This is a genomic window from Micromonospora sp. LHW51205 (genome assembly GCF_003315815.1).
Classification (GTDB): Bacteria; Actinomycetota; Actinomycetes; order Mycobacteriales; family Micromonosporaceae; genus Micromonospora; species Micromonospora chalcea.
The window spans coordinates 341117-395514 of sequence record NZ_QMEZ01000004.1 but is presented as its reverse complement, the minus strand read 5'-3'; the positions used below and the strand labels follow the sequence as shown (position 1 = coordinate 395514).

At 73.5% G+C, this 54398-nt stretch carries 61 protein-coding genes and 1 pseudogene (1 of these 62 cut by a window edge); 23 read left to right on the top strand and 39 right to left on the bottom strand.

The features are described from left to right. Positions 1–109, top strand: the end of a protein-coding gene (locus tag DQE82_RS17845; RefSeq protein WP_113973255.1) for a helix-turn-helix domain-containing protein. Its footprint begins 602 nt before the window's first position; the window shows 109 of its 711 coding nt (coding positions 603–711); its start codon lies off the left edge, out of view; its stop codon occupies positions 107–109. On the opposite strand, the gene DQE82_RS17840 is transcribed toward DQE82_RS17845, so the two are convergent. Next, entirely contained in the window at positions 91–669 is a 579-nt protein-coding gene (locus DQE82_RS17840) for a dihydrofolate reductase family protein (RefSeq protein WP_064447426.1), read from the bottom strand. The two genes, DQE82_RS17845 and DQE82_RS17840, sit on opposite strands and share 19 nt — an antisense overlap. A 55-nt stretch (positions 670–724) precedes the next feature. Continuing rightward, entirely contained in the window at positions 725–1189 is a 465-nt protein-coding gene (locus tag DQE82_RS17835; RefSeq protein WP_043325177.1) for a rhodanese-like domain-containing protein, read from the bottom strand. 62 nt (positions 1190–1251) lie between these two features. Between DQE82_RS17835 and ftrA the strand changes: the two genes are divergently transcribed. Next, positions 1252–2244, top strand: coding sequence for a transcriptional regulator FtrA (gene ftrA, locus DQE82_RS17830; protein ID WP_113973254.1), 993 nt, complete (start codon positions 1252–1254; stop codon positions 2242–2244). Here ftrA and DQE82_RS17825 read toward each other — a convergent pair. From DQE82_RS17825 to DQE82_RS17805, 5 genes are all read right to left on the bottom strand, one after another. Continuing rightward, positions 2217–2579 carry a nuclear transport factor 2 family protein gene (locus DQE82_RS17825; protein ID WP_043325175.1) on the bottom strand — a complete coding sequence of 121 codons (363 nt, stop codon included), beginning with the start codon at positions 2577–2579 and terminating at the stop codon, positions 2217–2219. The two genes, ftrA and DQE82_RS17825, sit on opposite strands and share 28 nt — an antisense overlap. Further along, positions 2557–3033 (bottom strand): SRPBCC domain-containing protein, encoded by a 477-nt coding sequence (locus DQE82_RS17820; RefSeq protein ID WP_113973253.1) that lies wholly within the window; start codon positions 3031–3033, stop codon positions 2557–2559. Before DQE82_RS17820 ends, DQE82_RS17825 begins: the two co-directional genes overlap by 23 nt. After that, positions 3030–3362: a helix-turn-helix transcriptional regulator gene (locus tag DQE82_RS17815; protein ID WP_064447430.1), complete on the bottom strand. Its 333-nt coding sequence runs from the start codon at positions 3360–3362 to the stop codon at positions 3030–3032. Before DQE82_RS17815 ends, DQE82_RS17820 begins: the two co-directional genes overlap by 4 nt. Positions 3363–3424: 62 nt before the next feature. Beyond that, the gene (locus DQE82_RS17810; protein ID WP_113973252.1) at positions 3425–4240 is read right to left on the bottom strand and encodes an NAD(P)-dependent oxidoreductase; all 816 of its coding nucleotides are present in this window, start codon (positions 4238–4240) and stop codon (positions 3425–3427) included. Continuing rightward, positions 4237–4686 (bottom strand): MarR family winged helix-turn-helix transcriptional regulator, encoded by a 450-nt coding sequence (locus DQE82_RS17805; RefSeq protein WP_113973251.1) that lies wholly within the window; start codon positions 4684–4686, stop codon positions 4237–4239. The genes DQE82_RS17810 and DQE82_RS17805 overlap by 4 nt, the downstream gene beginning before the upstream one ends. 198 nt (positions 4687–4884) lie before the next feature. Here DQE82_RS17805 and DQE82_RS17800 point away from each other — a divergent pair, with 198 nt between their 5' ends. Then, on the top strand, positions 4885–5595 hold the full coding sequence (locus tag DQE82_RS17800; RefSeq protein WP_113973250.1) for a hypothetical protein: 711 nt from the start codon (positions 4885–4887) through the stop codon (positions 5593–5595). A 92-nt stretch (positions 5596–5687) separates the two neighbouring features. Next, positions 5688–6641 (top strand): FAD-binding oxidoreductase, encoded by a 954-nt coding sequence (locus DQE82_RS17795; protein ID WP_113973249.1) that lies wholly within the window; start codon positions 5688–5690, stop codon positions 6639–6641. An 8-nt stretch (positions 6642–6649) separates the two neighbouring features. On the opposite strand, the gene DQE82_RS17790 is transcribed toward DQE82_RS17795, so the two are convergent. Beyond that, the gene (locus DQE82_RS17790) at positions 6650–7075 is read right to left on the bottom strand and encodes an iron chaperone (RefSeq protein WP_043325168.1); all 426 of its coding nucleotides are present in this window, start codon (positions 7073–7075) and stop codon (positions 6650–6652) included. A gap of 144 nt (positions 7076–7219) precedes the next feature. On the opposite strand from DQE82_RS17790, the gene DQE82_RS17785 reads away from it, so the two are divergent. From DQE82_RS17785 to DQE82_RS17775, 3 genes are all read left to right on the top strand, one after another. Beyond that, positions 7220–7957 carry a VOC family protein gene (locus DQE82_RS17785; RefSeq protein ID WP_113973248.1) on the top strand — a complete coding sequence of 246 codons (738 nt, stop codon included), beginning with the start codon at positions 7220–7222 and terminating at the stop codon, positions 7955–7957. A 136-nt stretch (positions 7958–8093) separates the two neighbouring features. Then, on the top strand, positions 8094–8708 hold the full coding sequence (locus DQE82_RS17780) for a dihydrofolate reductase family protein (RefSeq protein ID WP_069089984.1): 615 nt from the start codon (positions 8094–8096) through the stop codon (positions 8706–8708). Positions 8709–8755: 47 nt separating this feature from the next. Then, positions 8756–9637: a hypothetical protein gene (locus DQE82_RS17775; RefSeq protein ID WP_113973247.1), complete on the top strand. Its 882-nt coding sequence runs from the start codon at positions 8756–8758 to the stop codon at positions 9635–9637. A gap of 2 nt (positions 9638–9639) precedes the next feature. Here DQE82_RS17775 and DQE82_RS17770 read toward each other — a convergent pair whose 3' ends face one another. From DQE82_RS17770 to DQE82_RS17745, 6 genes are read right to left on the bottom strand one after another with little or no spacing between them, the layout of a single operon-like run. Continuing rightward, positions 9640–10176 (bottom strand): SUKH-4 family immunity protein, encoded by a 537-nt coding sequence (locus DQE82_RS17770; RefSeq protein ID WP_013285189.1) that lies wholly within the window; start codon positions 10174–10176, stop codon positions 9640–9642. Continuing rightward, the gene (locus tag DQE82_RS17765) at positions 10173–10718 is read right to left on the bottom strand and encodes an SUKH-4 family immunity protein (protein ID WP_113973246.1); all 546 of its coding nucleotides are present in this window, start codon (positions 10716–10718) and stop codon (positions 10173–10175) included. Before DQE82_RS17765 ends, DQE82_RS17770 begins: the two co-directional genes overlap by 4 nt. Continuing rightward, entirely contained in the window at positions 10715–11242 is a 528-nt protein-coding gene (locus tag DQE82_RS17760) for a hypothetical protein (RefSeq protein ID WP_043325163.1), read from the bottom strand. The genes DQE82_RS17765 and DQE82_RS17760 overlap by 4 nt, the downstream gene beginning before the upstream one ends. Further along, positions 11235–11729, bottom strand: a complete 495-nt coding sequence (locus DQE82_RS17755) for a hypothetical protein (RefSeq protein ID WP_043325162.1) — start codon at positions 11727–11729, stop codon at positions 11235–11237. The genes DQE82_RS17760 and DQE82_RS17755 overlap by 8 nt, the downstream gene beginning before the upstream one ends. Before the next feature lie 3 nt (positions 11730–11732). Next, positions 11733–12062 carry a hypothetical protein gene (locus DQE82_RS17750; protein WP_113973245.1) on the bottom strand — a complete coding sequence of 110 codons (330 nt, stop codon included), beginning with the start codon at positions 12060–12062 and terminating at the stop codon, positions 11733–11735. Next, positions 12059–12472: a YbaB/EbfC family nucleoid-associated protein gene (locus DQE82_RS17745; protein ID WP_043325160.1), complete on the bottom strand. Its 414-nt coding sequence runs from the start codon at positions 12470–12472 to the stop codon at positions 12059–12061. The genes DQE82_RS17750 and DQE82_RS17745 overlap by 4 nt, the downstream gene beginning before the upstream one ends. Before the next feature lie 147 nt (positions 12473–12619). On the opposite strand from DQE82_RS17745, the gene DQE82_RS17740 reads away from it, so the two are divergent. Then, positions 12620–13564 (top strand): FAD-dependent oxidoreductase, encoded by a 945-nt coding sequence (locus DQE82_RS17740; protein WP_113973244.1) that lies wholly within the window; start codon positions 12620–12622, stop codon positions 13562–13564. A gap of 54 nt (positions 13565–13618) precedes the next feature. Beyond that, positions 13619–14158, top strand: coding sequence for a hypothetical protein (locus DQE82_RS17735; RefSeq protein ID WP_064447439.1), 540 nt, complete (start codon positions 13619–13621; stop codon positions 14156–14158). Between the two features lie 9 nt (positions 14159–14167). Here DQE82_RS17735 and DQE82_RS17730 read toward each other — a convergent pair whose 3' ends face one another. Beyond that, positions 14168–14449 carry a hypothetical protein gene (locus DQE82_RS17730; RefSeq protein ID WP_043325158.1) on the bottom strand — a complete coding sequence of 94 codons (282 nt, stop codon included), beginning with the start codon at positions 14447–14449 and terminating at the stop codon, positions 14168–14170. A 67-nt stretch (positions 14450–14516) separates the two neighbouring features. Here DQE82_RS17730 and DQE82_RS17725 point away from each other — a divergent pair, with 67 nt between their 5' ends. Beyond that, a complete protein-coding gene (locus tag DQE82_RS17725; protein ID WP_043325157.1) occupies positions 14517–14705 on the top strand; it encodes a hypothetical protein in 189 nt (62 codons plus the stop codon). Between the two features lie 9 nt (positions 14706–14714). Here the strand turns inward: DQE82_RS17725 and DQE82_RS17720 are convergent, their stop codons facing one another. Continuing rightward, the gene (locus DQE82_RS17720; RefSeq protein WP_113973243.1) at positions 14715–15419 is read right to left on the bottom strand and encodes a hypothetical protein; all 705 of its coding nucleotides are present in this window, start codon (positions 15417–15419) and stop codon (positions 14715–14717) included. Positions 15420–15598: 179 nt separating this feature from the next. Here DQE82_RS17720 and DQE82_RS17715 point away from each other — a divergent pair, with 179 nt between their 5' ends. The 3 genes from DQE82_RS17715 to surE are packed head-to-tail and all read left to right on the top strand — an operon-like array spanning position 15599 to position 17615. Next, positions 15599–15811: a hypothetical protein gene (locus DQE82_RS17715; RefSeq protein ID WP_043325155.1), complete on the top strand. Its 213-nt coding sequence runs from the start codon at positions 15599–15601 to the stop codon at positions 15809–15811. 57 nt (positions 15812–15868) lie between these two features. Next, on the top strand, positions 15869–16795 hold the full coding sequence (locus DQE82_RS17710) for a 1-phosphofructokinase family hexose kinase (protein ID WP_113973418.1): 927 nt from the start codon (positions 15869–15871) through the stop codon (positions 16793–16795). Further along, positions 16785–17615 carry a 5'/3'-nucleotidase SurE gene (gene surE / locus DQE82_RS17705; protein ID WP_113973242.1) on the top strand — a complete coding sequence of 277 codons (831 nt, stop codon included), beginning with the start codon at positions 16785–16787 and terminating at the stop codon, positions 17613–17615. Before DQE82_RS17710 ends, surE begins: the two co-directional genes overlap by 11 nt. Positions 17616–17663: 48 nt before the next feature. On the opposite strand, the gene DQE82_RS17700 is transcribed toward surE, so the two are convergent. Together DQE82_RS17700 and DQE82_RS17695 are read right to left on the bottom strand one after the other, a co-directional pair. After that, the gene (locus DQE82_RS17700; protein WP_043330397.1) at positions 17664–17891 is read right to left on the bottom strand and encodes a hypothetical protein; all 228 of its coding nucleotides are present in this window, start codon (positions 17889–17891) and stop codon (positions 17664–17666) included. A gap of 68 nt (positions 17892–17959) precedes the next feature. Next, a complete protein-coding gene (locus DQE82_RS17695; RefSeq protein ID WP_113973241.1) occupies positions 17960–18787 on the bottom strand; it encodes an alpha/beta fold hydrolase in 828 nt (275 codons plus the stop codon). A gap of 95 nt (positions 18788–18882) precedes the next feature. Between DQE82_RS17695 and DQE82_RS17690 the strand changes: the two genes are divergently transcribed. Then, positions 18883–19917, top strand: a complete 1035-nt coding sequence (locus DQE82_RS17690; RefSeq protein ID WP_064447444.1) for a sigma-70 family RNA polymerase sigma factor — start codon at positions 18883–18885, stop codon at positions 19915–19917. 30 nt (positions 19918–19947) lie between these two features. Here DQE82_RS17690 and DQE82_RS31155 read toward each other — a convergent pair. Further along, positions 19948–20136 (bottom strand): annotated as a pseudogene (locus tag DQE82_RS31155) (hypothetical protein); the annotation flags it as partial. Positions 20137–20400: 264 nt separating this feature from the next. On the opposite strand from DQE82_RS31155, the gene DQE82_RS17680 reads away from it, so the two are divergent. Beyond that, positions 20401–20919 carry a winged helix-turn-helix domain-containing protein gene (locus tag DQE82_RS17680; RefSeq protein WP_043330395.1) on the top strand — a complete coding sequence of 173 codons (519 nt, stop codon included), beginning with the start codon at positions 20401–20403 and terminating at the stop codon, positions 20917–20919. 192 nt (positions 20920–21111) lie between these two features. Here DQE82_RS17680 and DQE82_RS17675 read toward each other — a convergent pair whose 3' ends face one another. Beyond that, positions 21112–25512, bottom strand: a complete 4401-nt coding sequence (locus DQE82_RS17675; protein ID WP_113973240.1) for a S8 family serine peptidase — start codon at positions 25510–25512, stop codon at positions 21112–21114. 261 nt (positions 25513–25773) lie between these two features. Between DQE82_RS17675 and DQE82_RS17670 the strand changes: the two genes are divergently transcribed. Continuing rightward, the gene (locus DQE82_RS17670) at positions 25774–26328 is read left to right on the top strand and encodes a winged helix-turn-helix domain-containing protein (RefSeq protein ID WP_064447446.1); all 555 of its coding nucleotides are present in this window, start codon (positions 25774–25776) and stop codon (positions 26326–26328) included. Positions 26329–26537: 209 nt separating this feature from the next. Further along, complete coding sequence (locus tag DQE82_RS17665; protein ID WP_113973239.1) at positions 26538–29768, top strand: Ig-like domain-containing protein; 3231 nt, start codon at positions 26538–26540, stop codon at positions 29766–29768. Between the two features lie 64 nt (positions 29769–29832). Here the strand turns inward: DQE82_RS17665 and DQE82_RS17660 are convergent, their stop codons facing one another. The 3 genes from DQE82_RS17660 to DQE82_RS17650 all read right to left on the bottom strand — a co-directional run bounded on the left by DQE82_RS17660 (position 29833) and on the right by DQE82_RS17650 (position 32517). Beyond that, positions 29833–30828 carry a zinc-dependent alcohol dehydrogenase family protein gene (locus tag DQE82_RS17660; RefSeq protein WP_233514696.1) on the bottom strand — a complete coding sequence of 332 codons (996 nt, stop codon included), beginning with the start codon at positions 30826–30828 and terminating at the stop codon, positions 29833–29835. A gap of 460 nt (positions 30829–31288) precedes the next feature. After that, a complete protein-coding gene (locus DQE82_RS17655; protein ID WP_304466110.1) occupies positions 31289–32008 on the bottom strand; it encodes a hypothetical protein in 720 nt (239 codons plus the stop codon). A gap of 5 nt (positions 32009–32013) precedes the next feature. After that, positions 32014–32517 (bottom strand): SigE family RNA polymerase sigma factor, encoded by a 504-nt coding sequence (locus DQE82_RS17650; protein ID WP_043325145.1) that lies wholly within the window; start codon positions 32515–32517, stop codon positions 32014–32016. A gap of 136 nt (positions 32518–32653) precedes the next feature. On the opposite strand from DQE82_RS17650, the gene DQE82_RS17645 reads away from it, so the two are divergent. Beyond that, positions 32654–33448, top strand: coding sequence for a DUF3152 domain-containing protein (locus DQE82_RS17645; protein ID WP_113973237.1), 795 nt, complete (start codon positions 32654–32656; stop codon positions 33446–33448). Between the two features lie 62 nt (positions 33449–33510). On the opposite strand, the gene DQE82_RS17640 is transcribed toward DQE82_RS17645, so the two are convergent. The 5 genes from DQE82_RS17640 to DQE82_RS17620 form a co-directional block, all read right to left on the bottom strand. After that, positions 33511–34338: a DUF72 domain-containing protein gene (locus tag DQE82_RS17640; RefSeq protein WP_199496042.1), complete on the bottom strand. Its 828-nt coding sequence runs from the start codon at positions 34336–34338 to the stop codon at positions 33511–33513. A gap of 29 nt (positions 34339–34367) precedes the next feature. Continuing rightward, complete coding sequence (locus DQE82_RS17635) at positions 34368–34997, bottom strand: hypothetical protein (RefSeq protein ID WP_043325144.1); 630 nt, start codon at positions 34995–34997, stop codon at positions 34368–34370. Beyond that, on the bottom strand, positions 34994–35332 hold the full coding sequence (locus DQE82_RS17630) for a hypothetical protein (RefSeq protein ID WP_116962586.1): 339 nt from the start codon (positions 35330–35332) through the stop codon (positions 34994–34996). The genes DQE82_RS17635 and DQE82_RS17630 overlap by 4 nt, the downstream gene beginning before the upstream one ends. Before the next feature lie 95 nt (positions 35333–35427). Beyond that, a complete protein-coding gene (gene prfH, locus DQE82_RS17625; RefSeq protein ID WP_113973236.1) occupies positions 35428–36033 on the bottom strand; it encodes a peptide chain release factor H in 606 nt (201 codons plus the stop codon). Next, on the bottom strand, positions 36030–37163 hold the full coding sequence (locus DQE82_RS17620; RefSeq protein WP_113973235.1) for an RNA ligase RtcB family protein: 1134 nt from the start codon (positions 37161–37163) through the stop codon (positions 36030–36032). Before DQE82_RS17620 ends, prfH begins: the two co-directional genes overlap by 4 nt. 227 nt (positions 37164–37390) lie before the next feature. Here DQE82_RS17620 and DQE82_RS17615 point away from each other — a divergent pair, with 227 nt between their 5' ends. Both DQE82_RS17615 and DQE82_RS17610 read left to right on the top strand, forming a co-directional pair. Then, positions 37391–38149, top strand: coding sequence for a peptidylprolyl isomerase (locus DQE82_RS17615; protein ID WP_113973234.1), 759 nt, complete (start codon positions 37391–37393; stop codon positions 38147–38149). A 70-nt stretch (positions 38150–38219) separates the two neighbouring features. Continuing rightward, positions 38220–39197 carry a DUF2804 domain-containing protein gene (locus DQE82_RS17610; RefSeq protein ID WP_113973233.1) on the top strand — a complete coding sequence of 326 codons (978 nt, stop codon included), beginning with the start codon at positions 38220–38222 and terminating at the stop codon, positions 39195–39197. Positions 39198–39275: 78 nt separating this feature from the next. Here the strand turns inward: DQE82_RS17610 and DQE82_RS17605 are convergent, their stop codons facing one another. The 9 genes from DQE82_RS17605 to DQE82_RS17560 form a co-directional block, all read right to left on the bottom strand. Further along, positions 39276–41537 carry a catalase gene (locus tag DQE82_RS17605; RefSeq protein WP_113973232.1) on the bottom strand — a complete coding sequence of 754 codons (2262 nt, stop codon included), beginning with the start codon at positions 41535–41537 and terminating at the stop codon, positions 39276–39278. Positions 41538–41684: 147 nt separating this feature from the next. Continuing rightward, the gene (locus DQE82_RS17600; protein ID WP_113973231.1) at positions 41685–42506 is read right to left on the bottom strand and encodes a metallophosphoesterase; all 822 of its coding nucleotides are present in this window, start codon (positions 42504–42506) and stop codon (positions 41685–41687) included. Next, positions 42503–43447, bottom strand: coding sequence for a prolyl aminopeptidase (gene pip / locus DQE82_RS17595; protein WP_233514695.1), 945 nt, complete (start codon positions 43445–43447; stop codon positions 42503–42505). The genes DQE82_RS17600 and pip overlap by 4 nt, the downstream gene beginning before the upstream one ends. 64 nt (positions 43448–43511) lie before the next feature. Beyond that, complete coding sequence (locus DQE82_RS17590) at positions 43512–43886, bottom strand: hypothetical protein (RefSeq protein ID WP_104115104.1); 375 nt, start codon at positions 43884–43886, stop codon at positions 43512–43514. A gap of 124 nt (positions 43887–44010) precedes the next feature. Continuing rightward, entirely contained in the window at positions 44011–45489 is a 1479-nt protein-coding gene (locus DQE82_RS17585; protein WP_064447457.1) for a hypothetical protein, read from the bottom strand. A 135-nt stretch (positions 45490–45624) separates the two neighbouring features. Next, on the bottom strand, positions 45625–46587 hold the full coding sequence (locus tag DQE82_RS17580; protein ID WP_043325136.1) for an anti-sigma factor RsbA family regulatory protein: 963 nt from the start codon (positions 46585–46587) through the stop codon (positions 45625–45627). After that, entirely contained in the window at positions 46584–47411 is an 828-nt protein-coding gene (locus DQE82_RS17575) for an MEDS domain-containing protein (protein WP_113973230.1), read from the bottom strand. The genes DQE82_RS17580 and DQE82_RS17575 overlap by 4 nt, the downstream gene beginning before the upstream one ends. Before the next feature lie 23 nt (positions 47412–47434). Next, positions 47435–48544, bottom strand: a complete 1110-nt coding sequence (locus DQE82_RS17570; RefSeq protein ID WP_043330389.1) for a hypothetical protein — start codon at positions 48542–48544, stop codon at positions 47435–47437. Positions 48545–49114: 570 nt separating this feature from the next. Next, a complete protein-coding gene (locus DQE82_RS17560) occupies positions 49115–49630 on the bottom strand; it encodes a 2'-5' RNA ligase family protein (protein ID WP_043325134.1) in 516 nt (171 codons plus the stop codon). Positions 49631–49730: 100 nt separating this feature from the next. Between DQE82_RS17560 and DQE82_RS17555 the strand changes: the two genes are divergently transcribed. From DQE82_RS17555 to DQE82_RS17545, 3 genes are all read left to right on the top strand, one after another. After that, positions 49731–50237 (top strand): DinB family protein, encoded by a 507-nt coding sequence (locus tag DQE82_RS17555; protein WP_043330388.1) that lies wholly within the window; start codon positions 49731–49733, stop codon positions 50235–50237. Between the two features lie 161 nt (positions 50238–50398). Further along, positions 50399–50773 (top strand): SCP2 sterol-binding domain-containing protein, encoded by a 375-nt coding sequence (locus DQE82_RS17550; protein WP_043325133.1) that lies wholly within the window; start codon positions 50399–50401, stop codon positions 50771–50773. Continuing rightward, the gene (locus tag DQE82_RS17545; RefSeq protein WP_104115107.1) at positions 50770–52848 is read left to right on the top strand and encodes a glycogen debranching N-terminal domain-containing protein; all 2079 of its coding nucleotides are present in this window, start codon (positions 50770–50772) and stop codon (positions 52846–52848) included. The genes DQE82_RS17550 and DQE82_RS17545 overlap by 4 nt, the downstream gene beginning before the upstream one ends. Positions 52849–52863: 15 nt before the next feature. On the opposite strand, the gene DQE82_RS17540 is transcribed toward DQE82_RS17545, so the two are convergent. Both DQE82_RS17540 and DQE82_RS17535 read right to left on the bottom strand, forming a co-directional pair. Then, positions 52864–53580 carry a Pr6Pr family membrane protein gene (locus DQE82_RS17540; RefSeq protein ID WP_043325131.1) on the bottom strand — a complete coding sequence of 239 codons (717 nt, stop codon included), beginning with the start codon at positions 53578–53580 and terminating at the stop codon, positions 52864–52866. 25 nt (positions 53581–53605) lie between these two features. Further along, positions 53606–54298 carry a hypothetical protein gene (locus DQE82_RS17535; RefSeq protein WP_113973229.1) on the bottom strand — a complete coding sequence of 231 codons (693 nt, stop codon included), beginning with the start codon at positions 54296–54298 and terminating at the stop codon, positions 53606–53608. Positions 54299–54398: the final 100 nt, after the last annotated feature.

The window sequence follows — 54398 nt, the reverse complement described above, 5'->3', positions numbered from 1 at the left end:
GCACCTGGCCCGCGCGCTGCGCCGGTACGTCGGACGGACGGCCGGTGAGCTGCGCGCGGGCGCCGGTGGGGCGATCGCGCTGGATCCGGCTCAGCGGGTCACGTCGTAGATCAGCTTGACGACGCCGTTGGGGTAGGCGGCGCTGTCGCGCAGCCGCAGCGTCTGCCGGTCCCGGTCCGCCCGGGTGAACAGGCCCTTGCCGGCGCCGAGCAGCACCGGGAAGACGAGCAGGTGGTACCGCTCGATCAGGTCCGCCTCGGCGAGACGGCGGGCGAGTTCCGCGCTGCCGTGGATGAAGATGTCGCCGCCGTCGCCCTGCTTGAGCGCGGCCACGTCGGCGGTGGAGCGCAGGATCGTCGTCGGTCCCCAGCCGTCGACCAGCGCGTCGTCGGGCAGGCTGGACGACACCACGTACTTCGGCAGGTCCCGGTAGGCGGCGTGGTCCTCGGAGTCGCGCCAGGTGGGCGCGAACGCCTCGTAGCTGCGCCGGCCGAACATCAGCGCCGTGGTCTGCGCCAGCTCCTCGCCCTTGAGGGAGAACGCCTCGGGCAGGAACTCGACGTCCTTGACGACCCAGCCGCCGCTGCGGTGGTCCTCGCCCGGGCCGCCGCCGGGGGAGTCCACCACGCCGTCGAGCGACATGAATCCGGTGTAGACAAGATCACGCATGCGGCAATGCTAGGAACGCCCGCCACCCGGTGTCTTGTACGGAACCGACACGCCCTCAGCAGCCGCACGACGCCCCGGCCGGCGCGGTGAGGTCGTCGGCGGGCCGGCGGACGAGCCCCGCGTCGGTGCGTACCGGGAAGCCCTCCCGCACCCAGTACTCGTATCCGCCGATCATCTCCTTGACCGGCCGGCCGAGCCGGGCGAACTCCAGCGCCGCACGGGTGGCGCCGTCGCAGCCCGGTCCCCAGCAGTAGGTGACCACCGTGGCGTCCGCCGGGATCAGCTCGGCGGCCCGGTCGGCGATCTGCGCGGTGGGCAGGTGGACGGCGCCGGGGATGTGCCCCTGCCGCCACGCCGCGAGGCTGCGCGAGTCGACCACGACCAGGCCGGTCACGCCCGCTTCCAGATCGGCGTGCACGTCGCTGACGTCGGCCTGGAAGGAGAGCCGGGCCGCGTAGTGGGCGACGGCGTCGGCGGGGCGGGCGGCGGGAATGCGCAGGACGTTCGACATGGCACCCATCGTGCCGACCGCCGTCCGGCCGCCCCAGTGGCGTGAGCGCCGCCCTTCGCTAACATCCCGCCATGAACCGTGCCACCGTGTCGGTGCTGGCGTACGAGGGCATGTCGGTGTTCGAGACCGGGATCGTCACCGAGGTCTTCGGCCTGCCCCGCCCGGAGTTCGACGTGCCCTGGTACGAGCTGACCGTCTGCGCGGAGACACCCGGCGCGGTGCGGCTGGTCGGCGGCGCCACGCTGCACACCGACCACGGCCTCGACGTGTTCGCCGGCGCCGGCACGCTGATCGTGCCCGGCGTCGCCGACGTGCACGCCGACCCGTCGCCCCGGCTGACCGCCGCGTTGCGTGCCGCGCACCGGCGCGGCGCCCGGATCGTGTCGATCTGCTCGGGCGCGTTCGCCCTGGCCGGCGCGGGCCTGCTCGACGGCCGCCGGGCCACCACCCACTGGCGGTACGCCGACCTGCTCGCCCGGCGGCACCCGGCGGTACGCGTCGACCCGGACGTGCTGTACGTGGACCACGGGGACGTCCTCACCGGCGCCGGCAGCGCGGCCGGTCTCGACCTCTGCGTCCACCTGGTACGCCGCGACCACGGGCCGACGATCGCCAACGCGGTCGCCCGCCGGCTGGTCGTGCCGCCGCACCGCGACGGCGGCCAGGCGCAGTTCGTCGAGGCGCCGGTCCCGGCCGATCCCGGCGACGACCGGCTCGCCGCGAGCATGTCGTGGGCGCTGGCGAACCTGACCGCCGAGATCACCGTGGCCCGGCTGGCCCGGCAGGCGCACATGTCGCCCCGCACGTACCTGCGGCACTTCGCGCGGGCCACCGGCACCACGCCGATCCGCTGGCTGATCGACCGGCGCGTCCAGGCCAGCCTGCCGCTGCTGGAGACGACGAGCGCGCCGATCGAGGAGGTCGCCGCCACTGTGGGGTTCGAGACGGCGGTGACGTTCCGGCACCACTTCACCGCCGCGATGCGGACCTCGCCGTCGGCGTACCGGCGGGCCTTCACCGGGGCGTCAGGCGGCGCTCACGCCCCGGGCAGCGGGACGACGTAGGAGTCGACGCGGGCGATGAGCCCGTCCCGGAACGTGAACAGGTCGTTGAAGGCGAAGCGGAACGGCCCGTGCGCGACGGTGGCGCCCCGGCCCTCGCCGGTGACCACGACGACCGGCCCGTCCTCGATCACGCGCTCGACGTCGAGCCGTGGACTGCCGGTGAACGCGGGGTTCTCGATCTCGCCGTCGAACTCGGCCCGGCCGCGGGTGGTGCGGTGGCCGTGGATGACCCACTCCACGTCGTCGGTGAGGGTGGCGAGGATGCGCTCGTGGTCGCTCGCCCGGAAGCCGGCGAAGTATTCCGCGACCAGGTCACGCTGGGTTGCTCGGGGCACTGTCGTCTCCATCGTCGTGGTGTCGGAGGTGGGCGGCGAGCGCGTCGAGGATCGAGGCGAGCCCGTCCGCGGCCTGGTCGGTACGCAACTCGGGCGGAAGCTTGCGCTGGTGCACCGTCAGGTCGGTGCCGTCGCGCGCGGGCCGGAGCGTGACGGTCGTACGCAGGCCGGTAACCGGCTCGTCGAAGACCAGCTCCCGTGGCGGGTCCACGCTGACGTAGACGAACCGGAGCCGCCCGGTCCGGCCGTCGGGCGCGCGTGTGTCGAGGACGAACTCCCCGCCCGGCCGCAGGTCGACGGTCACCGAGCCCGGCGGCACGCTGGCGTGCGACCCGCCCCAGAACGCGGCGATGCTCGCCGGCGAGGTGAAGGCCGCCCAGACCCGGTCCGGCGCGGCGGGCAGGTGCCGCCGGGCGATCAGCTCGTCGCCGTGCCGTTCGACGCGCGTCCTCACCGGGTCGCCTCCGGGTCGGAGAGGTGCGTCTCCAGCGCGTCGAGACGGTCGTCCCAGGCGCGGCGTTGCTCGTCGATCCACGAGCCGAGCCGGGTGAGCTGGTCGACGCGCAGCCGGCAGGGTCGCCGGGTGCCCTCCCGCCGCTGCTCGACCAGGCCGCACCGGCGCAGCACGCCGACGTGGTGGGAGATCGCCTGCGGCGTCAGGTCGAACGGCTCACCCAGCTCGCCCACGGTGGCCTCCCCGCGCGCGAGGCGGGTCACCAGGGCGCGGCGGACCGGGTCGCCGAGCGCGGCGAAGGCGAGATCGAGGTCCGGATCGGAGCGCATGCCCTCACGCTAGCGCAAACACAGGTTTGCGCAAACAACCATTTGTTTATGCTGGCGCCGGGTCAGAGCGCGCCGCTGCGGACGGCCTCGTAGATGGTGCTGATCGTCGGTGTGAAGCCGAGGCTGCGGGCGAGGCTGATGTCCATCTGCCCCCGCCACGGCTGACGGAGCGGTTCGGCGGAGGAGCCGTAGGAGTAGCCGACGAGCTGGGACATCTCGTAGATGCTCAGGGGCGACTCGTCGGCGATGTTGACGGTGCGGTTGTCGAATGCGCCCGTGAGGGCCAGTGCGAACGCCGTGGCGATGTCGGCGTGGTGGCAGACGCTCAGCCTCTGTGCCGGGTGCCACCCCATGCCGGCCGCGAGTTCGGGCAACGATTCGAGGTGCCCGTCCCGGTCGCCGTAGATGAAGGGAAGGCGCAGGATGCCCCAGGTGAGCCCGCTGGCGCGAAGCAGCTGCTCGGCTTCGATCTTGCTGGCGGGGTAGGCCAGCGTCGGCGCGACGGGGTCGTCCTCACGCCCGGGGTGGGTGCTGTCGGCGCCGTAGACGTGGGAGGTGCTGGCCAGCAGGAACCGGGCCTGCGGCGCGTGCTTCTCGACGGCGGCGATCAGGTTGCGGGTGCCGTCACGGTTGACGGCCCAGATCTGCTCGTCGTCGCGGGTGCGGAAGACGGCGGCCAGGTGGATGACCGCGGTGACGCCTTCCACGGCTGCCGGCAGGGATTCGGGGCTGAGGACGTCACCCTCGACGCGCCGTACGCCGTCGGGCACTGCTTTTCCGGGACGGACGAGGGCGCGGCACTCGATACCCGCCGCGGTGAGTCGCCCGAGCAGGCGGGGGCCGACCAGGCCCGTTCCGCCGGTCACGAGAACGGTCATGACCCGTGCTCCTTCCGGTAGTCGATCAGTCGTCTGGTCGCGCCGCTGAGGACGCGATTCATGGTCTCGATGTCCGCGGGGTCGACCCCGCCGAAGGCGACTTCCGCGATCAACGCCATCGGATCGGGGAGCGAGTGCCACAGGTTCACGCCGGCCGGCGTGATGTGCAGCTGCTTCTGACGCTGGTCGTCCGGGTCGGGCACCTGTTCGATCAGGCCTTTGCGGACGAGCGCCGCGATCACCGCGCTGAGGGTCGCCCGTTCGACCTCCAGTTCGCGGGTGAGGGTGCGCTGGCCGACCGGCCGGCCCTCACTCAGCCGGTACAACACGTACCACTGGGTGTTCCCGAGATCGTAGGGGCGCAGCACGGACTCCATCAGGGCCCGGCTGGCGAGGAAGTATTTCTTCGCCCAGACGCCCGGAGCGGCCAGCTCGTAGGCGTTCATGTCGTTAGGCACCTGACAACATTGTCAGGCGCCTAACGACATGTCAAGAGGTGGCTGCGCGCCGGAACGCCACGGGGCGCCCGGCAGTTGGGGGAGCAGGGGACTGGCGCGCCGTTTCGGGCGGCGTGGCATCGGGAACGTCGTCGGGACGGGCACGGGACGGAGGTCGACATGAGGACACCGAGTCGCCGTAGGCGGATGCTTGGCGTACCCCTGCTCGTCACCGCGCTGCTGGCCGGCGCGTGCGGCGACGGCGGTGGGGACGACGGCGGCGCCGCGGACCCGAGCGCGACCTCGGCCACCGCCCCCGCGACGCCGGAGACGTCGCAGTCGTCCGGCGGGCGCGTGACGATCCCGACGTCCGCCTTCGCCGACCTGCCGCCGGAGCTGCGCAAGACCGAGGCGCAGCCGATGGAGGTCACCGACGCGCTGCCCGAGTTGTGCGACCAGGAGTTCCGCAGCGGCGGACGGTCGGTCACCGCGAGCGCCGCCATGACGAGCGCCTACAAGAAGCCGACGGACCCGCCGGAGAACGTCCCCTTCGGCACGCTGCACCAGACCGTCTTCGCGTTCGAGGGCACCGGCGCCGCCGACTACCTGCGCCGGGTCCGCGGGGCGATGGAGTCCTGCCGGTCGTTCCAGGAGTCGGGCGGCACCGTCACCGTCCGGTCCGAGCCGATGACCCGGACCGGCGACGAAGCCCTGCTGGTGACGGTGACGCGACCGGCTACCGGCCTCGACGGCAGCCCGGCCGAAGGGCAGGCCACCAGCCAGATCATCGTGATCCGGGTCGCCGACGCGGTCACCGTCGTGCACGACCAGGGCTGGGAGGGCACCAGCAACGACCCCGGCCTGTCCGACGACATCGCCGCCGCCGCGGTCCGCGGCCTCGACTCCTGGCAGCGCTGAGCGACTGACGGCGGCCGGACGGGGCAAACGGGAGCGGGATCGCCGGGCAGAATGGGCGGGCGACCGCAGCCGCGACGCGATGGGGGCCCGCCATGACCGCACATCCGGACGTCGTCGTCCTCGGAGCTGGCGTGAGCGGGCTCAGCACCGGCATCCGGCTGGCCGAGAGCGGCGCCCGGGTGCTCGTCCGCACGGCGGCGCCGCCCGCCCGCACCACCTCGGCGCTGGCGTCGGCGCTCGTCGGCCCGAACCTGTCGCCACCCGGCGACCCGCAACGCGCCTGGACCGACGAGACGCTGCGGGTGCTCGGCGCCGAGCCCATGCCGGGCGTGGTGTGGCGCGACGGCACGCTCGCCGCCCGGCCGGCCGGGGCGACGCCCCCGTACGCCGAGCAGACGCCGGGCTTCCGGCAGCTCGGCGACGACGAGCGGCCGGCCGGCTTCGGCACCGCGTTCACCGTCCGCCTGCCGCTGGTCGACATGCCGGTCTACCTCGCGTACCTCCTGGAGCGACTCCGCGACGGCGGCGGCGAGGTGCGCCAGGAGCCGGTCGGCTCGCTGGACGAGGCGGCGACGCTGGCCCCGGTGGTGGTCAACTGCGCCGGGTTGGCGGCGCGGGCCCTGACCGGCGACACCGGCCTGTACCCGGTGCGCGGCCCCCGGATCGTGGTGCGCAACCCCGGCCTGGAACGGTTCTTCATGGAGGCGCCGATGGCGCCGGCCTGGGCGTCGATCTTCCCGCACGGCGACCACGTGGTGCTCGGCGGCGGCCAGCGACGCAGCGACGACACCACCCCCGATCCGGCCGAGGAGGCCGACGTCCTCGCCCGGTGCGTCGCGATCGAACCCGCCCTGGCCGCCGCCGAGGTCCTCGAACACACAGTCGGGCTGCGTCCCGGCCGGGCGGCGCCGCGCGTGGCGGCGCAGCGGCGCGGCGACGCGCTCGTCGTGCACAACTACGGCCACGCGGGCAACGGCGTGATGCTGTCCTGGGGCTGCGCCCGCGACGCCGCCGCGCTCGCCCTCGGCGCCGTGCCGTCCGCCTGACGGCACGGTCAGGACACGGCGGTACGCACCAGTTCGGCGAGCTTCTTCTCCACCTCCGGGCTCCACCGCACCAGCGCGAACGACGCCGGCCACATGTCGCCGTCGTCGAGGTTCGCCGCCTCCTGGAAGCCCACCGTCGAGTAGCGGTACTTGAACTTACCCGCGTCCTGGAAGAACACGACGATCTTGCCGGCGGCGTTGGCGTACGCGGGCATGCCGTACCAGGTCTTCGGCGCCAGCTCCGGCGCGGCGGACATGATCGTCATGTGCACGCGCTCGGCCAGCTCGCGGTCCTCCGGCGCCATCTGCGCGATCCGGTCGAGCACCGCCTGCAGGTCGTCGGCCTTCTTGGCGCCCTTCCTGCCCTCGGCGCGCAGCTCGGCCGCGCGCTCCTTCATCGCGGCGCGTTCCTCGGCAGTGAACCCGTCGGACATCTCGATCCCCCCTCGTTACTCGCGGTCCGCGTGGTGCCGACCGCCTGGCAGCAACGCTATGGCCCGGCGGTGGGCGCCCGCTTCTCGATTCCTGACCACCTGCCGGGACCACGGCGACCCGGCGCGGCACCTACCATCGCCGCCATGGCAACCCGGCTCGTACAGATCAACATGAAGGCACACGACGAGGTCGCGCTCGGTGATTTCTGGGCGAAGGTGCTCGGCTGGGAGATCTCCAGCGAGGAACCCGGCGTGACGAACCTCGAACCCGCGGGCCTCACCTACCCGGACCCCCGCGCCCTCTACGTCGACCTGGTCGTCTCCACCGAGCCCAAGACGGCGAAGAACCGCGTCCACGTCGACCTCGCGACCACCTCGCCCGCGCACCACACGGAGCTGGTCGCGCGCCTGACCGCGCTCGGCGCCACCCCCGCAGACGTGGGCCAGGGCGACGTGCCGTGGACGGTCCTGGCGGACCCGGAGGGCAACGAGTTCTGCGTACGGGAGCCGGACCCGCGGCGCGCGGACACCGGGCCGATCGCCGAGGTGGTGGTCGACTGCGCCGACCCGCGCGCCATGGCCGGCTTCTGGGGCCGGGCCACCGACTGGACCGTGCACGAGGTGACCGACCAGCAGGCGGTGTTGCGCTCCGCTCAGGGCGTCGGGCCCTACCTGCGGTTCGCCCGCAGCGCCGACGCGAAGACCGGATGGAACCGCGTCCACCTCGACGTCCGCCCGTACCCGTCGGACGACCTGGACGCCGAGACCGCCCGCCTGCGGACGCTCGGCGCCACCGACGCGGACCTGGGCGGGGCCGACATCCCGTGGCGGGTGCTGGTCGACCCGGAGGGCAACGAGTTCTGCGTCCTCACCCCGGGCTGACCCGCTGGCGGCGCCGGGCGGGCGAGGGCGCTCCGCCGGATTTCACGTTCCGACCCCGGTGACGTCGTCGTGGGCCGATGAGTTTGACACGGTGCGGCGGTCTACCCGTCGAACCCACCTGAGAAGGAGCACCGCGATGGCCAAAGTCATCTCCACGCTGTTCATCTCGGCCGACGGTGTCGCCGAGATCGACCCCGACTGGCATTTCCCGTACTTCGACGACAACATGGGCCGCGCCGTCACCGAGGACTACGACACCTCCGACGTGCTGCTGATCGGCCGGGAGACGTACGACAGCTTCGCCGGCGCCTGGCCGGACCGGGAGGCCGCCGGCGGTGAGGACGCGCCGTTCGCCAAGCAGCTCGGCGACATGCGCAAGGTCGTCGTGTCCCGCCAGCCGCTGGAGTTCTCCTGGCGCAACTCGGAGCTGATCCAGGGCGACCTGACCGACGCCGTGCGCGCGCTCAAGGCCGACGCCGGCATCAAGGGCATCCTCATTCCCGGCTCGATCTCGGTGGTGCAGCAACTGCTCGCCGCGGGCCTGGTGGACGAGCTGCGGCTGCTGGTGCACCCGGTCGCCGCCCGCAAGGGCCGCCGGCTGTTCGACGAGGGCGACGCGCCGTACCACCTGCGGGTGGCCGCGACGGAGGCGTACCCGACCGGCGTGATCCGGGTGATCTACACCCCGGCGCCGGCGCCGGGCGCGGCCGGGTACGACGACATCAAGGACCAGGTGCCGGCCGGCAGCTGACGATCACGGGGCGGTGGCGGCCCGGTGTGCCGTGAAAGGATCCGCCGGTGCGTCGTGCTCCGCTGCTGCTGATCCCTGCGGCCGTGGCCGCCGTCGCCCACGTCGTCGGCGTCCTGGTGGCCGCACCGCTCTGGCGCGGCGCGGAGGTGCTGAGCCTGGCGCTGCTGCTGGCGTACGCCGTCGCCGCCGGACTGCCCGCCCCGCGCTGGGCGGTGCCGGCGGCGCTCGCACCGCTGATCGTGGACGCGGTCCGCACCATGCCGGCCGGGCCGGGCGCCGGGGACTTCGGCTGGACGGTGTACGGCAGCGGCGACAGCGCCGTCGACCGGACGGCCGGCTTCGACGCGGCGCTCGCCGGGAGCTGGGCGGCGCTTGTCGCGGTGGCGGTGCTGCTGGTCGCGTGCCGGGGCCCTGGACGGCGCCGGCACCTGATCGCCGCCGCGGTCGCCGCCGCACCCGTCGTCGGGTACGCGGCAGTCCGGGTCACCGACATCGGCGTCGCCGTCGCCGCCGTCACCCCGGGCCTGGAGATCCGCACCGAGACCACGCTGACCCGGGCGGACGGTTCGGGGTACGACCAGGCCGACGTCGTGCCCGCGCTCGTCCTCGCGGTGCTGCCGCCGCTGGCGCTCGCACTCGCCGCGCTGGCGCTCGCCGTGCTGCTGGCCGGGCGGGGCCGACGGCTCGCCGCGACCGGCGCGGCACTGCTGGCGGTGCTCGCGTTGCCGCTGCTCGACGCGGGCATCGAGGCCGTGCACCTGCCTGTCTCGGCTGACGGCACCGCCCTGTTCGCCTGGTACGCCATCCCGCCCACCTTGGCGATGCCGCAACCGGTGGCGGCGTTGACGGTGGCGGTGGAGTTGGCCGCGTACCTGCTGCTCGTCGCCGGGCTGACCGGCGCGGACCGGGCCGCACCGGCGGCCGGTTGACCTCAGGCGGTCGACTCCAGCTCGTCGAAGGCCATGTTCCACCACGACTCCGGCTCGGCGAACGCGACCGGGTCGACCGGACGCAGGTCGTCGCGGATCGCCGCCGCCCGCGCGGCCCGCTCCCGCCCGCCGGGGTCGGTGGCGATGAGCTGGCCGAGCCGGTAGAGGAACTCCACGAACGCGGCGAACGTGCTGTTCACCGTCTCCAGGTTCGGCGTCTCCAGGTCCAGCAGGATCACCGCGCCGGTGCCCGCGTCCAGGCAGAACAGCAGCGCCGGGTCCTCCGGCGAGGCGCCCAGCACGACGTACGGGCGGGGGCCCTGGTCGCCCAGCTCGATCGACAGCGTGGAGAACAGCTCGACGTCGGGGACCGAGACGTCCACTGTGAACAGGATCGGCACCTCGACCGGAAGCGCGCCGTCGGGCGGGAACACCTCCGGCCCGAGCGGCCCGAGGATCGCGTCGAAACGCTGGTCGGGGAAGTAGATGACGCCCCGCTCACCCCACAGCGCGGTGAGCTGCTCGCGGGTGACTGTCACGGCTGCGCCTCGTCCTCGTCCTCGGCTTCGGCCTCGTCGAGCAGGCCCTGCCGGTCGAGGAACGCGTACCACCCGTCGTCGTCGGTGACCAGCTCGGCGTAGCCGGGGCCGAGCACGTAGTAGTGCACGAACGAGTCGAGGTCCGGCGCCAGCTCCTCGAACGCGTCGCCCATGAACCACTCGGTGCCGGTCGGCGGGAAGTACCAGACCGCCCCGGTGGCGCGCTCCAGGAAGATCGGCTCGTCGCTGCGTGTGCCGACGACCAGCCAGCCGCCCTTGTCCTGGCCGATGGGGGAGAAGTCGGGCGCGTAGTCGAGGAAGTACTGGACACCGGCCAGCCGGGCGGCCGAGGCCAGCTCGATCGCGCCGGCCCGCAGCCCGTCGGCCACGAGCAGGAACTCGCGGACGCCGTCCGGCAGCTCCGCCGGCACGTCGCCCTCGTCGGCCGGGTCGCCGATCTGCCCGTACGCGAGACTGGCCGGCTCGTCCGCGGCCAGGTCGGCGCGGAGTTCGGCGAGAAGCTGCGCGAGATCGGAAGTCAATCCACTACCTCTATTCGGATCGGGGTTCCGTCCGGCAGATTCTGGATCTGCCCCCAGATCTGGGAGCCGATGTCCGTGTTGGTTCTACCATGCAGCAGCTTGAGGTTGTCGACGGTGTCCGGCCCGCCGAGCTGCAGTTCCCACACATGGTCGGGGTGGTAGTCGCTGAGCCGTTGACTGAGCCGGTTGGCGAGGTCCTTGTCGTGCGGCCAGTACTTGTCCCAGATCTTCTGGCGGATCCGGTCCTTGTACCCGTCGGTGAGGTTCTTGTCGCGGGCCACCGGGTTGGTGGCCTTGTAGAGCTTGCCGTCGTCGCTGAGCTTCTTCAGCGCGGCCATCTTGCGCCGGAACTGGGCGGTGGCGTGGAAGTCCCGGCGCTGCACCCGGACGACCTTCGTCGGCAGGCTCCGGTTGGGCCCGGTGACCCGGACGATCGGCTTCTCCAGCTTCTCGACCGCCTTGCGGACGATCTTGCCGGCCGCCGGTTTCGCGGCGGCGCCCCGGCCGCGCCTCGGGCTAGGCATCGAGCAGTCTTCCGATGACCTGGTCGATGAGCGCGCCGACGATCTCCCGGGTGATGATCTGGAAGATCGGGATCTCGGCCAGCGAGGCGCCGAACGTGACCACGGCGGTGGCGATCGCCTGGGCGACCTCGAACGCGAGGATGGCGAGCTGCACGATCACCGCGATCTTCAGCGCCAGGACGATCGCCGCGCAGATGATCAGCCCGGCGCCGAGCAGCATCGCCGCGGGCATGCTGTCGTGCAGCACGACAGGCCCGTTCTGCTCGCCGCCCCACCACTTCTGGAACGCCGCGATCGCCGGACCGACGTTCTGCGTCCACACCTGCGCGGCAGCCGCGTCCGCCGCGCCGGCCGCCGCCCCGATCCGGCCGCCGAACTCCAGCCACGCCTGGCCCATCTCGAAGAGCTTCTCCTCGTCGGCGGCCGGCCAGGTGTAGCCGATCCAGCCGAGCGCGGTGACCAGCTCACCCGGTAGTTGCAGTCCCACGGCTCAGCCCAGCCCGCCGGCCAGCGAACGCATGGTGCCCGCGCCGTCCTCGTCGACCCGCTCGTACGAGTCGGCCATCCCGGCGATGTCGGTGCCGGCTGCGGTGAACTCGTCGGCGGCCATGCCGACGCAGTCGAAGATGTAGTTCGCCACCTCGGTGTAGGCGATGCCGATGAGCGACCCGATGTCGTCGGCGCCCCACGGCTCGCCGTAGCCCTGCATCCGTGCCTCGAACGCCTCCAGCTCGCCGGTGAACCGCTTGGCCGCGTCGGTGACGCCCCGCCCGGCGGCCCGGATCAGCGGCGGGTGCACCTCGAAGCCTCCGCCGCTCATCGCTGCCCGCCGCGTGCCATCCGCTCCTGCGCCTCGGTCAGCGCATCGAGGAACGACCCGAGCCGGGGAACGGCGGTGTCCCGTACCTCCTGCAACTGCTCCCGTAACTGCGACATGTCCGCGACCTGCGGATTCTCGCCGGTACGCAGCCCGTCGATCGCCGCGTTCACCGCGCTGACGATGTGCGCGGTCAGCTCCTCGGAGCCGAGCCGCATCAGCCGCGGCTCGACGTGCAGCGCGTGGAGCTTGCCGTCGCGTCCCATCTCGGCGCGGACCTGCCCGTCGGCGGCCTCGCCGACCGCCGGTGTCTCCGGCTCGTCCGCCGGCGGCGGACCCACTGTCCGAAGTGCCGCCATCGTCGCGTCGAGCATGCGGGTGAAGTCGCCGCTCATCGAAGGATCCGCACTCATGAGACCTCCCCAAGGCCAAACGCCACGAGCGTAACCGAGACGGACAAAGCGATTTGTCCCGTGCGCCGCCCGATCCGTCTTGGACACCGGGCGTCCGGGCGGCCACCATCGGCAGGAACACACGGGTACGGGTGACGGGAGCGGAACATGACCGAGGCGGACGTGGTGGTGGTCGGCGGCGGGGTCATCGGGATGACGACAGCGCTCACGCTCCAGCGGCTGGGTGCCCGGGTCACCGTGCTGACCGCCCACGACCCGGCCGACACGGTCTCCACCGTGGCCGCCGCCGTCTGGTACCCGAGCCACACCGACGAGGACCCACGGGTGCTGCGCTGGGCCCGGGACACCCACGCCGAGCTGCGCCGCCAGGCGGCCGACGGCGTGCCGGGGGTGGTCGACCGGCCCACCCGGATGTGGTTGCGCCACCGCTACGCCGGGCCGCCCTGGTGGGCCGACGCCTGCGGCGACCTGACGGCCGAGCCGGCGGAGCCGCCGTACACCGCGCTGCTGCGGTTCACCGCCCCGTCGGTGGAGATGACCCCGTACCTCACCTGGCTGCGGGAGCGCCTGGAGTCGGGCGGCGGCCGGGTCGTCCGCCGTGCGCTGGGCACGCTCGCCGAGGCGTACGAGGTCGCGCCGGTCGTGGTGAACGCGACCGGTCTGGCCGCCGGGCGGCTCGCCGCCGACCCGGCCGTGTACCCGGCGCGCGGGCACGTCCTGCTGGTGGCGAACCCCGGCCTGACCGTCTCGGTACGCGACGAGGGCGACCCGGCCGGCATCACGTACGTGCATCCGCGCCGCCACGACGTGGTGCTCGGCGGCACCTACGAGGCGGGGGTGGGACACACCCGTCCCGACCCGGAGGAGGCGGCGGCGATCCGCCGCCGGTGCGTGGCGCTGGTGCCGCAACTCGCGGACGCGCCGGTGCTGGGGGAGCGGATCGGGCTGCGGCCGGCCCGGCACGGCGGCCCCCGGGTCGAGATCGACCCGGCGGACGGGCGGCTGGTGCACGCGTACGGCCACGGCGGCGCCGGGGTGACGCTGTCCTGGGGCTGCGCGGCCGAGGTCGCCGATCTCGCCCTGAGTGTCTGACCGCGCGGTGCGGGCGGCCCCCCGCCGGAGCGCGCGGGCGGTAGCCTCGGCCCGGTGTCCGCCCGCCGCGCCGCACTGTCCGCCCTCGTCGCCCTGATCGCCGTCCACATCGGCTGCACGCTGGTCGCGCTCGCGGCCTACCGCCACCGGATCGGCGTGGTGACCCACGACGGCGCCAGTTTCCCGGTGGAGCTGCTCGACGCCGTGGTGCCCCTCCGCGACCTGCTGCCCGCCGTGCTCTGGCTGCTGCCGGTCACGCTGCTCGTCACGTTCGCGGCCCTCGGCTGCTGGGCCGCCCGGAGGACCGTCCGTCCCGGCGACGAGCGGCTACCGAGGGCGGCCTGGACCGCCGGCATCGCCGCGGTGCTGCTCAACCCGCTCGCGGCCGTGCGCTACGCGTCCGCGACCGCGAACGGCGGCGAGTACATGCGCACGGTGCAGGTGGAGACCACCCTCCTTGTGCTCGCCGCTGCCGTGGCCACCACGATGAGCGCGCTCGCCGTCGCCGGGTTCGTGCGGCGCTCTGAGACAGCGAGGTCGCCGTCGCGGATGCGGGTGGACGACTGGTCAGCGGGCCCGGCGGGACGAGAGTGACCTGTCCGCTCAGGTGTGCCTCGTCCACGCGACGAACCGGTGGAACAGTTCGTCGGGACGTGGGCCCGGATCGGGGTTGAGTCTCAGCAGGTCGGCGGCGGCGTCGAACAGGCATGTCGCCATGTAGATCGACAGCGCCACCCGATCCCGCCGGTATTCCAGCAGCAACAACAGGCGCGCTGGCTGGCACGGCCACGGGCCGGCGCAGACCCGGCAGAGCCACAGCGGCCGGATCGCCACGTGCGGCCGGATCGCTCTGGGCGGGCGGCCCGGCGGCGAGGATGTCGGCATACCCCATACGGTGACCGAGGCGTTGACCCGAGTCAAGGAGCCAGGTCAACTGTCTAGCGTCCGGCGTATGGAGCTGGTGGGCGCAGCCGAGATTCGCGTGATGCTGGGCGGCATCAGCAAGCAGCGGGTCTACGTGATCACCAGTAACCGCAACTTCCCGGAGCCGGTGGCCGACCTCGTGCAGGGCAAGGTCTGGTTGAAGTCGGACGTCCAGGAGTGGATCAAGGAACACCGGCCGGAGCTGGCCGCCGATTGAGCGTCCGGCTCACCGCTCCAGAACGGTGAGCCATTCGGCTGCGCGGGGACGGTATCCGTGCAGCTCGAAGAGCCCGCGCACGATCGCCGGCACGTGCCCGGCGCCGTACACGACCGCCACGTCGATGCGCTCGGAGGACCGGGTACGGATCAGCTCGGACAACGCGGCGAGCAGCCGCTCGTCGCGTTCGCCGCCGAACGCGCGCTCGGCGTGCTCGGTGAACTCGTGGTCGGCGTACCGCTCGTCGGTGGCCGACGGCAGGTCGTTCACCTCGATCTCCGGTGAGAGCAGACGTCGGGTGCCGCCGAAGAACTGCATCACCGTCACGAACGGGATCACCAGCCACATCTGGAGGCGGTACCGCAGCGGCATCGCCCGCCAGCCCTCGGCGAACTCCGCGGCCGACACGTCCGGGTTGAGCACCTCGACGCCGAGGGACGCGTACGGGATGGGGTCCGTCACCAGGCCGGAGCGCCGGTTGGCCGGCATGGCCCGGTAGGTGAGTGTCAACGCCGAGCCGACCACCGACCGGCCGCTGACGCCCTCGACGACGAGCAGGTCGCATTCCCGGAGCCGCTTCGTGACCGCCGCGTAGAACCCCGGGCTCGCCACGTGGAGCATCGGGAACACCAGGAACTCCAACCGGCTGCCGGGCCGGCGTAGCCGGAGCACGGCGGAGCGGGTGCCGATGACGCTGTGTTCGATGATCTGCATGCCTGCCCCCCGTGGCTCGGCTGCTCTTGTCGGCAGGGTAGGGCGGCCGGGCAAAGGGTCCCGTGCGCGCGGCGGCGCGGACCGGTCAGGAATCGAGAAGCCCTGGGCGGGCGCCCCGACCTAGCGTTTCCGGCACGGGCCTCCCCGCCGGGGAGGCCACCGCCGGGAGGTAGGCATCAATGGATACGCGCATCCGCCAACTGCACCGCTGGCTCTCTGTCGCCTTCACCGTGACCGTCGTGATCACCTTCGTGGCGCTGGCGCAGAAGGACCCGATCGTGTGGGTCTCCTACGTGCCGCTGCTGCCGCTCGCCCTGCTCCTGATCAGCGGCCTCTACCTGTTCGCGCTGCCGTACCTGCGGCGTCGCCGCGCCGTCGCGCGCCCGCGCTGACCTGGGGGATTACCGGGGCCGGTCAGCGGGCAACACTGGCGGATGGACCAGAAGGTGATGGTGTTCGCCCCGGCCCCGCTGTTGACGGTGACGATCGAGCAGCAGGGCGAAGCGACCGAGCTGCATCTGCACCCGGGCGGGCAGGGCGTGTGGCAGAGCCGGATGATCGCCGCGCTCGGCGTGCCGGTGACCATGTGCGTGGGCCTCGGCGGCGAGGTCGGCGACGCGGTCCGCAAGCTGCTCGACGACGAGGACGTCACGGTACGGATGGTGCGGCGCGAGTCCGGCACCGGCTGGTACGTGCACGACCGGCGGGACGGCGAGCGGACCGAGATCGCCGAGCACCCGGGCGTGCCGATGGTGCGGCACGACATCGACGAGCTGTACACGGTGACGCTCACCGAAGGGCTGCGTGCCCCGGTGAGCGTGCTCAGCGGACCGGCCGACCCGGGTGTGGTGGACCCGGACATCTACCGGCGGCTCGCCGCCGACCTGAGCGCCAACGGCGGAACTGTGGTGGCCGACCTGTCCGGGCCGTACCTGGAGGCGGTGCTCGACGGCGGGGTGAGCGTGCTGAAGGTCAGCCACGAGGAACTGCTCGACGACGGCCTGGCCAAGGACGACAGCGTGGAGGCGCTGCGCGACGCCGGCCGGCGCTGCCAGGATCGGGGCGCGCGGACGGTGCTGATCAGCCGGGCCGGGGAGCCCGCGCTGGCGCTGCCGGAGGACGGCGAGGCGCTGCTGGTGCACGCCCCGCCGCTGGAGCTGGCCGACCACCGGGGCGCCGGTGACTCGATGACCGCCGGGGTGGCGGCGGTGCTGGCCCGGGGCGGCGACATGCGGGAGGCGCTGCACGTCGGGGCCGCCGCTGGCGCGCTCAACGTGACCCGGCACGGGCTGGGCACCGGCCGGGCCGAGGCGGTACGGGAACTGGCCGGCCGGGTGCGGCTGACCCCGCTGGACGGTGACGACGATGACGGCTGACCGGCCACCCCGGGTGCTGGTGACGAACGACGACGGCGTGCACGCCCCCGGCATCCGCGCGCTGGCCCGGGCCGCGTACGAACGTGGGTTGGACGTGGTGGTCGCCGCGCCGCGGCACGAGGCGAGCGGGATGAGCGCGGCGCTGTCCGCGGTGACCGAGGACGGGCGGCTGGTGTTCGGCGAGACGGAGCTGGACGGCCTGCCCGACGTGCCCGCGTACGCGGTGGCGGCCTCACCGGCGTACATCGCGGTGCTGGCCGGGCTCGGCGTGTTCGGGCCGGTGCCGGATCTGCTGCTGTCCGGCATCAACCGGGGCGCGAACGCGGGCCACGCGGTCCTGCACTCCGGCACCGTCGGCGCGGCGCTGACCGCGGGCAACAACGGCATCCCTGCGCTCGCCGTGTCGCTCGACGTGCTCACCCCGGCGGCGGCGAGCGCGGGCAGCGGCGGCGCGGCGATAGCGGTGCTGGACAGCGTGGATGACGAGTCCCGCCACTGGGCGACCGCCGCCGAGCTGGCCGCGACGCTGCTGCCCTGGCTGGCCGAGGCGGACCCGGGCACGGTGCTCAACCTCAACGTGCCCGACCTGCCGGCCGATCAGGTGGCCGGGCTGCGGCAGGCGACACTCGCGCCGTTCGGTCAGGTGCAGGTGTCCGTCGCCGAGCGTGGCGAGGGGTTCGTGCGTACGGCGGTGGAGGAGAACGCGGTCCGCGCGGTCCCCGGCACCGACATCGCCTGGCTGGCCGACGGGTACGCCGCCGTCACCGCGATCCGGGCGCTCGGGCACCTGCCCGACGTCGAACTGCCGGTCGACCGGTGAGGGACGGCTCCGCCCCGCCACCTCGTGCGGGCGGCGGGGCGGAGAGCGTCACTCGCCAGCGGCGCGCCGCCGGTCGGCCTCGGCGTCGGCGGCGCCCACCGGGGTGCCGTCGCTGTCGCGGTCGGCCCCGGACAGGTCCACGTCGGCGCCGGCCCGGGCGGCGTCGGCAGCCGCGTCGTCGGCGCCGACGACCTCACCGCCGCCGGTCTGTCCGTCGTCGGGGACCAGTTGCCCGGCGGTGGCCAGCCCGATCGGTGCGTACCTGGGGTCGGTCATCTCGTCCTCCTCACCGGTGTTCCTCCGGAAGCGGTACCCCGGTACGGGACGCGGCACACGCGCGAGGGTCAGCGGCCCCGGTCGAGGAAGTCCAGGGTGACCGCGGCGAACAGCGGCGACTGGTCGATGTCGTAGTGGGTCAGGCCGGGCAGGATCGCCAGCGCGTGCCCGCCCGCCGGGCGGCCCTCGCCGGTCCAGCCGCCGTCGCGCCGGCCGCCGTCGAGCAGCTCGAACACCTCCACGAAGTGGCTCGGCGGGGCCATGTCGGCGTCGGCGGCGACCACGAGCGTCGGCACCCGCAGGGCACGCACCTGGTCGGCGAGGTCGAAGTCCTTCCGCATCGCCTCGCCGATCTTGTCGAGCAGCCGGGGGAAGTCCTCCGGACGCGGCGCGACCCGCTGGTACAGCTCGTACATCGGGGTGTCCTTCAGGTACTCGGCCGCCGCGGCGTTGACCTGACCCTGCTGCGCCAGCATTTCCGGGTAGACGGCGTCGCGGCGGATGTGCGCGGACGCGGCGACCAGCCGGCCGATCTTCTCCGGGTGCCGGAAACCGACGTGCAGGGCGACGCCGCCGCCGAGGGAGAAGCCGACCACGTCCGGCCGGTCCAGCCCGAGGTGGTCGATCAGCGCGGCGACGTCGTCGGCCATCAGCGCCATGTCGAGCGGCCGGTCCACGTCGGCGGTGCGGCCGTGCCCCTGCAGGTCCACCACGACGACCTGGTGTTTCGCGGTGAGCACGGGCAGGATCGGCGCGAACATCTCGCCCGAGGTGAGGCCGCCGTGCAGCAGGATCATCGGCCGTCCGCTGCCGTGTGTCTCGTGGTAGAGGCGTACGCCGTTGACGTCGGCGTACCGCCCGGGGGCGTGGGTCTCGTCGCGCTCGGTGGTGGTCATCGGTGCTCCTCGGATGTGCTGACCTGACCACCGGTGGACCGGGCGAACGGGGCGTACTCATCGCCGCGCGCCCGGGGTACTCGCGTTCATACAGCATGTGGGCTAGTTTCAGCCGGGTGAGCGAGGTGGCGAGCGTTCCCGTCGAGGCACAACTAGAGGCGTACCGGTCGGAGCTGACCGGCTACTGCTACCGGATGCTGGGTTCGGCCTTCGAAGCCGAGGACGCGGTGCAGGACACCTTCGTCCGGGCCTGGCGCAACTTCGACAAGTTCGAGGGGCGGTCCGCGCTGCGGACCTGGCTCTACCGGATCGCCACGAACGTCTGCCTCAGCATGGCCACCAGCGCGCAGCGCCGGGTCCGGCCGATGGACCTCGGCCCGGCGGGCGTCGGCACGGCCACCCATCCCGGCGAGCCGCGCCCGGAGCAGATCTGGGTCGGCCCGGCGCCCGACGACCGGGTCCTGCCCGAGGTCGCCGACCCGGCCGAGGTGGTCGCCGGCCGCGAGTCGGTGCGGCTGGCGTTCGTCGCGGCGTTGCAGCACCTGCCGCCGAAGCAGCGGGCCGTGCTGATCCTGCGCGAGGTGCTCGCCTGGTCCGCCCAGGAGGTCGCCGATCTGCTGGACACGTCGGTGGCGAGCGTCAACAGCGCGCTGCAGCGGGCGCGGGCCACGCTCGCCTCGGCCGACACCGAGGCCGACGCGCGCCGTCCGCTCGACGAGGAGCAGCAGGCGCTGCTCGCCCGCTACGTGCGCGCGTTCGAGGCGTACGACCTGACGGCGCTGACCGCGCTGCTGCACGAGGACGCGACGCTGTCGATGCCGCCGCTGCCGCTGTGGCTGCGCGGCCCCGCGCACATCGCGGACTGGATGGCCGGCACCGGCAGCGGCTGCCGCGGGTCCCGGCTGGTGCCGACGGCCGCCAACGGAATGCCCGCGTTCGGGCACTACCGGCGTGACCCCGACGGCTCAGGACATGTGCCGTGGGCGCTGATCGTCATCGGCGTCTCCGGCGGCCGGATCACGTCGCTCAACAACTTCCTCGACGTCGACCGCCTGTTCCCGCTGTTCGGGCTGCCCGACCGGCTGGAGGAGGGCGCCGGCCAGCCCGAGCAGGCCGGCCAGCTCGCGTAGGTCGTCGCCCGCCCCGCGTACCTCCAGCCCCCAGCCGAAGCGGCGCGCGGTCAGGCGCAGCCGCGCCAGCACCTCGACCGTGACCAGGTCGGGCGCGGCGACAGCGGACACGTCGCACACCACCACGCCCCGGTCTCGGCCGCGCAGCGCCTCGGCCAGTTCGGCGCAGCGGGCGGCGATGTCCGCGCGGGTCGGCGTCCCGCCGGCCAGGGAGAGCATGTGCGTGATCACACGCATTGGACCGGCGTACGTCCCGGCTCTCATCGGTACGCGCGTGCCGAACCGCGTGCAGTTACATCGACGTTAACTGCTATACCAATCATCGGTGCTCGGCTATATGATCCCGGTAGTTCACCCCGAAGCCTCACGAAACCGCAGCTCCCCGCACCCCTCGGGTCGAACTCCGCAAGCCAGGTGCCCCGCATCGTCGTGCCTGGCGACCGCCCGGCGTTGCGGTTCAACCTGCCGGAAAGGTGGGAACGGATGACAGGGATGCCGTCCTTGGTCATCGGCGTCGCGTCCTCGTCGGCCGAGCGACGGCAGCTCGCCCAGCTGCTCGGCGGCACCGAGGCGTTCCTGATCGTCTCCAGCGTCCACCAGGCCCGCCGCTTCCTCGACCTGGTCCGTCGTCCGTCCGGCCCGCCGCCGTCCCGGCCGCAACCCGCCGGTGAGCCGCCCGCTCCGTCGTCCGGCGCGTCCTCCGTCCCGTCGTCCGGGCTGGAGCTGGGTGTCGACTCCGACCGGCGGGTGCTGCGCTGGCGGGAGCGCGAGGTCGGGTTGACGCCGCTGGAGCACGACCTGCTGGTCTGCCTGGCCGGCACGCCCGGTCAGGTGTGGACGTACGCCCGGCTGCACCGCGCGGTCTGGGGCAACGACCACCTGGGGCGGGGCTCGGACATGCACTCGGTGGTACGCCGCATCCGGCGCAAGCTCGCCCGCCTCAACGTCCCCGCCACCATCCACGCCGTCCGAGGCGTCGGCTTCCGCCTGACCCCACCCTGACCCCGCCCTCCCCCACCCTGCCCCCGCCCCGCCCGCGCCCCGCGCCGCTGATCTTGCACTTGCGGCCCCTCGGGTGCGGCTTTTGTGCGCCTTGCCGGGGCGGTAAGTGCAAGATCGCGGGGGAGAGGGGGTGGCGTGGGGCGGCCCGCCCGGTGCGGGGCACCGGGCGGGCCGACTCATGTGTGTTTCGGGTCAGCAGCGGGTGGGGGAGAGGGTGAAGTCCTCCACCGTGGGCGTGCTGCTGTTGATCTTCGTTTGGCGCGTCTGGGGCTTCCAGCCGTCCTTCGCGACGATCAACGTGAGCGGGTTGTTGCGCCGGTCCATCCAGTAGGCGTACCGGCCCTCGGCGTCGGTCGTGAAGGTGTAGGAGTTCGCCCAGGAGTCGACCTGCACGGTCACGCCCGCCAGCGGCGCCGTCGCGCCCTGGCAGCTCTTGCCGGAGACCGTGCCGGACAGCTTGCCCCAGGTGTTCGGCGGCTGCGCGATCATGGTCACCGCCACCGGCTCCACGGTGTACGGGGTGTCCTCCTTGATCGCCACCGACGCCGAGTACGTGCCCGGCTGGTCGACGTTCGCCGTCATCGTGAGGGTGACGGTGACCTTCTCACCGGGCGCCAGCGTGACCTTCGACTTGTCGACGGTCAGCCAGCTCACGTCGGCGGCGGCCTCCGAGCACTCGGAGAAGCCGGGCAGGACCTCGCTGTCCTTGGTGGCCGTGAAGCTGCCCGACGAGCCGCCGATCTTGTAGAACCCGCAGGCCGCGCCGCCCCGGTAACGGGGGGTGTTGGCGTTGGGCAGGTTCGCCCACGAGTTGGTCGCCGGGTCGAAGGCGAAGCCGGCGTTGGTGATGGCGCCGCCCTGCGACCCGCCGACGACCAGCAGCTTGCCGTTCGCCACCGCGTACGAGGAGGCCCAGCTGTCGGCCGGCGCGTCCGGGATGGCGGTCCAGGCGTTCGCGGACGGGTCGAAGGCGTACCCGGCCTTCTGCGACGTGGTGCCGTCGTTGCCGCCGGTGCAGTAGACGGTGCCGTCGATCCCGCCGCAGGACAGGAACGCCACCGACTTCGGGTACGCGGGCAGCGTCTCCCAGGCGTCCGCGCCCGGGTCGTAGCGGACCACCGAGTTGGACATCGGCGTGCAGCTGGCGGTGGTGCAGCCGCCGATCGCGTACAACTTGCCGCCCGCGACCGCCTGGCCGGCCGCCGAGCGCGGCGCCGGGTTGTCGGCCTTGCGGGTCCAGGTGTTCGCCGCCGGGTCGTACGAGAAGGTGGCGGCGTCCGGTCCGGCGGCACCCCAGCCACCGGTGGCGACGATCTTCCCGTCGAGCACGCCGACCGTCATGGCGTTACGCGCGCCGGGCAGGTCGGCGATGCCGGTCCACGCCTGGGCGATCGGGTCGTACCGGTAGTTCTTGGCGCTCGACGTGGTGCCGTCGCCACCGGCGATGGAGTAGACCTTGCCGTCGACGCTGACGACCCGGTTGTCCATCACGTTCGACGGGTAGCCCGGGATGGTGGTCCACGGGTCCGCCTGCGGGGCCGCCGCCGCGCCGATGCCGGTGGACGACTTGCCGGACGAGCGGGCCGCGAACGACGTCGCGGCGGTCAGCCGCTGGACCGGCGCGCCGGTCGAGCCGAGCAGCGCCTGCTGGGACAACTGGGAACCGTCGGCCCGTTGCAGCACGAACCCGCCGTCGCGTTCGCTGAACTCGGCGTTGACCGGCGCCCCGCCGGTGTTGGTCACGGTGAACGTCTTGCTGACCTTCCCGCTGGGCATCCGGACCGTGCCGGTGATCGAGGTGGGCTTCACCGACAGCCGGCCGGCGGCGAGCTGGAAGTTGGCCGCGGTGGCCCAGTCCTCCTCGACCGTGACCTGCTTGGTCTGGCTCACGTAGTTGCCCGCGCCGGCGGTGAACGGGTGCTTGCCGGTCAGCGACGAGAACATCCAGTAGAAGCCGTCGGGCAGTTCGGTGTCGTCAGGCGTGGCCACCGTGGTGGCCTTCTCCGCCGGGCGGTCCTTGCTGGTCACCGTGGCGCCGTTGACGTAGCTGTTGTCGTTCTTGTCGCGGACGTGGCCGAGCACCAGGCCGCCGTTCACCGGCTTGCAGACGAGCGTGCTGCCGATGAGGACGTTGTCGACCTGCCACCACCATTCCCAGCTGGCCTCGTAGTAGTGGAAGCGCACCCGCACCTGCGACTGGCCGGCCGCCTGCGGGATCGGCACCTCGGTCACCCGCGGGCCGCGCACGTCGGCCGCCTGCCGCAGCACGTTGCTCCACGTGGTGCCGCCGTCGAGGCTCAGGTCGACGTCCGCGCGGTCGCTGTTGAGCCAGTTGTAGTCCTGGTTGAACCGGATCACCGGCGTGGTCACGCCGGTGAGGTCGACGACCGGGCTGACCAGCGAGGTGTCCTGCTGCCCGCCGCTGCCGTAGTTGTCGCTGTCGATGATGGCGAAGTTGCCGCTGCCGCCGGTCAGGTTGCCGCGTTCACCGGCGTCGGTGAACTCCCAGACCTGGCCGGTGCCGGCGTTGTCCACCACGGTCCAGCCGTCCGGCACGCCGGTGCCGTCGAACGTCTCGTACTCGCCGTCGGAGCTGACGGTGTAGCCGGGGGCGGTGGTGCACGCCTCGGGGTTCGCCTGCACCGCGATGTTGGCGACGGCGTTGCCCGAGCCGACGGTGACCTCCTTGGTGGTGGTCAGGTAGCCGGCGTACTGCGGCTCGACAGTGAGCCGGTAGGTCGCCCCGGACGGCAGCGACAGGCTGTAGCGGCCGGTGGTGGGCGTGGTGTAGTCGGAGATCGGCGTGCCCTCGACGCTCACCTTCGCGTACAGCGGCCAGCCGTGCCCGGACCCGTCGGTGACCTGCCCGCTGACCGTCACGCTCGGCACCGCGGTGAGCGCGACGTCAAGCGTGGTGGTCGTGTTCGCGGTGACGGTCGCGGACAGCGTGCGCGTGGCGTACCCGAAGGTGGAGACGACGACCTGGTAGTCGCCGGCCGGCAGCAGCGAGGAGTACGTGCCGTCGGCGCCGGTGGTCAGCGTGCGGTCCGCCGCGCCGGACAGCGTGACGGTGGCGCCGGCGATGCCCGCGCCGGTGGCGGCGTCGGTGACCTTGCCGGCCAGCGTGCCGTTGTCCCCGATCGGGGCGGCGGCGAGCAGCGCGAGCGCGTCCAGCCGGCCCTCGCCGTAGACGTTGTTGTCGTCGGTGGTGCCGCCGCACTGGGTGTCACCCTTGTCGATCGCCGCGTCGTCGAGCAGCGCGCGGGTCGCCGGGACGTCGCCGACCAGGGTGGGCGCCGCCGACCAGAGCAGCGCGATCGCGCCGGCCAGGTGCGGCGCCGCCATCGAGGTGCCGCTGATGCTGGCGTACGAGTTGGTCGGCACGCTGGAGCGCACGTTGACGCCGGGCGCCGAGATGTTCGGCTTGATCTCGCCGTTCTGCCCGGTGCCCCGGGACGAGAAGCTGGCGATGTTGTTGTTGACGTCGTACGCGCCGGCCGAGTAGTTGCTGGCCAGGCTGCCCGGCGAGCCACTGGTCTGGCAGGACGGGCCGTTGTTGCCGTTGGACCAGACGCCGAAGATGCCGGACGCGGTCCAGGCGTTCGTGACGTCCTCCATGAACGGCTCGTTCGACGGCGTCCTGGTGCCCCACGAGTTGTTGATGATGTTCGGCCGCTTGCTGGCGTCCGGGTTCTGCCCGTTGAGGTCGGTGGGCTCCAGCATCCACTGGCCGGAGGAGACCAGCGCGGCGTCGGACGGGCAGCACCCGTTCGCGGCGATCCACTTGACCTCGGGGGCGACACCGATCTGGTTGGCCCCGTCGGCGCCGGCCATGGTGCCCATGGTGTGCGTGCCGTGGCCGTCGGAGTCGCACGGCGCGGTGGCGCACTCGTCGGCCGCGTCGAACCAGTTGTAGTTGTGGTCGAAGGTGCCGTCACCGTTGTTGCCGCGGTACGAGTTCACCAGCGCCGGGTGGTCGAACTGGACGCCGCTGTCGATGCTGGCCACCGTGATGCCGGCGCCCTTGACGCCGTACTGGGACCAGACGTCGTCGGCGTTGATGTTGGCGATGCCCCACTCCAGCGCGTTCGCCGACTTCTCGTCGGTGCCCGGGATGGTCTCGGGGAGCTTGTACTCGATCGGCGCGTACAGGCCGTCCACCTCGGAGTGGGCGGCGAAGTTCTGCGCCATGGTCAGCGAGCCGTCGGTGACCTTGATGGCGTTGGTGGCCCAGAAGCTCTGGTACTTCGTGCCCGAGCGGTCCAGCTCGGCGCGGATCTTGGCCTGGCTCTCCGCGGCGGTCTTCTTCAGCGCCGCCGCGACGGCGGCGCCGCGCTCGTTCCAGTCCTTGATCGCGGCGGCCTTGCCCAGGTCCGCCTTGCCCGAGAAGTGGATCCAGAAGTCGCCCTCGCTCTTGCCCTCCAGCTGCCGGGTGAGTTCGGGGCGGATCTTGTCGCCGGCCGACGCGCCGGTACCCGTGCCGGCCTGTGCTCCAGTGCCGGTGGCGGCCAGCGCGGTCGCGGCGAGCACCAGGGCGGCGCCCGCGCTCACCAGCCGCCGGGCCGGGCCCCATCTGTGTGGACGTCTCAGCATCGGTGCTGCCTCCTGTTCCGATGACCCGCTGATGATCGAGCCATGGCAGAAGGGCCAGGAGACGCGCTCTCCCGACTGGTCGCACCGGTATTACCAGAACCCCCCAGGCCCCCTAGGTGTCCGTGCGGGTCTACGCCGGTCACCTGAATGGACACTATGATCGACATGAGGGAACGATCAATGACCGTACGTGAGCAACATGTCACCAACAGGCCCCCGGACCGGATGGCTTGTTGACAGTTTTTGTCACGGTGGGGCGCGGTGACGACTGACGGCACGAACGCGGCGAACTCCGGCACCGAGCCGCCGGAGCGGCCCTTCTCGCTCGTCATCGGCGTGACGTCGTCCCCGGCCGAACGGCTGCGGCTGACCGAGCTGCTCGACGGCGTCGCGCCACTGTTGATGGTCGCCGATCTGGACGAGCTGCGCGAGTTGATCACAGCGGACGCGCCGGACCCGGCCGGCGCGCCGGGTCCGCCCGTACCCGAGCCGAAGCCCGCGCCGGACGGCGCGCTGGTGATCGACGCAGCGCGCTCCACCGCCCGGTGGGGCGACCGCGAGACCGCCCTGACCCGGCTGGAGCGCGACCTGCTGACCTGCCTGACCGCCGAGCCGGTACGGGTGTGGAGCTACGCCGAGCTGCACCGGGCGGTCTGGCGCGACGCGCCGACGCACGGCCGGGCCGACGTGCAGTCCCTGGTGAAGCGGTTGCGACGCAAGCTCGACGAGCTGGGCACCGGCGTCACCATCGCGGCGGTACGCGGTGTCGGCCTGCGGCTCACCGACCACCGCCACCCCCGGGTGCGGGGCGACTGAACGCCGCGGCGGCCGGACGGCGGAACCCGTGGTCCGATCGGAGGAGCGGGCCTGCCGGTGTGGCCGGAATTGATGGCGACCGGTCGATTACCGGTGCGGCACGTATCGCGAAATGTCTTTGCCTCCTACGGTGGCGTCCGGCACGCGGACGGAGGGACCCGGGAATCACCCGAGGGGGGCCGTCCCGGCGGACAGGGAGAGTCATCTCGATGCGAGTTTGGAGTCGCGCGGTGGCGGTCATCGCCGCCGGCGCGGTCGTGGTGGTGGGCGTACCGGCGCTCGCCGGCACCGTCGTCGTGCGGGACGCCGGCGCGGCCGGCCGGACCGGCGCCCAGGCGACCGGGAGCAGCGCCGCGCTCGGCGCCGCGCGTACCACCGCCACCCGGGCGCTGGTCACCCCCGGGGACACCCGGCTGATGCCGACCACGCCCCGCACCGACACGCCGCGGATCACCAACGGCGAGATCACCGACATCGAGGTGATCGGCAACCGGGTCTTCATCGCCGGCACGTTCACCTCGATCGCGAACGTCGGCGGGTCCGCGATCGCGCAGAAGTCCCTGGCGTCGTACAACCTGGACACCGGCAAGGTGGACACCGCGTTCAAGCCGGTCATCGACGGCGCGGTCGCCGCGGTGGAGGCGTCACCGGACGGCTCGTCGCTCTACATCGCCGGCACGTTCAACACGATCAACGGCGTCACCAAGCGCAAGATCGCCCGGCTGAACCCGACCACCGGCGCGCCGATCGCCGCGTTCACCGCCACCGCCAACGCGCGGGCCACCGCGCTCGCGGTGAGCGGCAACGCGGTCTACGTCGGCGGTCAGTTCGCGACCGTCAACGGGGTCAGCCGCAGCGGCCTGGCCGCCCTCAACCCCACCACGGGCGCCGTCGACACCGGCTTCAACCTGCCGCTCACCGGCGGCATCGGCGTCGGCGGCATGCTCACCGTGCAGCAGCTCAAGCTCACCCACGACCGCAGCAAGCTGCTCGTCGTGCACACCGGCCGCCAGATCGCCGGCCAGGACCGCTACGGCGTGGCCCTGATCGGTACGGCCAGCAAGGCGCTGCTGCCCTGGCGTACCCGGCTGTGGGAGGACAACCTCTCCTTCGTCGGCGGCATCCAGCGCGTCTTCGCCGGTGACATCGCGCCGGACGACTCGTACTTCGTGGTCACCAGCGGCTCCGGCGGCGACCGGCCGCCGATCAACGACACCGCCATCGCGTACCCGCTGACCGGGAACGACCACGTCGAGCCGCTCTGGATCTCCCGGCACTTCGACAGCATCTACTCGGTCGCGATCACCGACACCGCCGTCTACGTCGGCGGGCACTTCAGCTGGCAGGAGTCGCCCACGTCGAACGTGCCGTGGCCCGGCCTGGACAACGTCGGCTACGGCACCGGCCAGGGACTCAGCGGCTACGGCCTCGGCGACCAGGTGGTCCGCCGCGACCACCTCGGCGCGCTGGACCCGCTCACCGGCACCGCGCTGGAGTGGAACCCGGGCTCCAACTCGTACGAGGGCGAGAAGGCGATGCTCGCCACCTCGCGCGGCCTGCTCGTCGGCGGTGACGGCAACGTCAAGGGCGGCAAGACCACCGGCCGGGTGGCCTTCTTCGACCTCTCCAAGGAACCCGCGCCCGCGCCGCTGGACACCACAGTCACCACGCCGATCGAGGGCGCGGTGAAACCGGCCGGCGAGGAGTTCACCATCAGCGGCCAGGCGCTCGCCCTCGCCGGAGTGGCCCGCGTCCAGCTGGAGATCCAGGACCGCAACAGCGGCAAGTACCTCCAGGCCGACATGACCACCTGGGGCGCGTTCAAGGCGATCAACACGACGCTCGCCGCGCCGAACGCCACCTCCACCACGTGGAGCCTGCCGGTGACGCTGCCGGCCGGCGTCTACCAGTTGCAGGCCAAGACGTTCGACCGCAACGGTGCCGGCGACACCACAAAGGCGGTCAAGAAGATCGAGACGTTCCGCTTCGACGACCTGCCGCCGTCGACCCGGATCAGCTCACCGTCGGCCGGCTTGCTCGCCACGCAGACGTTCGTGGCCTCCGGCACCGCCACCGACGACAAGGGTGTCAACTCGCTGATCTACTCGTTCCGCACGCCGGACAACAGGTACCTGCAGGACGACGGCACCGTCGCCGCCGTCTACAACACGTTCCGCGGCGAGCCGGACGTGATCGGCGCGACGTCCACCACCTGGCAGTACGAGGTCACGCTGCCCACCGAGGGGCAGTGGAAGATGACCGCCACCGCCGTCGACACCACCGGGCAGAGCGACCTGCGCGGCGACACCCGCGACTGGACCGTCTCCGCCAACGGCGTACCGCCCACAGTGGCGATCACCTCGCCGGTGGCGATGACCCCGCCGGGCAACCCGGCGCCGCTCACCGTCGCGCCCGGCGGCACGATCACGTTCGCCGGCACGGCGAACGACGACGACGCGCTCAAGTCGGTGGAGATCTACCTGCGCAACAACACCACCCGCGAGGCGCTGGCCAGCGACGGCACCTGGGGCGCCGACTCGGTCGCCGGCTACCACCGGATCTCCCCGGCCAACCTCGACGCCGCGACGTTCGACTGGTCGTTCACCACCGTGCCGCTGACCCCGGGCGTCTACGACTTCCGGGTACGCGCCACCGACAAGCTCGGCCTGACCACCTCCAGCAACAACATGGGCCGGCTCACCGTCACCGCTCAGGTGCCCGGCGACGCCTTCCCCAACGGGTTGCTCAGCTTCACCGGCACCAACCAGGACATCGACCAGCTGCACCTGGACCTGGCCGGCACCGCCACCGACGACAAGGGCGTACGGGCGGTCCGGATCGCGCTGCGCGACCTGGACACCGGCCGGTACGTGCAGCCAAACGGCACCATGGCCGCCGCGTTCGCCACTGTCGACGCGACGCTCGCCTCGCCCGGCGCGACCAGCACCGCGTTCACGCTCTCGATCGACCTGCCCACCCGGGGCACGTACAGCGTCGAGGCGTGGGCCGTGGACACCGCCGGTCAGCAGGACAACTCGACAAGCGGCGCGACCGCCCGCTACCTGGTCTACCCGGGTGACACCGACCCGACGCTGGAGCCGAGCATCACGCCGGTCGAGGGCCAGGCGTACACCGGCGGCCGGATCGTGATCACCGGCCGGGCCGTGGACGACGGCGGGATGCAGAAGGTCGAGGTGCAGATCGGCAACAGCGCCGGGCAGGGCATGAACTCGGCCGGCACGTTCGGCCGGGCGGGCGCGCCGACCAGCTGGCCGTGGATCGCCACGTTCCTCACCAGCCCGGGCTCGCCGGGGTCGAACTTCGCGTACACGTCGCCGGTGATCCCGGCCGGCACGTACACGGTGACGATCCGCGGCATGGACAACCGGGGGCAGTACCAGCAGCCGCCTCGTACCGTCACGGTGACCGTCACCGACTGACCGGACGGCCTCGCGGGCCGGTCCGCGCCGGGTCTCCCGGCGCCGGGCCGGCCCGTGCCCGTTCTCAGGGCTGGATCAGGCACATCCCGGCGACGGCCGGCCGGTCCATGGTGGCCAGCGCGTCCGGCGCGGCGTCCAGGTCGATGGTGCGGGTGACCAGGTCGGCCGGGCGCAGCACCCCGGCGGTGACCAGCCGCAGCATCTCCGGGTACGCGTGGGCCGGCATGCCGTGGCTGCCGAGCAGCTCCAGCTCGTACGCGATCACCAGGTCCATCGGCAGCGCCGGGCGTCCCTGCGCGGCGGGCAGCAGCCCGACCTGCACGTGCCGGCCGCGCCGGCGCAGGCCCTCGATGGACGCCACGCAGGTGGCGTGAGCGCCCAGCGCGTCCAGCGACAGGTGCGCGCCCCCGCCGGTGGCGTCCCGGATCGCGGCGGCCACCTCGGCGGGACCGCCCAGCGTGCTCGCGTCCACGCAGACAGCGGCGCCGCTGTGGCGGGCCAGTTCCAGCGCGCCGGGCGACACGTCCACCGCCACCACCCGCGCCCCGCTCGCCGCCGCGATCATCACGGCGGACAGGCCGACGCCGCCGCAGCCGTGCACCGCCACCCACTCACCGGCGGCCACCCGGCCCTGCGCGATCACGGCCCGGAACGCGGTGGCGAACCGGCAGCCGAGCGCGGCGGCGGCCGCCTCGTCCAGCTCGTCCGGCAGCCGGACCAGGTTCACGTCGGCGTGCCGTACCGCGACCAGCTCGGCGAACGAGCCCCAGCCGGTGAAGCCCGGCTGCGTCTGCCGCTCGCAGACCTGCTGGTCGCCCGCGAGACACGACGGGCACCGCCCGCACGCGCAGACGAACGGCGCGGTGACCCGGTCGCCGGGCCGCCAGCCGCGTACGTCCGCGCCGGCCGCCACGACGACGCCGGCGAACTCGTGCCCCGGCACGTGCGGCAGACGGATGTCCGGGTCGTGGCCCTGCCAGCCGTGCCAGTCGCTGCGGCACAACCCGGTAGCGCCGACCCGGACGACCACCCCGTCCGCCGCCGGCGCCGGATCATCCACCCGGCAAACCTCTGGCCGCACCCCGAACCGCTCGAACACCACAGCACGCATGCCCCCGATCCTCACACCCCACCCCGCGCCCCCTCCCGCCCCCTCCCCGCTCCCGCGATCTTGCACTTGCGGGCCGGTAGATGTCCTGAATGCCCCATCTGACCGGGCGGAAAGTGCAAGATCGCCGGCGAGGGCCGGTGCCAGCCTCGCCTGCCCGTCCCAGGCGCGTCGGGTCTCCCATGGCCCGAGATCCGTGGTCCGTATCACGGGTGGCTCGGGGCGCCGAGGCGAGGGAGGGCGCGCGGGGCGGCTCGAGTCGGCGAACCAGGGAGCTCGGGGCGGGATGGGCTCTCACGCCCGGCCCCTCCCTTCCCGGTGATCAAGGAGTTTGTGTCCTTGTCGGGGCGGTGCCAGTCCGCAAACTCCTTGATCAACGCGCAAGACGCGGGGGAGGGAGCGGGCGGGTGGGTTACAGGCGGTGGCCCTGGGGGTCTCGGGCGATGATGCCGTCCAGGCGGGTTCCCGGAGTCAGGGTCTTCGGGTCGAACCAGAAGATCACCACCTGGGGGTCCTCGCTCCACCTGGCCAGCTTCGCCTCGACCTGCCGGCCGTCGACTGTCCCGACGATGCGGGCCGCCGGCCCGACGAAGTAGCCGAACGTCGGTACCGACGTGTCGGTGGGCGCCCGCTGCTGGTCGTACCCGATCTCGTGGAACCCGGCCCGGCGGTCGCTGCCGGACACGTCGTTGAGCAGGAAGTCGGAGGTCAGGTGGCCGTCCGGCGCGCGGCGGCCGGCGACCAGGCCGATCGTCACACGCGGCAGTTCCGGCACGTCGATCGGGACCATGAAGAACACGCGCGCCTCGGCGCCGTACCGGATGCCGCTGTCCACGACGGTCCCGAGCGGCTGTAGCGGCGACTGGGTCGGGGCCGGCGCGGCCGTCGGCGTGGGCGCTGGAGGGCCGGCGGACGCGGTGGCGGCCGGCTCCCCGCCCGGGAGGTTCGGCGGGCCGGGCCGCGTCGCCACGGCCTCGACGCCGAACGCCACGGCGAGCACCGCCGTCATCGCCGCCACGGCTGCGCCGGCCCGCCGCCGCCGGCGCAGCCGCCGCCCCCGGCGCATGATGTCGTCGAGGTCCAGACCACCGGCCCGCTCGGTCGCCCGCATGGCCCGGCGCAGCTCGTCCATCTCGGTCACCGGCACGTCTCCTGCGGTCGGGGCGCGGACAGGCCGGCGGTACGCAGCTTCTCCAGCGCCCGGGACGAGGTGCTCTTGACGGTGCCGACGGACACGTCGAGTTCGCGGGCCACCTGGGCCTCCGGCAGGTCGAAGTAGTGACGCAGGACGACGACGGCGCGTTCCCGCGCGGTGAGCGTGCCGAGCGCGGTGACCAGCCACCGCCGCGTCGCCACCTCCTCGGCCAGGTCGCCGCCGCTTCGCTCCGGGAGGTCGTCGCTCGGGTACTCGCGGATCGGCCGCCGCCAGGTGTCGACGAGGTGGTTCACCAGCACCGACCGGGCGTAGCCGTAAGGGTCGCCGTTGCGGATCCGGGACCAGGACGCGTACGTGCGCACGAGCGCGGTCTGCGCGGCGTCCTCGGCGTGGTGGTGGTTGCCGGTCATGAGGAAGGCGGCGTGCGTCAGCCGCCCGGAGCACGCCCGCGCGAACTCGACGAACTCCGCGTCACCCCGGGCCATGCCGGTCCTCTGCACCTCTCACCGCGACAGGGACGTGCGGGCAGCGGAAAAGGTTGAGTCCCCGCCGCACCAACTTTCGCGACGGGCCACCCGTCCTCATCCCCGTGCCCCCGACCGGGCACCGAGGGGAGTCGAGATGACCAGGACAGTGGACCGGACACGCGGTGGCGCGGCGGTGTTCGCGCTGGCGGTGGCGCTGGCCGGCTGCACACCGGCAGTGGCCGACCAGCCCGCAGCCGCGCCGTCCGAGCCGGCCGGGCCGTCCGCTGCCGCGCCGGCCGCGTCGGCGGCGGCGCCCGTCCGGCCCCGGCCGGCGCGGATCGGCTATCCCGCCGAGGGCGGCAACCGGTGGCGGTTCGCCGCCGCCGAGCCGGCCACCACAGGGGGTACGGGCCGGCTGCTGCGCTACCGGGTGGCGGTGGAGCGCGACATCACGGGTCTGCCAGCGGCCGACTTCGGGGCGCAGGTCACCGGCATCCTCGCCGGACCGGGTGGCTGGACGACCGACGGGCGGATCGCCCTGCGTCGCGCCGGCGCCGACGGGCCCGCCGACTTCACCGTCTACCTCGCGACCCCCGGTACGCGCGACGACCTGTGCGGGGACGGGCTGGACCGGTACACGTCCTGCCGCAACGGGGACCGGGTCGTGGTGAATGTGGCCCGCTGGGTGCTCGGCGCGCCCGCGTACGGCAGCGACCTCGCCGCGTACCGCCGGTACGTGGTCAACCACGAGGTCGGCCACCGCCTGGGTCACGGGCACGAGCGCTGCCCGGGGCGGGGCCGCCCGGCGCCGGTGATGCAGCAGCAGACGCTCGGCCTGCACGGCTGCACCCCGAACCCGCTGCCGTTCCTGCGTGGCGAGCGGTACGCGGGCCGCTCCGGCGTGTACGACGACCGCCTGCCCCCGCCCGAGGGCGGCCGGCCGGGCTGAGGTCCGGGTCCGCGCGGCCGGGCACGCGCAGCCCGGCCGCGCAGGCGGACCCACGCCGGCGCTCAGAACAGCGTGGCCGGGCCGACCGGCTCCGGCTCCGGCAACGGCGCGAGCCCGGGCACCCGCTCGCGGACCTGGTCGTGGAAGCGGCGGGCCAGCTCGGGCGCGTCCGCGTTGTCCGGTGTGTGCACGAACACCGTCGGCGAGCGGCCCTCCCGCAGCCAGCCGGTGACCACGTCCAGCCACGGCTGCCAGCCCTCGACCGTGCGGGCCGGGTCGTCGCGGCCCAGGTAGCGCACGATCGGCCGGTCGGTCAGCGCCCGGGTACGCAGCGGCAGGCGCGGTTTGCGCGTCCACGCCTCCCGCTCCGCGTCGCTGGTGGGCGGCGTACGGAAGAACGCGGTGGTGTCGAACGGCACCCACTCCGCGCCGTGCCGGTGCAGCGTGGCCTCCAGCGCGCGTACCGCGCCGGCCTCGGTGAAGAAGGCGGGGTGGCGGACCTCGACGGCGTACCTGTGGGTGTCGGGCAGCGTGCGCAGGAACCGGTCGAGGTCGGGCACGTCGCCGGGGCCGAACGAGCCGGGCAGCTGGATCCAGAGCGCGTCCGCCCGGGGCCCGAGCGGCTCCATCGCGTGCAGGAACGCGCGCAGCGCTGCCTCGCCGCCGGTGAGCCGGTGCTCGTGCGTCACCGCCTTCGGCAGCTTCGGCAGGAAACGGAAGGCCGGGCCGGTCTGCTCGGCCCAGGACGCCACCGTCTCCCGGGCCGGGGTCGCGTAGAACGTGGTGTTGCCCTCCACGGCGTCGCACCACCCGGCGTACGCGCGCAGCCGCTCGTGCGCGGGCAGCGGATGCGGCAGGAAGCGGCCGGACCAGGACCTGTGCGTCCACATGGCACAGCCGACGTGCAGGCGCAGCCCGGTCACCGGTAGGGCCAGCTCGTCGAGTCGCCGCGCAGCGCCGCCTCCCGGTTCCACTTCCGGGTGAAGTACAGCGCGAGGCAGCCGAGCCCGGCGAGCACCGGGGCGAGCAGCATGAGCAGCAGTCCGGCGCCGAGCCGGAACCGGTCGCTCTGGATGCCCTCGGCGGTGGTCAGCGCGAACGCCTCCGCGCCGGCGCCGGTGCAGCTCACGAAGTCGGTGCCCATCCAGGCGATGCCGTCGGTGGCCAGCACCGGAGTGAACTGCCGCGGGTCGCCGCGGTCGCGCATCACCGCCGCGGTCCCCTCGGGCCGGGCCCCGGTCAGCTCGCTGGTCCGCTGCTCGCCGGTGGAGTAGACCCGGCTCTTCGCGGTGCACCGCACGGTGGCGGGGTCGACTGTGGCCGGGGTGGCGAGGATCAGGATGTTGCCGGGGCGTACGCCGGTGTCCCGCACCTTGATCTCGGCGCCGGGGGCGAACTCGGCGGCGGCGGAGAAGGTCGACGCGGCCGCGAACGGACCCGTCTGGGTCAGCAGGGCGAGGCCGAGGAACCCGGCCAGCAGGAACCCGCCCGCGCCGACGAAGATCCACATGGCGACCACGGCGCGGAAGCGCCGCACGAGCGGGCTCACCGGACGCGGTCCATGTCGCAGGCGCCGTCGGTGACCTGCCCGGGGTCGGAGGAGTACACGCTGCGCTTGGCGTCCGGCACGGACAGCTGTACGCAGAGCGCCGACGCGTCGTTGTCGGTGACGAACGTGACGACGCCGACGCCGTCGTAGTCCCCGACCGACAGGTCGCTCACGCCCCGGGGGAACTGCCCGGTCTCCTGCTTGACGGACACGGCCTCGCGCATCGCGTCGCGGAGGTAGGTCTCGGGATCGGTGCCGGCATCCCCGCCGCAGGCGGCGAGCGAGAGAACCCCTGTCGCCAGCGCCGCCGTCAGACCGGTCCTTCTCCGTCGCATCCGTCCTCCTCGCGCTCGCGCCGCGGCGGGCCGGGGCCGCCCGGTCGCCGCGACCACGGTAGCCGGGCCGGTCAGCGACGTCGGATCGGGCCGCGTCAGGGCCGCTCCACCCGTACCGGGTCGCCGCGCACGAGGTCGTCGTGGATCCGCCAGCGGGCGTCGACGCCCGCGCGCCGGGCCGCGTCGTCGTCGGCGGCGATCCGCTGTCGCAGCAGCTCGACCGCGATCCGGCGGTTGAGGTGCAGGTGCCGTTCGGTGTCCACCACCACGGTCCGGCCGGACGGGCGGTGCGTGGCCCGGACGGCGGTGCTGGCCTTGTTGCGGTGCTGGCCGCCCGGCCCGCCGGTGCGGCACGGCACGAACTCGACGTCCGCCTCGTGGAACGGCGTGACCACAACGTCGGTCCGGCACGGGCGCGCGGTGACGTACCAGTTCTTGCGCCCGTGGCCGGTCCGGTACGGGCTGGGCGCCTGCCAGCAGAGCGTGCCGGTCCACCCGGCCGCGAACGCCTCGGCCCCGGCGCCGCTGATCCGGACCAGCACCGACCGGTAGGTGCCGGCCCGGTCGCCGGGCACCGTCTCGACCCGCGCGGTACGCAGGCCCCGCCGGGCCGCCTCGGCCTCCAGGCGGGACAGCAGCCGGGCCAGCGCCCACGCGCACTCGGCGGGTCCGCGCCCGGCGGACAGCAGCAGCTCGGTCACCGGCGGCCCTTGCGGCCCACGTCCGGCGTCTTGTAGGTGACGAGCGGAACCGTGGTGGTGACCGGGGTGGCGAGGTCGTGCGTCACCAGGTCGCCGACGACCTGCTCGATGCGCTTGTACGCGGTGGGCGCCTCCTCGAACAGCAACTGCCGGTCGCCGCACACCACTATCGAGCCGACCGGCGTACGCCGCAGTTCCTCGACGGTGTGCTTGGCCCGGCCCCGGCGCAGCGCGTCGGCGCGCGACATCTTGCGCCCGGCGCCGTGCGCCACCGAGTAGCCGGCGTCCGGCCCGGCGTGCGCGGCCACCAGATAGGAGGGCGTGCCACGGGTGCCGGCGATCAGCACGTCCCGCCCGTCGCCCGGCGCCGCGCCCTTGCGGTGCAGGTAGCGCCCGTCGCGGATCTCGACCAGGTTGTGGCACTGGTCGACGACCGGCTCGGTGGGTTCGGCGCCGAGCGCGTACGCGACCCGCGCGGCCAGCAGCCGCCGGTTGAGCGACCCCCACCGCACGGCCGCGTCGTGCCGGGCCAGGTAGGCGTCCGGGTCGGGCGCGGGACCGGCGCCGTGCGTCTCGGTGTGCTCGCGCAGGATCCGTTCGCCCAGCCCGCGCGAGCCGGAGTGCACCACGAGCACCAGGTCACCGGGGTCCAGCCCGAGCCGCGTGGCGTGCTCCGCCGCGAGGATCGGCCCGACGCGGGCCAGCTCGACGAAGTGGTTGCCGCGCCCGACGGTGCCGAGCCCGTCGAGGTGCCCGGCCGGGATGTCGCCGTCCAGCACCGACCACGCCGGGTCGTCGGCGTCCGGGTCGAGCGCCCGGTCCAGGTCGGGGAACCGGGCCGCGAGCCGTTCCGGTACGACCCGGCGCAGCGCGATCGGGAACACCGCGATGCCGCACCCGATGTCGGAGCCGACCAGGAACGGATACAGCACCGTGGAGGACATCGCCGCGCCGATCGGCGCGCCCTTGCCGGGGTGCAGGTCGGGCATGGCGGCGACGTGCGCCATGCCGTCCAGGGCGGCGACCTGACGGCACTGGTCGAGCGCGGCGGACTCGATCCAGCTGCCGGGGGAGGAGAAGACGGAGACGGTGGCGGGCACGACGGCCCGCCCGGAGGGGTACGCGGACACAGACGCTCGTTTCTGCGGAAAGAGAGAGGCCGGGGAACGGCAGGCGGCGAGGAGGGGCCTGCGGGCGGGGTGTGATCCGTCAGAACGTCATGCCGCTCAGCCTCGCGGAGGTGGCGCGGGCGGGCAACCGACTTTCCCGGCGACCCGTGAGGCGTGCGCGTCGACATCACCCCACCCGATCCATAGACTCCGGTCGTTCTGGTACCACGAGTCCAGGGAGGACCACCGTGTCGAGCGAAACCCGAACGCACGCCGCATTACCCCTGCTGGCCCGCCTCGCCGGGGTGAGCGTGGCCGCCGCGACGATCGTCGCCGCCGCTGATGTCGCCGCGACCGCGGCGCCCGCCGCCGACCCGGCGCCGACGAAGGGGCCGTGCGCGTACACGCCCACGCCGGACGAGCCGGCCGCCCGGCCGGTGCCGCTGCCGCCGGACCCGCGCCGCACGCCGGACCGGGGCACCGTGCGGGTCACGCTGCGCACCAACCAGGGGCCGATCGGGCTGACGCTGGACCGCGAGCAGGCGCCGTGCACGGTGCAGAGCTTCCTGCACCTGGTCCGCAAGCGCTTCTACGACCGGACGCCCTGCCACCGGCTCACCGCGTACCCGACGCTCACGGTCCTCCAGTGCGGCGACCCGTCCGGTACCGGCGAGGGTGGCCCGGGCTACCGCTACCGCGACGAGCTGCCCACCGACCTGCCGCCCGCGCCGACCGACCCGACCGGCGTACGCCGCCTGTACGCGCGCGGCACGCTGGCCATGGCCAACGCCGGCCCGGACACCAACGGCAGCCAGTTCTTCCTGGTCCAGGCCGACTCGGCGCTGCGCCCCAACTACACGGTGTTCGGTCAGGTCGACGCGGCCGGGCTGGCCACGCTGGACCGGATCTCGGCCGGCGGCATCGCGCCCACCCCGGAGGACCCGGCGCCGGTCGACGGCGCCCCGGCGGTGCCGGTGGAGATCTGCCGCGCCAAGCAGGGCCGCTGACGTGACTGCCCGGCGGGACGGCTGACGAGGCCGCCCGCCGGGCCCGCGTCGCCGCCGGTAGCCTGCGGCGATGACGCATGAGCGGGAGATCACCGAGCCGGTAGACCTGTGCCGGCCGGACGGGCGGCTGAACCCGGACGCGGTCGGCTGGAGCCGCCGGCCGCTGCACCGGGCGAACCTGCGCGGCTGGGGCCGGGCCAAGCGGTGGGAGCACTGGGGCGTGGTCACGCCGACGCACATCCTCGGCCTGGTCGCGTCGTCGCTCGACTACGCCGGGGTGCAGAGCCTCTACCTGCTCGACCGGAGCACCGGCCGGGAGACGACGGCGGAGGCGGTGGTGCCGTTCGCCCGGGGCACCGTGCTGCCGCCGGTCAGCGGCGACGGCCCGGTCCGGGCCCGCGGCGGGAACCTCACCATCGCCGTGGACCAGGGCCCCGACGGCAGTACGCTGCGGGCCTCCGCGCCCGGCGTCGAGGTGGACCTGACCGTGCCGTTGCCGCCCGGCCACGAGTCGCTCGGCGTGGTGGTGCCGTGGAGCACCCGCCGGTTCCAGTACACGGTCAAGGACATCGGCCGTCCGGTGCACGGCACGATCACCGTGGACGGCACGGCGTACCCGGTGGGGGAGGGGTCGTACGCGGCGCTCGACCACGGCCGGGGCAAGTGGCGGTACGCGGTGCGGTGGAACTGGGCGGCCGGCAGCGGTCCGGGCCGGTCGATCCAGCTCGGCGGCAAGTGGACCGACGGCACCGGCTCGACCGAGAACGCGGTCTTCGTCGACGGGCGGCTGCACAAGATCGGCGCGGACCTGACCTGGGAGTACGACCGCGCCGACTGGCTGCGGCCGTGGCGGATCACCGGCGACCGGGTGGACGTCACGTTCCACCCGTTCCACGAGCGGGTGGCGCGTACCAACCTGGTCGTGCTGGCCGGGGAGACGCACCAGTGCTTCGGCCACTTCACCGGTTGGGCCGCGACCGACGACGGCGGGCGCGTGGATCTGGACGGCCTGGTCGGCTGGGCCGAGGAGGCCCGCAACCGCTGGTGAGGCCGGTCCCCGCCGGGCGGGCCGTACGCACAGTGTGGGGCGGCCCCGTCCGGGACCGCCCCACGCGCGACTTCGAGGTCAGGCGACCGAGGCCGGGAACCTCTCCCAGACCCGGTGCGCCGCCATCAGCCGCTGCACCTCGGCGAGCACCTCGGCGCCGGAGCCACCGGTGACCACGCCCGGCGTGCCGGTGACACCGGCCTGGTTCAGCACCTCGGCGCCCGCGCCCCAGGCGCCGATCACCTTGGCGTGCCGCCACGCCTCCTCGACCAGCAGCAGCACCCGCGGGTCGACGGTGGCCGAGCCCGCCGCGCCGGCCTTGGCGTCGCGGGCCGGCAGCGCGTCCGGCGCCGGGGCCGGTGCGCCGGCCAGCAGCACCGCGTCGAACTCGACCGAGCGGCCGGTGGCGAACGTGCGCTGCACCGGCAGCCCGTCGACGGTGCCGCCGTGCGCGGCGATCAGCAGCGGCACCATGCCGGCGGCGAACACCTCCCGGCGTACGTCGTGCACGTCGCCCAGGTCGGCCTGGGCGTCGACCACGATGCCGACCATCCGGCCGTCGGCCGGCCACTCCCGGCCCACCTGGGACAGCGCCGGGCTGGGCTGCACCTCGGCGAGCGGCACGGTGGGCTGCGGCACCGGCAGGCCCAGACCGGTCGCGACCTGCTCGCACAGCACCGGGTCGACGTTGGCCAGGCACTGGAGCTGCCGCTCCTTGATCGCCTGGTGGTAGCACTTGCCCAGCTCGAACGTGTACGCCCGGATGATGTGCTCCTTCTCCACCGGCGACATGCTCTGCCAGAACAGGCGTACCTGGCTGTAGTGGTCGTCGAAGGAAGCCGGCGCGGCCCGCACCTTCGGCGCCTCGGCCACCGTCACCGGCGTGTCCACGAACGCGTGCTCCCGGTCGCCGGCCGGGAACGGGTTGCCGCCGTCGAGCGAGTTCGGCCGGTACGGCGCCACGCCCGCGTGCACCGCGTGCTGGTGGAAGCCGTCCCGCAGCATGTCGTTGACGTCGGCGTGCGGCCGGTTGATCGGGATCTGGGTGAAGTTCGGCCCGCCCAGGCGGGTGAGCTGCGTGTCCACGTACGAGAAGAGGCGGCCCTGCATCAGCGGGTCGTTCGTGACGTCGATGCCCGGCGGCAGGTGTCCGACGTGGAACGCCACCTGCTCGGTCTCGGCGAAGAAGTTGCGCGGCGTCTTGTTGAGGGTGAGGGTGCCGATCGCCTGCACCGGCGCCAGCTCCTCCGGCACGATCTTCGTCGGGTCGAGCAGGTCGATCCCGGCGAACGTCTCCTCCGGCGTGTCCGGGAAGACCTGGATGCCCAGCTCCCACTCGGGGAACGCGCCGGCCTCGATGGCGTCGTACAGGTCGCGGCGGTGGAAGTCCGGGTCCATGCCGCTGATCATCTGGGCCTCTTCCCAGGTGAGGGAGTGCACGCCGAGCTTCGGCTTCCAGTGGAACTTGGCCAGCACCGTCGCGCCGGCCTCGTCGACCAGGCGGAACGTGTGCACGCCGAAGCCCTCCATGGTCCGGTAGGACCGCGGGATGCCCCGGTCGGACATGTTCCAGATGGTGTGGTGCTGCGCCTCGGTGTGCAGCGAGACGAAGTCCCAGAACGTGTCGTGCGCGCTCTGCGCCTGCGGGATCTCCCGGTCCGGGTGCGGCTTGCCGGCGTGGATGACGTCCGGGAACTTGATCGCGTCCTGGATGAAGAACACCGGCATGTTGTTGCCGACCAGGTCGAACGTGCCCTCGTCGGTGTAGAACTTGGTGGCGAAGCCGCGGGTGTCGCGGACCGTGTCGGCCGACCCGCGCGAGCCCAGCACGGTGGAGAAGCGGACGAACACCGGCGTCTCGCGCCCCTGCTTGAGGAAACCGGCGCGGGTGACCTTCTCGGCGGCGCCGTTGGCGACGAACGTGCCGTGCACACCAGCGCCCCGGGCGTGCACCACCCGCTCCGGGATCCGCTCGTGGTCGAAGTGGGTGATCTTCTCCCGCAGGTGGTGGTCCTGGAGCAGGACCGGGCCGCGCGGACCGGCCTTGAGCGAGTGGTCGGTGTCGCGCAGCCGGGCGCCGTTGGCGGTGGTGAGGTACGCGCCCTGCTGCCCCTTGGCGATCTTCGGTACGCCGGTCTCGGCGCCGGTCGGGGTCCGGGTGTCCGGCGCGCCCTGCTCGGCCTTGGGCGGCAGCGGCCCGTGCGGCGTGGTCGGCTCCTCCAGCGGTGGTGGCGCGCTGCCGGGAGCGCCCGGCACGTCCGGAGTCAGCGCGTCGCCGACCTTCTCGACGGCGGCTTCGACGACACCCTTGACGATCTGGGCGGGCTTGCTGGATTCCATCAGGACCTGTCCTCCTACAGCTAAATGTCCAGGCCCCTTCGGCCGTACCCCAGCTGAGGGCGGGCAAACCGGAACAATCGCGGAATCACTGGTCAGGACCGGCGTGGCACCGTCACGCCGGTGAGCAGCCAGCGGCCGTTCAGGACGTCAGAGGATCCGCTTCATTGGCGCCGGCTCGCCGCCGCGACGCCGCCATTCGCGCGGGTAGCCCAGCGACACCTCCTCGAACTGCACCCCGTCGTAGTGGGTGGTGCGCGGGATGTGCAGGTGGCCGTAGACGGCGACGGCGGCGCGGTGCCGCACGTGCCAGTCGGCCGTCCGGTCGGTGCCGCACCACTGCGCGAACTCCGGGAACCAGAGCACCTCGGTGGGCTGGCGCACCAGCGGCCAGTGGCTGACCAGCACCGTCGGCAGCGCCGGGTCGGTGGCCTCCAGCCGCCTCCGGGTCGCCTCCAGCCGCGCCGCGCACCAGGACTCCCGATCCGGGTACGGGTCGGGGTGCAGCAGCATCTCGTCGGTGCACACCACACCGGCGTCGTACGCCACGCGCAGCGACTCCTCCTTGGTGGTGGTGCCGGGCGCGCGGAACGAGTAGTCGTAGAGCACGAACAGCGGCGCCACGGTGACCGGGCCGCCGTCGCCCCGCCACACCGCGTACTCGTCCTCCGGGGTCAGCACGCCCAGCTCCCGGCACATCGCGACCAGGGCGTCGTAGCGGGCCACCCCGCGCAACGTCACCGGGTCGTTGGGGTGGGTCCACAGCTCGTGGTTGCCCGGCGCCCACACCACTGTCGCGAACCGGTCGCGCAGCAGCCGCAGCGTCCGCTCGATGTCGGCGAAGACCTCGCCCACGTCGCCGGCCACGATCAGCCAGTCGTCCGCCGTCTCCGGTCGCAGGCCGTCCACCACCGCGCGGTTCTCCGCGTACGACACATGGAGGTCGCTGACCGCGTACAGCCCACCCGTCACCCGGCCGATCCTGCCAGCGGCGCTTCCGGATGACCAGGCTCGCCATGACCAGGCTCGCCGGCCGGGCTCTCGACCCTCGCGGTCACCTCGTCGAGCGCGCGCAGCACCTCGCGGGCGATCGCCGGCTCGGCCGCGGAGTGCCCGGCACCGGGCACGATCCGCAACGTCGCCTCCGGCCACCGGCGGGCCAGGTCGTACGCGGACACCGGCGGGCAGCACAGGTCGTACCGGCCGTTGACGATCACCGCGGGCAGGTGGCGGATCCGGTCCACGCCGTCGATCAGCTGGCCCTCGGCGAGGAAGCCGCCGTGCACGGCGTAGTGCGACAGGATCCGGGCCACCGGCAGCGCGTGCTCGTCGGCGGTGAAGTGGGCGAGCAGCTCCGGGTCGGGGCGCAGCGACGAGTTGACCGCCTCCCAGCGTCCCCAGGCCCGTGCCCAGACCCGGGCCTGCGCCTCGTCCGGGCCGTGCAGCCGCCTGTGGTACGCGGCCAGCACGTCGTCGCGCTCGCCCGGCGGGACCGGTGCGACGAACCGTTCCCACTCCTCGGGCTGGAGATGCCGCAGTCCGCCCTGGTAGAACCAGTCCCGCTCGGCGCGGCGCAGGAGCAGCACGCCGCGCAGGACCAGGCCGGTGACCCGCTGCGGGTGCGCCTGCGCGTACGCCAGGCCGAGCGTGGTGCCCCACGACCCGCCGAACACCAGCCACGAGCCGATGCCCAGCCGCCGCCGGATCGTCTCCAGGTCGGCCACCAGATGCCAGGTGGTGTTGGCGCGCACCTCGCCGTGCGGGGTGCTGCGGCCGGCCCCCCGCTGGTCGAACAGCACGGCCCGGTAGCGCTCCGGATCGAAGAACCGGCGCGCCGCCGGCACCAGCCCGCCGCCGGGCCCGCCGTGCAGGAACACCACGGGTACGCCGTCCGGCCGGCCCACCTCCTCCACGTACAGGACGTGGCCGTCACCGACCGGGATCCGGTGGGTGGCGTACGGCTCTACCTGCCCGTCTTCAGCAGGCGACGTTGCCGCCGAGGTTGTCCAGCAGCGCGTCGGCGACCCAGCCGGAGACACCTGTGGTGACGTCCCGCAGGTACGTCCACGTGTAGGTGGTCTTGCCGTTGGCGGTGACCCGGTCGCCGCTGGCGAAGCAGTGGAAGTCGACGTTGTGGTTGAGCTGCCCGTACCCGAGCGAGGCGCAGGTGGTGTGCGGGCCGGTGCGGATGTTGACGTTCGTGGCGTTGAACAGCTGGCCGAACTTGCTGTCGACGTTGGAGTGCGAGTGGCTGCACCCGGCGCTCGCCGGTCCGGCCGTACCGGTCACCACGGCGCCCGCCGTGGCGACGGTCAGGACGACGGCGGCGCCGATGGAGGAGATCTTCCGCATACCCGTCAACCCCCGAATAAAGATCGAGATGCACCAGCAGATCGATCCAAATATTTGCATAGAGCAAGGTCGATGGGCAAGATGCGACGCCACCGGCCCGGCCCGGACCGGTGGCGCCGATCGCTCAGGCGGTAGCCGGCACGCCGTTGTCCGTACCCGTGGTCTCCACTTCGGGCGCCCCGCGCGGAGCCGGCGTGCGGACCGCGAACGCGTCGAAGCTCGGCCCGTCCAGCCGCTCGACGAACGGCTCCACGACGGGCTGCTCCGGCTCGGCCGCGTCCGGCTCGGTCCGCCCGTCCCCGGTCCGCCCGTCCCCGGTCCGCGGCGCCGCGTCGGGCGCGACGGTGACCGCCGGACGCGCCGACACCTGCGGGTACTCGGCGGTCTCCCCGCCGCCCGCAGCCGCCGCCATGACCGCCGCCGCGGCGAGGTCGGCGACCCGCTTGGCCTCCCGCTGCACCCGGGCCCGGGTCTCCTTGGCGTGCTGCTCGGCCAGGTCCGCCGCGCGCCGCGCCTCGTCGAGCCGCCTGCTCTCGGCGGCCAGCTCCCGGCGTACGCCGACCAGCCGCTCCTCCAGTTCCGCGCCGCTGCGCTCGATCGTGCCGATCTCCCGGCGGGTCTCCTCCAGCTTCCGGGAGACCGTCTCCAGCTCCGCCTTGAGCCCGGTCAGCGTCTCCTGCCGCTGCTGGATCTCCCGCTGCACGCCGGCGAGCTGCTCCTGGTGCGCCGTCGTCTCCTCGTCGGCCCGCTCCCGGACCTCCGTGGCGTACTGCTGCGCCTCGGCGACCAGCGCGGCGATGTCCTTCTCCGCGGCGGCGGCCCGGTCGGCCAGCTCCTGCTCGGCGGCGGCCCGCCGCTCGTCCAGCTCCTTGGCCATCGTGGCCTGCCACTGGGCCAGCTCCTGCTGGGCCTTGCTGCGGTTGGCCTGGACCTCCTGCTGAATCTGCGTCCGCGCGGCCTTCACCAGCGCCTCGGACGCCGAACGCGCCTGCTCGACCTGCTGCGCGCTCTGCTCGGTGATCCGCTTCGCCTCCTGCTGGGCCCGGTCGTGCGCGGCCTGCCCCTCGACGCGCAGCTTCTCCGCCAGCTCCCGCACGGCGGCCAGCTCCGCCTGCGCCGCGGCCAGCCGCTCCTCGTCCACCCGCTCCTGCTCGGCCCGGCGCGCGGACAGTTCCTCGTCCAGCTCGCGCCGCTCCCGCGCGGCCTGCTCCTGCGCCGCAGCCAGCAGCTTCTCCGCCTGCGCCTGGAACTCCTCCGCGCGCCGGGTGGCCACGTCGGTGATCTGCCCGGCCTGCTTCTCGGCCAGGTCCAGGATCTGGTCGACCATCGGGCCGAGGTCCCGGAAGGACGCCCGGTCCACCGCCGCCGCCGGACGCTCGCGCAACTCGGCCGCCTCGGCCTGCGCCCGCTGCGCCTGCGCGGTCAGGTCACGCACCTGCGCGTACGCCCGGTCCCGCGCGGCGGTGAGCGCGCTGACCTCGGCGTCGACCTGCTCGACGTACCGGTCCACCTGACGTTTGTCGTAGCCGCGCAGCGCCGGATCGAAGCGCGGGCGCGCGGACACGTCGTCGTGGGGTGCGAACGGATCGTCGCCGTTGGACATGCGCCATCCTCCGTCGGTTCGCCAGCGCCAGGCCGGCGGATGACCGCCCCGCAGGGCACGATGAGGCGCTACGGTACCGCGTCCGCGCGCGCGTCTCGCCCCGCCCCGCCCCTGCCCGGCCGACCGGCGTCGCGGTCAGACCGGGAAGTGCGGGTTCCCCGCCGTCAGACGGATGGTGAAGCCGCCCGCGTCGCGGTGGTGCGTCACGTGGTCGCAACTCTGGTGGCTGATCCAGAGACCCAACCCGCCGTCGGAGCCGTCACCGGCCGGCAACAGTCCGGCGTACGGATCCTTCGGCCCGGGGCCCCGGTCGTGGACGGTGACCACGATCCGGTCGGGCGCGCGCCACAGCCGCATCCGCACCGGCGGCTCGCCGTGCCGCAGCGCGTTGCTCACCACCTCGCTCACCGCGATGACCAGCCCGTCGGCGCTGTCCGGCGCGAGCAGGCCGTCGTCGGCGGCGCGCACCTCCGCCCGGGCCCGGGCCGGCGTCGGGTCGATCAGCTCGACCAGCGGCGTCGTCCGCTGCACCGGGTCCAGCGGCACCGGGCGGGGCTCGGTCAGGTAGCTCATCGGGTCGGTGTAGAGATCGGCCGTCTCGTGCCCGCCGTCCGGCCGCGCCACCCGGGGGTGGGTACGCGCCACGTCCGCCAGCACGTGCGACGGGGTGCTGCGGCGGTCGTAGGCGCAGATGCCCCAGAGCGGGAAGTCGTCGTAGACGTGGTTGATGGCCGACTCGTAGCGGGCCCACCAGTCCCAGGTCGAGCCGAGCAGCACCGGCGGCAGCTGGCCGACCATCCGGATCTGCGCCGCGCCCGCCGCCACGTAAGACGCGAGCAGTTCCCGGTAGGAGCGCAGCGCGACGCTGGGCCGGGCGTAGAGGTCCCCGACCGGCAGGAACGTGACCTCGGCGCCGGTGGGCAGCGCCCGGCGCACCAGCTCCGCGTTGCGCTCGTCCAGATTCACCGCCGTCGGCTCGCCGGCCGCGACCCCGTCCAGCAGGAACGGCAGCGCCACCGCCAGCAGCTCCTCGTCGGAGTCGTAGACGAACGCCTCGTGGAAGTAGCCCACGTGACCGGAGGCCGCGCCGCTCCTCATCCGAGCACCTCCACCCGTACCCCGGTCAGGCCGAGCAGCTCGACCAGCCGGGCCGGGGTCCGGTGCGGGGTGCGCAGCACCGCGACGGCGTCGTAGCGGCGGGCGTGGTCACGCAGGTGCAGCAGGCTGCGGTGATCCACGAAACGCAGCTCGGCGGCGTCGAACACGACCCGGCCCGCCACCGGCCGCGGGTCGGCCCGCTCCAGCGCGGCGGCGAAGTCCCGGTGGTTGGTCGGGTCCAGCTCGCCGGCCAGCGCCACCACCGAGTCGCCGTCGCCGGCGTGCAGCCGGAACAGCACGTCCGCGTTCGTCACCGGGTGCAGGCAGGCCAGCTCGGCGATTGCCGCGTCGCCGAGCTGCCGGCGGTCGTAGGCGCAGATCGCCGACATCGGCCGGTGCCGCATCCAGTGGTCGATGCGGTGCTCGTAACGGGCGAAGGCGTCCCGCTGGGCCGGGGTGCGGACCAGGCTCGTCGCCTCGGCCAGCACCCGCAGGCCGGTGTGCCCGGCGGTCAGCGCCTCGGTGGTGGCCCGCACGTACGCCCCGACCTGCCGGTTGGGGTCGACGATCTCGTCGTGCCGGTACGCCTCGCCGACGGGAACCAGCCGTAGCGCGTCCCGCCGGCGCGCGGCGTCGAGACCGGGAACCGAGGCCAGCCAGCCGGTGACAGTGGCACGATCCTCCGGACAGACCACCCAGACCTGCTCACCGGCGGCGAGACCGGCGCTGACCTGCTCGACCGTCAGCGCGCGCAGCGCCGCCGGGTCGTCGTAGGCGAGGCAGCCATGGGTGTAGCCCGGGTACGACACGCTCCCGCTGGTCACCGACTCCGCCTCATCGGCCCAGTCTATGCCGGGCCCACCTGGAGATCGCGCCAGGCCGTGGCCTCCGGCGGCGGGTCGCCCAGCTCGAACTCGGCCCAGTTGTTCCAGTACGCGATCGCGTCCACGTCGTTCTGCTGGCGCAGCCAGGTGACGTGGTCCCGGATCGTGCGCGCCCGGCCCGCGCCGGTGGTGTCGGTGGCGACGCGGGTCAGCCCGTACTCGGGGACCAGCAGCCGGATGCCCGGGTACGCGGCGCGCACCTTGCCGAAGGCCACCCCGAACATCCGCGAGGCGGGCCAGTACGCGGCCGTGTCCCGCGAGTAGCAGTCCACGCCGTAGTGGGTCATGCCCGGATAACCCCAGTCGGTCGGGTTGCCGCGTCCCTCGTCCAGCCAGTAGCGGGTCACGATCGGGCCGTGCCCGAGCACCCACCGCCGGTTGCGGTGCGCGGCCACGATCTGGGTCACCCGGCTCGCCGTCGCCCGGTACGTCGCCGGCGCCACGTCGCCCATCGGCTCGTGGTACCAGGTCAGGTAGATCGGGCGGCTCACGCCGTCGAGCCAGCTCGCCAACTGCTCGACGTCGTCCTTCCAGCTGACGTGCATGACGGCCGACGGCGCGTCGGCGAACTTGCCGGCGTTGAGCGCGGGCAGCTCCGGCAGCGTGTCCGCGTCCGGACCGTCAGTGCCGAAGTCGCGCATGTAACGGATGCCCGGGTAGTCGGCCACCGCCCGCTGGGTCCGCGCGCCCTTCTCGGCGCTCATCCCGACCAGCAGCGGCACGGTCAGCGTGGTGGTGCCCGTGCCGGTGCGGCCGGCGCCGTCACGCGCCGTCGCGGTCAGCGTCACCGTGCCCCGGCCGGCCAGCACGGTGACTGTGAAGCGGCCCGGTTCGGCGCTGCTGGGTGTGACCGTCACCCCCGGCGAGGCGCTGGCGAGCTGGACGGTCAGTGGCACGCTCAGATCCACCCGGACCGGGCTGTCCCAGGTGACGCCGGTGGGGTCGCTGACCCGGCCGGCGAGCGTCAGCAGCCGCGAGTCGGGGTGGTAGGCGTCGACCCGTACGGTGGTCGACTGCCCGGGCAGCAGGACGGTCTGGTCGGGGGTGACGGAACGGACGACGGGTGCGGCCATGAGGCTCTCCTTCGACGTGTTTCGCTGCCGCTCCAGCCGCACGTCCTCGGGTGGCCAGAATGGCTCTGACCTGCGCTTTTACCAGCTTGCGTCGGTTTTGCCGCGATCGTCAGGGCAGCCGCAGATGGCGCGAAACCCGGTCCCGCCACGCTGTCGCGCCCGCATCCTGAACCAATGTCGGGCACCGTGCGGGGAACGCGCGTACCGGCCTGCAGAACCGCCCGGCCGCCGGCCCGGCGGCGCACCGCCGTGAAAAAGGAACGGCCCACCCCGTCACGTCGCCGGTCCGGAACGCCGTACCGGCGTGCAGGCGTACGGTGCGGTGCGCGTCGGGGACCTGCGGCGGTGAGTCGCCGACGCCCATGTCCCGCAGCATCGGCCACAGCGCCTGCGAGCGGCTCGGTCATCGGGGCGACCCGTGTCCACAGCCGGACCACCCGACGTTCCTCCTCGACCTCACCCCGCAGTGACCCGCCCAAGATCGACACCGGTTCGGGGAAGTGGCTGCATCGGAGGTGGTCTGATGCGGCCAGCTCGCCGAGATGGTGTGGATCTTGGTGGGAGAGTGCGTCAGGGGAGGGGGTGGGAGATGTCTCGGGCGTGGTCGGCCACCGCCGCGCCGACCACCGTCGCGGTCAGCGGCAGCACCTCCAGGCACCGTCGCACCGCCGCCCCCATCAGCGGGTTCGGCACCCGCATGGACAGCGTGCAGTGCGGCACCCAGCGTCCCGGCCGGTAGTGCTCCACCACCTCGACACCGGCCCGGGCCAGCCGGTCGTGCACCTCGGCGTGGTGCGCCAGCAGCTCGGGCGTCGGCGCGAGACCGAGCCAGAGCACCCGGCCGACGAACTGCCCGGCGTGCTGGAACTCCAGCCGCAGCGGCGCGGCCACCACGGTTCCGGCGAGTGCCTCGGCGACGCGGTGCGGGTCCAGGCGGGGCGCCACCGCGAGCGAGACGTGCGGGCGGTGCCGCTGCGCCAGCAGTGACCGCAGGCTCGGCACCCCGTCGGACTCGAGCAGGTCCCACAGCACCCGGATCCGCCGGGTGGCGTCGGTGTCGAGATACAGCTCCAGCGCCGCGACCACCCGATCACAGTAGATGTCGGGTCCCGCGACGAGGTTTGCCGGGCACGCTGGGCGGTACTGCCCGGGAAGACGCACGAGACGGCAGGGGAGTGAGGTGCGCGTGGACGCGACGGATGTGCTGATCGAGGCGTACGGGCGGTTGCCCGATCTGGTCGCCGGGGCGCTCGACGGGCTCGACGCGGCCCAGCTGCGGCGGGCGCCGGCCGACGGGGCGAACCCGGTCGGCTGGCTGGTCTGGCACCTGACCCGGATCCAGGACGACCACGTCGCCGACGTGATGGGCGAGCCGCAGCTCTGGGCCGGCGGCGACTGGGCGGCGCGGTGCGGTCTGCGGCCCGACCGCGCCGACACCGGCTTCGGGCACGGCCCGGAGCAGATCGCCGCGGTACGCCCGGAGAACGGTGGCGTGCTGCTGGACTACCACCGGGCGGTGGTGGACCGGAGCCTGGACTACCTGCGCGGGCTGCGCCCGGCCGACCTGGACCGGGTGGTGGACGAGAACTGGGATCCGCCGGTGACGCTCGGGGTGCGGCTGGTGAGCGTGCTCGACGACGACTTCCAGCACGTCGGCCAGGCCGCCTACGTGCGCGGGCTCATCCTGGGCTGAGCGCCGCCCGGCCCCGTCCCAGCGGGCCCGTCCGGCCGCTGCCGGGTCACCGCCGCGGCTCACCCGGACCGGGTGAGTTCGCCTCACCCGGGGCGCGGGGATCCTCGCGGCACGGCCGGCGCCGTCAGGCGGGTGGCCGCGACGACCGACGAGGAGGCCCGATGAGCGTCTCGGCCGCGGAACACCTGACCCGGGCCGCCGCCGGCCGGAACCCCGACCTGCCCGAGACCACCTGCGGCACCATTCGCCTGGACCTGCACGACGACGGCCGCACCGAGCACTGGTACCTGACCGTCGACCGTCAGGACGTCCGGGTGGACCGGCTCTCCGCGGACGCCGACCTGGTGGTCCGCGCGGACCGGGAGGTGTTCGACCGGATGGCGGCGGGCCTCCTGCATCCGGCCGCCGCGCTGCTGCGCAACGACATCGCCGTCGAGGGCGACCTCAAGCTGCTGATGGCGCTGCGCCGGATCTTCCCCGGGCACCCGGACGCCCGGCATCCCCGGGAGGCGGCCGGGCAGGCGGTGGCCCGATGAAGCAGGAGCTGGTCCACGTCCTCGCCGGAAACGCCTTCGCGGTCAGTGACGCGCAGGGCGACATGGAGATCGACCCCAGCGCGCCGATCGGTCTCTTCTCCTTCGACACCCGGTTCCTGAGCCACTGGGTGCTCACCGTCGACGGCGAGCGGCTGAACGCGTTGTCCCGCGACGACCTGACCTACTTCGAGACCCGTTTCGTGCTGGTGCCCGGCGCAGCCAGCCACTATGTGGACGCCGACGTGTCGGTGATCCGGCACCGCCTCATCGACGAGGCGTACCACGAGAGCATCACGGTGCTCAACCACTCACCCGAGCCCGCCGAGTACACGGTGCGGCTGGAGATGGGCAGCGACTTCGCCGACACGTCGGAGATCCTGCGTCCCGGCCCGCGCCGGCCGACGATCGTCCCCGATCCGGCCGGGCAGCGGTTGTGGATCCGGTACGAGCGCGGGCGGTTCTCCCGGGGGACGTGCGTCTCCAGCTCGGCCCCGGCGCAGGTGGACCGGAGCGGGATGACCTTCCGGATCCGCGTCGAGCCGCAGGGCGCGTGGCACGTCGACCTGCACGTCGAGATGATCATCAAGGGGGCCCGGGGGCGGGACCTGCGGGCGAGCATCGACTCCCACCGGCAGCAGGTCCGGCAGGACATGCGCGACGACCTGCGGCGGTGGCTCGACCAGGCCCCGCAACTGGTCTCCGACCGCCCGGCGCTGACCGCCGCCTACCGGCAGGCGCTGAACGACCTGGCCGCGCTGCGGTACACGCCGCTGGCGTACGTCGACCGGGTGCCGGTCGGCGGGCTGCCCTGGGCGATGACGCTGTACGGGCGGGACGCGCTGATCACCTGCCTCCAGACGCTCCCGTTCACGCCCGAGCTGACCCCGGCCACGCTGCACATGCTGGCGATGCTGCAGGGCGGCCGGCTCGACGACCTGCGCGAGGAGGAGCCCGGCAAGATCCTCGCCGAGCTGCGGTACGGCGAGGCGGCCGCGTTCGACGAGCAGCCCACCGCGCTCTACTACGGCGCGGCCGACACCACGCCGCTGTTCGTGATCCTGCTCGACGAGTACGAGCGCTGGACCGGTGACGTCGACCTGATCCACGAGCTACGTCATCCGGCCCGGATGGCGCTGGACTGGCTGACCCGCTACGGCGACCTGTGCGGCGACGGCTACCTGCGTTACCACCCGCGTAACACGGCGAGCGGAGTGGCCAACCAGACCTGGCGCAACTCCCCGGACTCGGTGGTCGACCGGCACGGCGTCGTGCCGCCGTACCCGCGCGCCACCTGTGAGCTTCAGGGGTACGCGTACGACGCGCGGATCCGCGGCGCCCGGCTGGCGCGGGAGTTCTGGGGCGACCCGGGCTACGCCGAGCGCCTGGAGGCCGACGCGGCGCGGCTGCGGGAACGGTTCGATCGCGACTTCTGGCTGCCGCACCGGGGCTACTACGCGCTGGCCCTCACCCCGGACGGCGAGCCCGTCGACGCGCTCACCTCGCATCTCGGCCACCTGCTGTGGAGCGGCATCGTCGAGCCGGAACGCGCCGACTCGCTGGCCGGGCACCTGTGCGGGCCGGACCTGTACTCCGGCTGGGGCATCCGCACCTACGCCGAGGGGCAGTTGCCGTACAACCCGGTGGGCGCGCATCTCGGCGCGGTCTGGCCGTGGGACAACGCGATCGTCGCGGCGGGCCTGCGGCGGTACGGCTACGAGGCGGAGGCGGGCGACATCGCGGCCGGCGTGTTCGCGGCGGCGGAGACGCTCGGCGGCTCGATCCCGGAGGCCTTCGCCGGCTACCCCCGCGGGGTCACCAAATACCCGGTGCAGATGCCGGATGCCGGGCGGCCGCAGTCGTGGGCCGCGAGCGGCCTGCTGATGTTGCTCTCGACCATGCTGGGGCTGCGCCCCTGCGGAGACAACCTGCTGGTGAACCCGGCGGTCCCGGCCGGGTACGGGCGGATCGAGCTGCTCGACGTGCCGGGCCGGTGGGGACGGGCCGACGCGTACGGCCGGGAGCGCGGCACGAGCCGGCGGCTGCGGGCGGGCGTGGACGCCCGGCGGGCCGCTTGACCCGCCCGGCGTCCGTCAGCCCGAGCCGGTGGGTTCCCGCGAGGCGGGCCGGACCGGCGCCGGCGGGTCGGCCGACGCGGGCGCGGACGGCGGGGACTGCGCCGTCCCGGCCCGGGCGAGCAGCCGGTCCACGCCCACGAACAGCAGTCCCAGCAGCCAGAACGCGAGGGCGAACCCGATCGCGCTCACCGTCACGCCGTCGTAGCCGAGTTGGCCCGCGTCCAGGAACGGGTACGGGTAACGGTCCACCACCAGACCGCGTACCAGCGCGAACCCGAGATACGCCAGCGGGAACGCCAGCCACCAGGCGGCGTAGCGCGGGCGCAACCGGCCACGTCTGTCGAACAGCGCCCAGTCGGCGATCGCCAGCAGCGGCACCACCGTGTGCAGGAACTGGTTGCCCCACCACTCGCCCGGTTGCCGGTCCGGCTGCGCCATGGCGAACGGGCTGGCCGGGTTGGCCAGCACCAGGTGGTAGACCGTGCCGGTGATGGTGATGTAGAGGGTCACCGCTCCCTTGAGGACGCTCGGCGGCTCCGGCCGGCCGCGCAGCGCGCACCAGGCGGCGTAGCCGGCGAGGACGCCGACAGCCACGTTGCTCTGGATGGTGAAGTACGGCAGCAGGCCGGTCAGCGTGGCCGGGCCGAGCGCGGTGAGCACGATGCCGGCCAGCACGGCGAGCACCACTGCGAGGCGGAGAAGGATCGCCGGTCGGCGACGCCGGGGGGTCACGGAGGCACAAGTTACCAGCCGGTCGTCAGCCGGTACGCCGCCCGGGCGGGGTGCCATCGGGCCGCTTCGCCTGCCCCGGCGGGAGGACGTCCGCCCCCGGCGGCCCGACCGACGGCTGGACCGGATGAGCGGATCTGCCGCCGCCCCGCCCGCCGTCGGCCTTCCCCGGCGGGTCGTCGTCGCCCAGCAGCGCGGCGCAGTAGTCCGGCACGCGCTCGTGGCCCCCGGCCGCGGCGACGAGGTCGCTGAACGCGGGGGTGGCCAGAGCGCGCCTCCGGTCCGCTTCGGCGAGGGCCCGGTACGCGACGCAGAGTCCGGGCGGCGCGGACTGCTGCGCCGCCCGGGTAGCCGGTGAGAGGGCCGGCAGGGCGGGGCGGGCCGACGGCACGGGCGGCGCGGCGCCGACCGGCGTCGCCGCCGGGCGCGCGACGTGCGGCAGGTTCCCGGTCGCGGCGAGCGCGACGCCGCCGGTGAGGGACGCGGCGAGCGCGGACACGGCCACCCGGACGCCGAAGCGGACGCGGCGGCGACGGCGTGCCCGCCGGGCCTCCCGGAACCCCGCGACGGCTGCCGCCTCCCCGTCGAGTTCGCCCGTGCCGGGCGCGGTCCGGACCGCGGCCAGTACAGCCACCAGCCCCGGCGGAGCGGACGGCGTGTCGCCGGGGCGGCCGGCGAGCAGCCGCTCGACGGTTTCCTGGTCCAGGCCGGATGCGTCCATCTCGTGACCCTCAGCGCCGCCACCCGGCCCCGCGTCACACTTCGGCGCGGCGGAACGCCGGTGAGGCCGGTCACCCCGGTGCCGGTCACGGCCCGCACGG

Bases quoted from the DNA above. Each gene is read 5' to 3' on its own strand.
- DQE82_RS17780 (WP_069089984.1), top strand. From the start codon at position 8,094: ATGGCCAAAGTCATCTCCACGCTGTTCATCTCGGCCGACGGTGTCGCC.
- DQE82_RS17605 (WP_113973232.1), bottom strand. From the start codon at position 41,537: ATGGAATCCAGCAAGCCCGCCCAGATCGTCAAGGGTGTCGTCGAAGCC.
- DQE82_RS17840 (WP_064447426.1), bottom strand. From the start codon at position 669: ATGCGTGATCTTGTCTACACCGGATTCATGTCGCTCGACGGCGTGGTG.
- DQE82_RS17800 (WP_113973250.1), top strand. From the start codon at position 4,885: ATGCTTGGCGTACCCCTGCTCGTCACCGCGCTGCTGGCCGGCGCGTGC.
- DQE82_RS17655 (WP_304466110.1), bottom strand. From the start codon at position 32,008: ATGGACGAGCTGCGCCGGGCCATGCGGGCGACCGAGCGGGCCGGTGGT.
- DQE82_RS17580 (WP_043325136.1), bottom strand. From the start codon at position 46,587: ATGAGGAGCGGCGCGGCCTCCGGTCACGTGGGCTACTTCCACGAGGCG.
- DQE82_RS17790 (WP_043325168.1), bottom strand. From the start codon at position 7,075: ATGTCCGACGGGTTCACTGCCGAGGAACGCGCCGCGATGAAGGAGCGC.
- DQE82_RS17665 (WP_113973239.1), top strand. From the start codon at position 26,538: ATGCGAGTTTGGAGTCGCGCGGTGGCGGTCATCGCCGCCGGCGCGGTC.
- DQE82_RS17760 (WP_043325163.1), bottom strand. From the start codon at position 11,242: ATGCCTAGCCCGAGGCGCGGCCGGGGCGCCGCCGCGAAACCGGCGGCC.
- DQE82_RS17630 (WP_116962586.1), bottom strand. From the start codon at position 35,332: ATGCGACGGAGAAGGACCGGTCTGACGGCGGCGCTGGCGACAGGGGTT.
- DQE82_RS17730 (WP_043325158.1), bottom strand. From the start codon at position 14,449: ATGCCGACATCCTCGCCGCCGGGCCGCCCGCCCAGAGCGATCCGGCCG.
- DQE82_RS17640 (WP_199496042.1), bottom strand. From the start codon at position 34,338: ATGTGGACGCACAGGTCCTGGTCCGGCCGCTTCCTGCCGCATCCGCTG.
- DQE82_RS17725 (WP_043325157.1), top strand. From the start codon at position 14,517: ATGGAGCTGGTGGGCGCAGCCGAGATTCGCGTGATGCTGGGCGGCATC.
- DQE82_RS17710 (WP_113973418.1), top strand. From the start codon at position 15,869: ATGGTGTTCGCCCCGGCCCCGCTGTTGACGGTGACGATCGAGCAGCAG.
- DQE82_RS17715 (WP_043325155.1), top strand. From the start codon at position 15,599: ATGGATACGCGCATCCGCCAACTGCACCGCTGGCTCTCTGTCGCCTTC.
- DQE82_RS17740 (WP_113973244.1), top strand. From the start codon at position 12,620: ATGACCGAGGCGGACGTGGTGGTGGTCGGCGGCGGGGTCATCGGGATG.
- DQE82_RS17745 (WP_043325160.1), bottom strand. From the start codon at position 12,472: ATGAGTGCGGATCCTTCGATGAGCGGCGACTTCACCCGCATGCTCGAC.
- DQE82_RS17535 (WP_113973229.1), bottom strand. From the start codon at position 54,298: ATGGACGCATCCGGCCTGGACCAGGAAACCGTCGAGCGGCTGCTCGCC.
- DQE82_RS17645 (WP_113973237.1), top strand. From the start codon at position 32,654: ATGACCAGGACAGTGGACCGGACACGCGGTGGCGCGGCGGTGTTCGCG.
- DQE82_RS17835 (WP_043325177.1), bottom strand. From the start codon at position 1,189: ATGGGTGCCATGTCGAACGTCCTGCGCATTCCCGCCGCCCGCCCCGCC.
- DQE82_RS17810 (WP_113973252.1), bottom strand. From the start codon at position 4,240: ATGACCGTTCTCGTGACCGGCGGAACGGGCCTGGTCGGCCCCCGCCTG.
- DQE82_RS17795 (WP_113973249.1), top strand. From the start codon at position 5,688: ATGACCGCACATCCGGACGTCGTCGTCCTCGGAGCTGGCGTGAGCGGG.
- DQE82_RS17585 (WP_064447457.1), bottom strand. From the start codon at position 45,489: ATGTCCAACGGCGACGATCCGTTCGCACCCCACGACGACGTGTCCGCG.
- DQE82_RS17590 (WP_104115104.1), bottom strand. From the start codon at position 43,886: ATGCGGAAGATCTCCTCCATCGGCGCCGCCGTCGTCCTGACCGTCGCC.
- surE (WP_113973242.1), top strand. From the start codon at position 16,785: ATGACGGCTGACCGGCCACCCCGGGTGCTGGTGACGAACGACGACGGC.
- DQE82_RS17610 (WP_113973233.1), top strand. From the start codon at position 38,220: ATGACGCATGAGCGGGAGATCACCGAGCCGGTAGACCTGTGCCGGCCG.
- DQE82_RS17545 (WP_104115107.1), top strand. From the start codon at position 50,770: ATGAAGCAGGAGCTGGTCCACGTCCTCGCCGGAAACGCCTTCGCGGTC.
- DQE82_RS17720 (WP_113973243.1), bottom strand. From the start codon at position 15,419: ATGCAGATCATCGAACACAGCGTCATCGGCACCCGCTCCGCCGTGCTC.
- DQE82_RS17650 (WP_043325145.1), bottom strand. From the start codon at position 32,517: ATGGCCCGGGGTGACGCGGAGTTCGTCGAGTTCGCGCGGGCGTGCTCC.
- DQE82_RS17805 (WP_113973251.1), bottom strand. From the start codon at position 4,686: ATGAACGCCTACGAGCTGGCCGCTCCGGGCGTCTGGGCGAAGAAATAC.
- ftrA (WP_113973254.1), top strand. From the start codon at position 1,252: ATGAACCGTGCCACCGTGTCGGTGCTGGCGTACGAGGGCATGTCGGTG.
- DQE82_RS17750 (WP_113973245.1), bottom strand. From the start codon at position 12,062: ATGAGCGGCGGAGGCTTCGAGGTGCACCCGCCGCTGATCCGGGCCGCC.
- DQE82_RS17675 (WP_113973240.1), bottom strand. From the start codon at position 25,512: ATGCTGAGACGTCCACACAGATGGGGCCCGGCCCGGCGGCTGGTGAGC.
- DQE82_RS17700 (WP_043330397.1), bottom strand. From the start codon at position 17,891: ATGACCGACCCCAGGTACGCACCGATCGGGCTGGCCACCGCCGGGCAA.
- DQE82_RS17550 (WP_043325133.1), top strand. From the start codon at position 50,399: ATGAGCGTCTCGGCCGCGGAACACCTGACCCGGGCCGCCGCCGGCCGG.
- DQE82_RS17785 (WP_113973248.1), top strand. From the start codon at position 7,220: ATGGCAACCCGGCTCGTACAGATCAACATGAAGGCACACGACGAGGTC.
- DQE82_RS17690 (WP_064447444.1), top strand. From the start codon at position 18,883: ATGTGGGCTAGTTTCAGCCGGGTGAGCGAGGTGGCGAGCGTTCCCGTC.
- DQE82_RS17570 (WP_043330389.1), bottom strand. From the start codon at position 48,544: ATGGCCGCACCCGTCGTCCGTTCCGTCACCCCCGACCAGACCGTCCTG.
- DQE82_RS17695 (WP_113973241.1), bottom strand. From the start codon at position 18,787: ATGACCACCACCGAGCGCGACGAGACCCACGCCCCCGGGCGGTACGCC.
- DQE82_RS17815 (WP_064447430.1), bottom strand. From the start codon at position 3,362: ATGCGCTCCGATCCGGACCTCGATCTCGCCTTCGCCGCGCTCGGCGAC.
- DQE82_RS17680 (WP_043330395.1), top strand. From the start codon at position 20,401: ATGACAGGGATGCCGTCCTTGGTCATCGGCGTCGCGTCCTCGTCGGCC.